The sequence below is a fragment of the Microcoleus sp. N9_A1 genome, from assembly GCF_036701795.1.
GTDB lineage: Bacteria > Cyanobacteriota > Cyanobacteriia > Cyanobacteriales > Microcoleaceae > Microcoleus.
Map to the genome: position 1 here is coordinate 1 of NZ_JAUBRI010000034.1, position 57,671 is coordinate 57,671.

Here is a 57,671-nt window from a genome sequence, read left to right on the forward strand (position 1 = left end):
TTTTAGGTCGGGGAGTTTTTCCATTCCTTTATCTAATGTCTATCTTGTCTTCTTGTCAAGGGGGTTGAGCAATTACCATTTTTCTAAATTAATTAGTATTACACGATTATTAGGAAAAGTAAAAGTAGAAACATCAACCGGATAGTTGAGTTCTACAATTTACCTTTCACAAAAGATGGAGTGTTAGATTTAGGGGAAGTTTCAAAGAACTAATCAAACTTGCTGCTTGACACCAGCTATCCTTCACACTCGCATCGCCGTCAATGTATTGACCTTACTTACTGCCGCCGCAGCTATGGCAGTAAGCTACTGGGGAGTTTCGAGTAGACAAGTTGCTTTCTTCTAGGACATCTCCACCCATAGCGACTTCGATCGCCATTGCTGCACGAGCTTGTTCGATCGTGAAGTGGTAGCCCATCTCCTCACCCAGTTGAACTGCCATTTGGCAGAGACTTTCAGGATCTCTGGCTGATTTGAGTTTTGCTTGCAACTCTGGACTCTTCAACAGTTGTTGGTAAAACTGTTCCAATGAATTGTTGGTTGTTTGTAAGTTCATGACAGCGTTCATGCTTTTATCCTCGTTGAGTGGATTGTTTTCTGAATGCTCTGATTGGTTGCCCTGGTGGTTCACCTAGCTTTTAATCAGTTGTGTCCATTGTTCAACTTTCAGTCGATTTAGACCACGCATTCACCTTACTTACCGCCGCCACAGTAATAGCAGGCGGCGTATGCTACTGGGGAGTTTCGAGTAGACAAGTTGCTTTCTTCTAGGACATCTCCACCCATAGCGACTTCGATCGCCATTGCTGCACGAGCTTGTTCGATCGTGAAGTGGTAGCCCATCTCCTCACCCAGTTGAACTGCCATTTGGCAGAGACTTTCAGGATCTCTGGCTGATTTGAGTTTTGCTTGCAACTCTGGACTCTTCAACAGTTGTTGGTAAAACTGTTCCAATGAATTGTTGGTTGTTTGTAAGTTCATGACAGCGTTCATGCTTTTATCCTCGTTGAGTGGATTGTTTTCTGAATGCTCTGATTGGTTGCCCTGGTGGTTCACCTAGCTTTTAATCAGTTGTGTCCATTGTTCAACTTTCAGTCGATTTAGACCACTCAAGTTATTTGAGTTAAGATCCAACTTAAGCGGTCTATTTCTATAGAACCCATTTGGACTGCGATCGGAATATTCTGCCAGTGAAGCTCCCTTGTTTAGTCAGTTGTCTCAACGCTCGATACGCGCTACGCGCAGGCTACGCGATCGCACCTAACGCTTTCAAAGTGACTTTTTGAGCGCCCGTTAAACCAGTTGCCCCTTGAATATTCATGCCTTCATAAAGTCGATCGACCATCAAAGTTCTAATACAGCGTCCTGTCGCTACATCCCATAGCTTAATCGTGCGATCGTCACTGCCACTGACTAAAAATTGACCATCAGAGCTAAAGAGTACCGAAGTTACCCAACTCGTATGCTCGTGCAACACTTGCAGGCACTCTCCTGAAAGCAGATTCCACAGACGAACGGTTTGATCGCCACCGCCAGTTGCCAAGATTTGACCATTAGGGCTGATGGCAATAGACCAAACTCCACCGATATGCCCCCGCAAAACCCGCAAACACTCTCCGGTTTGCACATCCCAAATTCGGATGGTTTGGTCAAAACTACCGCCGATCAACTGTTGAGCGTTGGGAATGAATGCCAGCGTAAAAATTCCGCTAGCGTGACCCTGCAAAACCCGCAGACACTCTCCAGTTTGCACGTCCCAAAGATGGATGGTGTGGTCAGAACTGCCACTAGCGAGATATTGACCGCTGGTATCAAATGCGATCGCCCGATCGCTATCCTGATGACCGCGCAGCACTCGCAAACATTGATGAGTCTGTACATCCCACAGTCGCACGGTGCGATCGTAACTGACGCTTGCCAGGATTTGCCCCCCTGGACTGAACAGAACTGCCCACACAGGCGCGTCATGACCCGACAACCGATCAAGGTGACCCGTATGCACATTCCATACCAAAATCGAGCCATCTTGTCCATTGGTTGCCACAGTTTGACCATCGGGGCTAAAGCTTAAACTTGAAGTCCAACTGGTTAAATGCGAAGTCGAATCGGTCGCTCTCTGCAAGGTTTTATAAGGGATCAGCGGCGTGTCGCTGTCATCGAACTGCAAATGCCACAGGTGAATCGCCTCATCCTGACCTCTGCTGGCAAGGGTTTGACTATCTGGACTCAGGCTCATGGAGCGAATACCGCTGGTACGTCCGCGCAGTGTTTTGAGGCTTTGTCCGTGCAAATTCCACAGCCGAACAGTTTGATCTTGACCGGCACTCACCAGTAGCTGACCCCCGATTGCCTCTGGCAAAAATCCCCTCGGTATGACCGCCCAGAACGTTGATGCACTGTCCATCTTCTGCACTCCAAAGGCGCAGGGTGCCATCGTCGCTTCCACTCGCCAAGATGTCACCATCCGGGCTAAACACGATGCTCCTAACCCAATTAGTGTGACCATTTAACAGCTTGAAATCAAGATTTGACCGATCGAATTTAGAGTGGACATTTCCACTCCAAAGTCGAATAGATCCATCGAGATAGCTACTTGCCAGCAGTTGACCATCCGGGCTGTACCGCACACAACGAACTCCTTCGCTATGCCCCTGTAACATCCCCAAGCAATCCCCATCGATCGCATTCCAAATCCGAATCGATGTGTCATGACTGCCACTGGCTAAGGTTTGATTGTCCCGACAGAAGTGAACCGAATGAACGTTTTGCGTGTGCCCCTTCAAGATATGGAGACATTCCCCTTGCAAATTCCACACACGCACGGTTCGATCGTCGCTGCCACTGGCCAACCGTTGACCGTCTGGACTAAAACTCACTGACCAAACACAGCCGGTGTGTCCGGTTAAAACCCGCAAGCACTCACCACTGTGCACATCCCACAACCGCACTGAAGTATCACTACCGCTGCTGGCTAAGGTGTTGCCATCTGGACTAAAGACAACCGACCACACCCAGCCGGTATGTCCTTCAAAGGTGGCTAGTAGTATGATGGGTGACGATATTCCAGAGATACACCATGCAGCTTGAATCGCCAACGGCAACGATTTGACCGTCCATGCTCATGTCGATCGACATTGCAATCCCCAATGTCTCTGAAAAAATAGATCTGGCTAAATCAGCATTTTGAAAATTGACCCCTGCCAAATTAACCTGCCTCAAGTCGGCTTCGGCAACTACTAATTCAGAAAATTCAGAACCGCATAAATCTACTTGAAGCTGCACCAGAAGATTGATCAAGTTGCCTGCGATATATCCTAGTTTTTGTCGCTCCTGTTCTAATATTTTCCTGGCTCTTTCTTCAATCTCTGATACACTGCCATAACGAGACAAAAGTCGTTCAATTACAGGTTGTACAATCAGCCGCAATTGCGTCTCTCGCACATAATCTTTAGCATGCACTCGAATCAAGGAATGACTTTGCAATAGGTCAATCTCAGAAGTCTCAAATTCTGTATAAACTTGCTGAATGAATCGTGACGTTACAGATTCCATGACAACAGGTTGCAAGAAGAATAACCCATCCGTTTTTTCAATCAAAGACCGCCGAAACAGCGAGTTTATTTGTTGAGGTACGCTTTGCCTAGAGGCAATATCGACGATACTTTCGCTAATTTCTGCGATGTATCCGCTCAATAAATCGGGGTAACAGCAAAAAAAGAAGGTTCACAATCTAGGAACAGCATAGTAGAATATGACGTATTATTAATCATAAAATCAAGGATGTCATAGTCTTTTTTAGCCACTAAAGTCACAATTAACCGTGGGTTTATACGACACTTACTAAAGGAATCAAGGACCAATAATTCAGAGCATTTATGTTTTTTTGAATTTCTTCAATAATCCCAGGACACACCCAAAGAATAAACCGAAGATTGTTGACGAATAATCATCCCCAAAGATGGAATATTTCCCAGGTGAGAAATACGGTCGTGCATATATTCAAAAAAGCTAATTCCTAATTTGCGGGTAGTCGCCACCAGAGACATGAAAACATCCATCGCCTTAGTTCCTTCACAAGTTTGGGTTGCATAACTAATATTTCGTCGCTGCACGATTGTTCTAGCAGCTAATTCGGCCGGGTTATTATGTAAAGGTAATTCCGGATGCTCCCAAACTAAAAGCAACTCTGATATTTTACTCAAAGTTAATTTTTTTCGTTCATCTAATTGTTCATAACCACTTAGACTGCCAAAAATTTCCAAAAAATTTGATTTGAGTCTGAGCTTCTCTAACCCAGATGGAGAGTTTTTGTAAGCTAATAATTCTCGGTAGTAATCCCAAAAATCATCAAGAAACTTGTCTAACTTTTTTTGATGACAAGTAACAAATGGACTTAACTTTTTATAATGTCTTGCTTCATGCACCCAACATAAAAATAAATCATCTGTGAGTAATTTAAACTGGGGTGCATCATCAGTCACCAGAGTTTTTATTACCGGAATCTGGGATTGCTGAGCATAAAAAGCAATCGCTGCTGCCTCTAAAATCCTGGTACGATGTTGAGAGCCTACAGAACCCAGATTTTGATTCAGCAAGAAGTTAAACTCATCACCCTTCAACGGAATTTCTCTTAGCAATCCTTTAATTTGATGGCTCCACTTCTGGGGTACATTGAACTTATCTAATAGCTGGTAAGTAAGTGGAGATAGAATAAACTCAAGTTCTAGGTTCTTTTGTAATACTCCAAGTACGCTTAATCGGTCTTTTCTTAAGGTTGTAGAATAAACTGTATATAATGGGTTGCAAATTATATTTGTAGTATGATTTACTCCTTTAACACGCGCACTTGTTTGGTCTAAGTGTTGCCAAGGGCTACTTGCTAATCCGGATACATACACTTCGTTAAATTCTGATTCAAACTTTGATGAATTTTTTATTCTTCTGATTTGATAAATAACCGGCTGACATTGAAATCCCAATATTGCTTAAAAAATCTAATAGCTTCCCTTGAGTCATATTTCCCCCGTAATACAGGCTCATAACTAACGCTTTTATTCCGGGGCCAAACTCTCCATCATATCCGGATGGTAACGATGCTAAGTATGTTTTCTTTTCTGAAGGTGAGTAATACTTCTCTTTCCGGAATAACACGTTATCTGTTTTCAGTAAAATGTCTTGAACTATTACGAATTCATAACCTTTAAATTCTGCATCTTTTGGTAGTTCTGCTTCAGGATACTCCAGAATTTGCTCTCCATCAACTTTGACGATAGCATTTTTACTGCTTTTAATATGTTTTTTTGGTGTTTTTCGCTCCTTCTCGGATGAGTAGTTTTCTTTTGACTTTTTCGGTCTATTGGCTTTAACCTCTGGTTTGCCTTGTTCTCCTTTCAGACGATTATTTTCGGATTTTAATCTTTGATTTTCTGACCGTAATTCTCTGGTTTCTGCTTGTAATTGCTCTACAAGATTCAGCAATATGGACACAGTACGACGCAATGATTCGTCGGCAATCTCAGATGGCTCAATGCTTTGCAGTAAGGTCTCTACTAATTGGTCAGCAGATGTTTTTTGCGTCATGCTTTATATTCTACCATACTGTGCCTAGATTGTGAATCTTCTTTTTTGCTGTTACCCCTATTTATTGAGCGGATACCAGAAGTAATCAGGTTAAATGCAGATGGCTGGTATGTTGAGAAAATAGCTACTCACTTTAACTGGGCTTCACAAACAGTGAGAGCAGTCTTACATAAATGGGAATAATCTGGTATAGAAAGCCTTTGGGAAAAACCAGGTCGAGGGGTAAAGCAAGCGTGGAAAGAAGAGGATATAGAGTTTTTGTCAGAATGCTTAAAAAAAGAACCAGGTACATATAACAGTTTTCAATTAGCTGATAAATTAGAAAAAGAGCGCTCCATTAAATTAAGTCCCGACCGACTAAGACGGGTACTAAAAAAAAGGGGATCATTTGGAAAAGAGCTAGTCCAAGTCATAAAGGAAAACAAGACCCCAAAGAGCGAGAAATAAAGCAATCAGACCTAGATATGCTGGAATTAGCAGCAGCCGCCGGAGAAATTGACTTAAAATATTTAGATGAATCAGGATTCTGTGCCTGGAGTAAACCTAGTTATACCTATTATAAAAAAGGTGAGCAAAACGGATACAACAAACTAAAAATCGAGGTCGTAGATTAAGTATTGTGGGGATTTTTGAACCTTTAAGTAGCTTTGTCTATGGTTTGGTAATTGGAGGTGTTGATCGAAAAGCTTATATTCAGATGATGGAGAAAGAAGCAGAAGAAGCGGCCCAAATGAAACGGATTAGAATTATTGTACAAGACAACGGTCCAATACACCGATGTCAGGAGGTTAAACAGTTGTGGTCAAAGTGGGAAGGTCAGGGTTTATATATTTTTTTCTTGCCTAAATATTGTTCCGAAATGAACCCAATTGAATTAGAGTGGCAACACATTAAAGAAGATGAATTAGCTGCGACATTTGTTTGAGGATGAATTAGAACTCGCCTACGCCGTAATTCATGGAGTAGAAGTTAGAGGAAAAAGAGGAGATTACCCAACACAACGTATTAAATTCAAGTCCCGTCACCCGACTTAATATTTTGTTACATACTGATGGATTTTTCCGCCGACCTACTTATCGTTTTAAGTAAACATTGAAACATCAAGCCTCATAGGTGGGAAATCTTGTAGTAGACTTAACAGCAAAATATACTTATAAAAATTGTGGTAAATGCGATCGCGTTAATTAAAAATCAGGAACCAACAAACCTTGGGTTGCCCCCATTGCTGCCATATTATACGCAAATATCTAAACGGGCTTTTGAATATTTTATGGAAAGCTTTGAGCAATGTCTCGATCTCTGGCGAGTTTTCCTCTTTTCATCAAAAAATGAGAGGGAAGCTCCTGGCTTGAGACATGGGGAGGAACTCGGTAGCGGTTTCAACCGCCTTCAATATTTATTTACACAACTCATTGAAAGATTTGTTATAATTAGATAATTGTCAGTAAAAAAACCATCTACGTGTTGAAGCATTCTAGTATCGGAGAAATCCCGGCACAGTGAGCCACCACTATCATTGAGTAGTAAGCCTGTATAACTGACAAGTAACGGCAGAATGTGAAGCGTACCTATCTGGCAAAAGTGATGGATTATGAAAGCAAACAATTTAAAAGTAAGCGCAATTGCAATACCTTTTGTACTGGTAGTTGTTTTGAGCGTCTAGAGGTGACTTGATAACACCTTTGAGAGTTTTCGGATTCATTCAAGAATCCCCGTGGCTTCAGCCCTGGGGAGTATCAAATTGTGCCATACACAGTCAATTCGAGTCCTCTAGATTTACCGGGTTAACTGTATCTGCTAGAATTGATAGGGTTCTGTCGCGCAGCTTTTATGATTGACGAGGAAAAACAGCAAGATCAAGATCCTAACTCAACTGGGGAAACCACCCCAGAGGGTTCGCCAATGGCAAGCGAAAATCCGGCGGCATCAGGAAACTCGAACGGATCGGCGGATTGGGAGCTCGAACTTGCTCGAGCTTATCAAAGTGCTCAGGGCGATCGCACGCCAGCAAACGCATCCGGGCCTACCGTCACCGACAGTTTCACCAATAGTCCGACTGCAGACGCGGCGGAGCCTTGGAAGAATGAACTGGCGCAGGTAACCGAGGAAAAAGAGGCTTTAAAAACTCAGTTGCAAGTCGCATCCGCTCAACTAGAAGAACTGAAAAATCAAAATCTCCGCCTAGCAGCAGATTTTGAAAACTTCCGCAGGCGTACCCAAAAGGAAAAAGAAGAGCTAGATTTACAGGCAAGGTGTCTCACGATCAAACCCCTGTTGCCGGTAATTGACAATTTCGAGCGCGCTCGATCGCACATCAAGCCGCAAACCGATGGCGAAATGAACATTCACAAAAGCTACCAAAGCGTTTACAAGCAAATGGTAGAGGGCCTCAAGCAAATCGGGGTTTCTCCGATGCGCCCCGAAGGTGAACAGTTTGACCCCAACCTCCACGAAGCTCTGCTGAGCGAGCCAACTGACGAACACGAGGAAGGAACAATTATCCAAGAACTAGAACGCGGCTACATTCTGGGCGATCGCGTCTTGCGGCACGCCAAAGTGAAAGTTGCAGCGGCTGGGCTATCTGTGGTAGCCTCAGATGAAAATCCCGATAGTTCCGAAGGTTAATCGGGATACAAGTTACTGCATTCCTCAAAGTCACTGACCCCCGAATAGAGCTCGGGGGTTCCCAGGTGGCAGACTCACCAACTTCTTATAAAGATGACTAAAAGCAGGTCAGCGCTTTCTACAAAAATTCTGAAAAATGTTTTTACCCGTCTTTGATATTACCTGATTGACATCAAGTTTATTTCCTACAAATCTGGTCGGGTGATGCTTGTTTGAACAAGCTGAGTCGTTTTTCCTCCCCCAACCTGTAGTTGGAGGTTTCCAAACATCCCACAAAGTTTTATGAGGCGCTATGGGAAAAATTATTGGAATTGACTTAGGCACAACTAACAGTTGCGTAGCTGTGTTAGAGGGCGGTAAACCCGTCGTGATCGCCAATTCCGAGGGCGGCCGCACAACTCCGAGTATAGTAGGATTCGGCAAGGCGGGCGATCGCTTAGTAGGTCAACTAGCCAAGCGGCAAGCTGTAACTAATGCTGTAAATACTGTCTACAGTATCAAACGATTTATCGGACGGCGGTGGGACGACACGGAAGAAGAACGAGCGCGGACTCCCTATACCTGCATAAAAGGCAAAGACGATACCGTTAACGTCCAAATTCGGAACAAGGTTCACACTCCCCAAGAAATCTCGGCAATGGTACTCCAAAAGCTCAAGCAAGATGCTGAAGCTTATTTGGGACAAACTGTTACCCAAGCCGTGATTACAGTGCCAGCCTACTTCACAGACGCCCAACGGCAAGCTACTAAAGACGCCGGTACGATCGCCGGCCTAGAAGTCCTGCGGATCGTCAACGAACCGACGGCTGCAGCCCTTTCCTACGGGCTAGACAAGCAAAATATCGAACAAAAAATCTTGGTCTTTGACCTGGGCGGCGGTACTTTCGACGTTTCGATCCTGCAACTGGGAGACGGAATTTTTGAAGTCAACGCTACCTCCGGTAACAACCATCTCGGAGGAGATGACTTTGACGACTGCATAGTCCAGTGGCTGGTAGAAGCTTTCCGGACTCAAGAAGGCAGTGACCTCTCACAAGACAAAATGGCCTTGCAGCGCCTCCGAGAAGCTGCCGAAAAAGCGAAAATCGAACTCTCCAACCGGGAATCCACCTCAATCAATTTGCCCTTCATCTCCTCTGACGACAAAGGGCCGAAGCATTTGGAAATGGAACTCTCCAAAGCTCAGTTTGAAAAACTGGTGGCTCATTTGGTGCAAGCGACGATCGATCCGGTGACTCAAGCCCTCAAAGACGCAAGTTTGACCCCCAAAGACATAGACAGAATTATTTTAGTGGGAGGCTCAACCCGGATTCCGGCAGTTCAAAAGGCAATTAGCAAGTATTTTGGGGGCGTTTCTCCCGATAAATCAGTCAATCCCGACGAAGCTGTAGCGGTAGGCGCGGCAATTCAAGCCGGGGTGTTGGGCGGTGAAGTCAAAGACTTGCTGCTGCTCGATGTGACTCCGCTCTCCCTGGGACTCGAAACCTTGGGCGGGGTATTCACCAAAGTAATCGAGCGCAATACAACTATTCCTACCAGTCGATCGCAAATGTACAGCACGGCGGCAGACGGGCAAACCTCGGTAGAAATTCACGTACTCCAAGGCGAGCGGGCATTGGTTAAAGACAATAAAAGTCTCGGCAAGTTCCTGCTCAAAGGCATTCCCCCAGCACCCCGCGGCGTACCTCAAATCGAAGTTACCTTTGAAATCGATGCCAACGGGATTCTCAAAGTGGCTGCTGAAGACAAGGGAACCGGAAAAGAACAAAGCATCCAAATTTCCAATACAGGGGGATTGAGCGAAACCGAAGTCGAGCGGATGCGACAAGAAGCCGAACTTTACGCCGACGAGGACATCAAGCGCGCTCTACTCGTCGAACTCAAAAATCAAGCTGACTCCCTCGTCTATAATTGTGGTGTAACTTTAAAAACCAACGCGCAACTGCTGAGCGACGACCTCAAGGCCGAAGCCGAAACAGCAGCAGCAGCTTTGCGGGAGGCGATGGCTAACCCCGATATCACAGTCGAGGAACTCACACCCGCGATCGAATCTTTCAAGCAACTGCTATACTCGCTGGGGACAGCAGTCTACGACCAAGCCCGCAGCGGGGTAGCCCCGTCAGGATCTGTTGTTGAAAGCGAGATGATGTCAGAAGTAGAATCATCAGAACCCGAAGAGGTTAAAGCGGACGACGACAGTATTTTGCTGAAAGAAGAGCTGCTGGTGGCGCCCCAAGCTCCGCCGGAACCAAAGCCGGAACCAAAGCCGGAACCAAAGCCGGAATCAAAGCCGGAATCAAAGCCGGAATCAAAGCCGGAGCGACAGTCAAAACGACAGTCAAATCCACAGTCAAATCCACAGTCAAATCCACAGTCAAATCCACAGTCAAATCCACAGTCAAATCCACAGTCAAAACAAAAACAGAAGGTTCCCGAACCAGAAGTTGATGATATGAATCCTTTCCTTTAAAACAGAAAAGCTAAAAATTAAAAGTTAAAAATTAACAATGAGAGTTTTTGATTTTTAATCTGTAATTTCAGGAAAGGTCGCCCGTTTTTTTTTCGTACACTTTTTGTTATTTACCTCCAGGCAAGCAGCTCTATGGCCGGTGATTACTATGAAATATTAGGCGTTTCTCGCAGCGCAGACAAAGAAGAAATTAAGCGTGCTTACCGCCGCCTTGCTCGCAAGTACCATCCAGATGTCAACAAAGAACCCGGTGCCGAGGAGCGGTTTAAAGAAATTAACCGCGCCTACGAGGTACTCTCTGAACCCGAAACCCGCGCCCGTTTCGACCGTTTCGGCGAAGCAGGCGTCAGTGGTGCAGGCGCTCCGGGCTTCCAAGACTTTGGTGACAGCTTTGCCGATATTTTTGAAAGCTTCTTTCAGGGCTTTCAGGGAGGCGTCGGTGGCCAACAACAGCAAGGTCGTAGGCGCAGCGGGCCGGTGCGCGGAGACGATTTACGCCTGGATTTGCGGCTGGATTTTCGGGAAGCAGTGTTTGGTGGGGAAAAAGAACTCCGCATCAAGCATCTAGAAACCTGCGAAACTTGCACCGGGACTGGGGCCAAACCGGGAACCCGACCCCAAACTTGCTCGACTTGTACCGGCAGTGGTCAAGTCCGACGCGCTACCCGCACTCCTTTCGGCAGCTTTACTCAAGTTTCAGTTTGCCCCACTTGCAACGGCACCGGGCAAGTGATTGAGGATAAGTGCGAAACTTGTGGCGGCCGTGGCCAGAAAGAAGTGATGAAAAAGCTGAAAATCACTATTCCGGCTGGGGTTGACAACGGTACTCGCTTGCGTGTTTCCAATGAAGGGGATGCCGGCAAACTGGGTGGGCCGCCGGGGGATCTTTACGTGTTCTTGGCGGTGAATGAAGACCCGCTATTTAAGCGCGACGGGACTAACGTTAGCTCGGAAGTGAAGATTAGTTATTTGCAAGCAATTTTAGGGTGCCGATTGGAAGTCGAAACTGTAGACGGGCCGACGGAATTGTTGATTCCTACGGGAACTCAGGCAAATACTGTTCTGACTTTGGAGAAAAAAGGGGTGCCTCGGTTGGGAAATCCAGTCAGTCGCGGCGATCATTTGATTACGGTGTCTATTGACATTCCGACTAAGGTGACGGCTGAGGAACGGGAGTTGCTGATGCAGCTTGCTAAGCTGAAGGGCGATCGTACTGGTAAAGGCGGCTTGGAAGGATTTCTGGGCAATTTGTTTCAGAAATAAGCAATTTTTGACACCAATTGGTGTCAAATTTTTCTGTTTGAGGATTCCTCGGCAATTTGTTTTAGTCTCTGTCAAAAAATTGTGTGCAATTGCTCACAAAAATCTCAGGTGGCACGCTTCCTAGGCATTGCGTTTCAGCAGCGATTAAAAAAGTGAGCGCAATTGCGCTCACTTTTTGAGAAAGAATAATATTCTGTGTCCAATTGGACACAAAATTTTAGATTCTCCAGTGTCCAGGCAATTTGTTTAAAAAACTAAGGCTTTCAGGATTGGAGATTGCAAAAAACATTATGAATTCAACATCGAAAATTGAAAATCCCAAATCCCCAGATGCCAAAATCGATCTGCGGGGTACTCCGTGTCCTCTGAATTTTGTCCGCACTAAACTGCGCTTGGAGCAAATGGCACCGGGTGCTGTTTTGGAAGTGTGGCTGGATGCTGGGGAGCCGATCGAACAAGTGCCCGATAGTCTCAAAATGGAAGGCTACCAGATTCTCGAAACGCAATTTGTCGCGGATGAGCCGGAGTCGGGCTTTTTTTCAATGAAAGTGCAGCGCCCAGAAGACAAGGAAGCAGGATGAGCCTGAATTCGCCCTCCATCGTCGGTACTGTAATTGCTGTTCAGGCTAACTTCTACCAAGTGAGATTAGATGCCGAAGTCTCCATTGACGGGAAAAATGCTCCCCTCGCTGATTCTCCGACTCTCCTGTGCACTCGTCGCACTCGACTCAAAAAAATTGGTCAACAGGTGATGGTGGGCGATCGCGTGGTGGTAGACGAACCGGACTGGACTGACCGCCGGGGTGCAATTTCTGAAGTCTTCGGGCGCCAAACAGAACTCAACCGCCCGCCTGTAGCTAATGCCGATCGCATACTCCTGGTTTTTGCCCTCGCTGAACCCGACTTAGACCCCGCCTCATTAACTCGGTTTTTAGTCAAGGCAGAATCTACAGGTTTAGAGGTGAGTTTGTGCCTGAACAAATGCGATTTGGTCACGAAAGAGGAGTTGGAACAGTGGCGCGATCGGCTTTCTGGATGGGGATATGAACCCATGTTTATTAGTGTCCGCAGCGGCTTAGGTATCTACAATAAAACCGCCAATGACAGTCAAAATGAAGTTTCTGAATCTAAATCTTCCAACCCCACTTTATCAGAGGAAATAGATAGCTCTAATCAGCCTCCTGCCTCCTCTATCCAAACTCACTTGCAAGGAAAAATAACGGTAATTTGTGGCCCTTCTGGGGTTGGCAAGTCCAGCTTGATCAATCAACTGATCCCGGCGCTGAACCTGCGAGTCAGCGCTGTTTCCGGCAAACTCGGCCGCGGGCGCCACACGACTCGCCACGTAGAACTATTTGAACTCCCCGGCGGCGGACTCTTGGCCGATACTCCGGGGTTCAATCAGCCGGCTCTCGAATGCGGCCCCTCCGAGTTAGCTGAATGTTTCCCAGAAGGGCGTCAGAGGCTGGCTTTGGGTAGCTGCCAGTTTAGCGACTGTTCGCACCGAGACGAGCCTAACTGTGTCGTGCGGGGCGATTGGGAGCGCTATGAGTATTACTTGCAGTTTCTCGAAGAGGCGATCGTCCGCCAGCAACAAGAGCAAAACTCTAGTAGTGCCGAGGCGAGTTTGAAACAGCAAACCAAGTCGGATGGTACGCAGCAATACGAACCGAAGCTGCAAACTAAAAAGTATCGGCGCTCTTCCCGTCGCCTTCAACACCAGTCGCTGCAGGAGATGTGTCAAGATTTAGACGAGTTGTGAGGAATTAGTCGATCGCGATCGGTCGATCGGCCCCGGAGCACAGTACATTAATAGCTAAAATTAAATGGCCTTAAATTTGTTAAAAAAAGTACAACAGAAGCAAAGCGAAGCCGGTTATGCAGGAGTAAAAATACTGTGAATATTCAAGAACTGTTTCAAAAAGGTGGCCCTGCCATGTGGCCCCTGTTGGTGTTATCGATTTTATCTTTGAGTACAATTATCGAGCGCTTGTGGTTTTGGGCGAGCCTCCTGAGCAAAGAAAAGCAAATAGTTAACCGCATTCTTGAAGCGGCCCGCAGCGATTGGGGGGCGGCTAACGAGATGGCCAGACAAGCTAACCGACAGCCGATCGGGCGATTTCTATCTGCACCCCTGCGCCTGTACAATCCTGAACCCGACTTATTTCGACTCGCACTCGAAGCCTCTGCCGATGAAGAGTTGGCTTCGATGCGTCGCGGCGACAAAATCTTAGAAGCTACGATCGCTCTAGCCCCTTTGCTGGGCTTGCTGGGAACAGTTTTGGGCTTGATTAACTCGCTCAGTTCCATCCGTCTGGGCGACATTGGCACGGCGGCCACGAGTGGCGTGACATCGGGCATTGGCGAATCGCTGATTACTACTGCTACTGGGATGGTAGTAGCAATTTTTACCTTGGTGTTTTATCGGATATTTCAAGCTTTTTTGTTCAACCAGGCAAAAATATTTCGCAAAGCTGGAAATGAACTGGAATTGCTTTACAGGCAATACTGGCCTGCTGCTAATGCTAAGGGTCGAGCACCCGGTGCAGAATACAGCAATTCTTCTTTTGGTGCAGATGGTTTGAACAGGCGTTCTCTCAATTCTCAAGAATCGGGAGAACGGAATCGGGAGCCGAAATTGAAAGGTTCCGATCCGGCTGAAGATTCACCTTCTAATAATTAAAACTCCTGAGAACTGATGAAGATTAATCTAGATACTCCTGCTGAAGAGGCTCGGATTGAACTGGTGCCTTTAATTGACGTGATATTTTGCATTCTGACGTTTTTTCTCCTGGCGGCTTTGCAACTGACTCGCCAGCAAGCCATTAATGTCGATTTGCCTAAAGCGAAGACGGGACAAACGCAAATGCGAGAGATGCTGATTGTCAGCATTGACGATTTCGGTCAAACTTATATCGATCAATTGCCTGTTAATTACCAACAGCTCGATCGAGTTTTAAAGAGTTTCCAAAGTAAAAATCCTACGGGGTTGATGGTGCTGTACGCTCCTCAAAATGCGAGATATGCCAAAGTGGTCGAGGTTTTAGACAAATTGCGAGAGGTAGGGGGCGATAGAGTTGCCCTGGCAACTCTTCCTAGTTCGGCTTCCTCCCCATTGCCCAATCCCTCGCTTCCCAATTCTGGCATTCCTGCAGCACCGGCGATCGGCAATTCCGCTCAACCTCTTCCTTCTCCTGTGCCTCCAGGGCAGCAACAGTTCAATCCAAATCAGTTTCAATCTCCTCTCCCGGCTCCAGGGCAGCCTAGCAACTCTGGGGCCAATTTGGGTATTCCTCCTGTTTCGCCTGCACCCGCTGCTCCCAATTTCAGACCCGGAATCGCCACTCCACCGCAGGATGGCGGGCCCTCGAATTAGTCAGAAGGAAGAAGGTTCGGCAACGGATTGTGTAACGGATGTAACGGATGTAACGGATGTCCGTCGGAAAAAGGGAGAAGGGAGAACAGAGAAATAGAAATTTTCCCAATCTCCTCATCTCCCGCTCTTCCGCTCTTCCGCTCTCCTCATCTCCCCCTCTCCTGATATCCTCATCTTTCAATCTCCCCCTCTCCTCATCTCCCCCTCTCCTCATCTTCCAATCTCCGCCTCTCCCCGTCTCCTCATCGCGGAGAGAATCTCCGCCGGATTTGGTATAAACGGCTTCAATTCTTTTGGTTCGTACTGAGCCTTTTTTCTCTTGACAAGTAGATACACTTGTATATGCCTGCGGAAGGAACTTTTGCAGGCATCTCGCTATCTCTATCCCTAAGTAAGCTATTTCTTAGGACAGAGGGTGATTTTGTCAAATGATTGTTACCTTTTGTAATATAGACTAAAACCAAATGGGCAATCGGGCATCCCGAAACCAACGGTCGATCGCTGAAACAACTTACAAATCTGGTTAATCCAGGTGTTCACTTTTAAGTCACCTTTACTTACAGAGGAGTCAAAGTCATGAGCCAACCAGCAGAATTGTCTTTGGAACAGCAATTTAGCCTGTGTTCCTTCAAAACACAGGTAAGTGACATGAGCCGCGAACAAGCTCAGGAGTTTTTGGTCAAGCTTTACGAGCAAATGATGCTACGAGAAACCATGTACCGCCATTTTCTGAAACACCACTGGGGTTTAGAACCTAACCCAGGTGTTGAGTAACCAAGAGTCGCAGTCGGCGACCTCCGTCTCTTACTCTCTTCCCTCAGGCGGAAAGGAGTTGGGGGTGATGGGGCGTCACTCGAAGGCAGAAGCTAGAAGACCTGTGTAGAGACTTGAGGAAAATTGGAAAGTTTCTTTGTGGAGTTCACTCGAATTGGGGAGTCGAACTCAGCAGTTTGTCGAGCGACACCACTGGAGAGTGCAAAGATAATTTATCGCGCCTCAACTCGAAAATTGGATAACTATTAATAATAAGTAAGTGTTAATTTTTTAACCAATTAAAATTTTTAACAAATTCAATATATTTGTGTTTATTTGCAGCGGATGAGGTTTGACAACAATGGCGCTAGTCGGACATCTGAGCGCGACCTCCGACTAGCAAAACCTTTAGTTTTCACATCAATCCCTAGAACTGGCAACTGTGGACTCTAGAAAGAGTTATTCCGGCTGACGTTCCAGAGTCGCCTCCATTGTACTTGTCAAGTAATGACCAGACATGATGCCGCTAGATTGGTAGTAGTGGTTGTCATCAACCCGGTGAAGGGTATCAAAACCCGTCCGCCGCTGGCGTTCGTCTCCCAATACCCAATAACGCTGGACGATCGACTGGGGAGCAATCCAACCTTCGCCCTCGACGCGGGCGAGTTCGCTGTGTTGGAGTACAAAAGTATACTGCCGTTCATCGCTGTTGAGGTGTCCTCGGTACTGCAAAATAATCTCTTCGCGATCGCCTCCAGGAAATACGAGCTTTGTCACCATACTGAACCAATCTGTTCGGTTCCAGCTCACTAAAGTTTTGCCTTTAACCGTAATTGGCACGCCATTGCGCTCAATCCAGCTTCCTTCGAGCGTCCATTGGCCAGATTCCATTAAAAACGTGTGAGCCACAGTGCTGTTCCTATGCTTTTGCTGCTGGCTACAATGCTGGTGCAACAACGCACAGCCGTTGTCCCTCCGACTCTATGCTATCACGCCCAACTGTGCCAACAAGAGTTAATTTCTCCTAAAAGTACCGGTGTCCGGGCACCAGTAACTTGAGGCAGATTGCCGGGAATGCCCCGAACCCGCCATGCGGCTAAAACCGCGAAAGCGATCGCCTCTTTAAAATCTACATTCAAGCCTGCCTCAGAAGTAGTCAACACTTGCACGGGATGCAATTGAGATTGCAATCGGCGTTTTAAGTAGAGATTGTGGCTGCCGCCCCCGCATAGTAAAACTCGATCGGGCATAGTCGGTAAAAAAGTTTGGTAACTGTGAACGATCGAGGCAACAGTCAGTTCTGTCAGAGTAGCCAGCACGTCAGCAGGACTGAGGTTGTAACCTTCGGCCTCGACCAAACACCTGTCAAAATAGTCTACACCAAATAGCTCTCGCCCCGTTGATTTCGGCGGTGCTTGGCGGAAGAACTCTGATGCGAGCCAATCCTCTACTAAAGCTTGACAGGGAGTTCCCGATGCCGCCCAAGCTCCACCTTCGTCCAGCGTCTTAGTGCCACCTGAGAAGTGCTGCACTGCCAAATCTAACAGGGAATTCGCCGGGCCTGTATCCCAGCCCGATATGCCATCCCCAAGACGGAAAATCTCAGACTCGTCATTGTTTCCCCCTTTTCCTCTTGCCGGAAGATAGGTAACATTGCCAATTCCCCCCAGATTTTGGATACAGAGGCTGATGTTGGGTTCCGCCAGCAGGCAGGCATCAACTATGGACACTAAGGGTGCTCCTTGACCCCCTGCAGCAATGTCTGCCGATCGAAAGTTACTCACAGTAGTAATGCCTGTCAATTGGGCAATTAGCGCGCCCCGCCCGATTTGCAAGCTGTAGCCCATTAACGCATCGGCGCTGTCTTTTTGGGCTTTCCCAGCAGGTCGGTGGTAGACGGTTTGACCGTGAGAGCCGATTAATTCGGCTATATCATACTCTGCTTGAATTGTCAATGCCGCCGTGGCAAATTCTTGGGCGATGGCATCATCTAATTCCGCTAGTTCAGCCATTGACAAAGCTGAGCCACTGCAAACCGAGAGAATTTGCGATCGCAAATTAGCAGGATAAGGGAAAGTCTTGCCGGCCACCAATTGCACTTTCAAGTCTGTTTGGGAACCGACCACATCCACCAAAGCAGCATCAATGCCATCCACCGACGTGCCGCTGATCAAACCGATAACACGGGTCATTCAATTTTAGATTTTAGATTTTAGATTTTAGATTTTCCGGGGGGTTGCCCGATTTATTTGAGGTCGATCGTCACGATCACCACAGTAATATTATCGCGTCCACCTTTATCCTTAGCTGCTTGAATTAAAGCATTTGCAGCGCCCTCGCAGGCGCGAATCGACTTCAGAGGCGAAGCAATCAAAGGATCGGAAAGTTCTTCAGTCAAGCCATCGCTGCAGAGCAGCAAGCGATCCCCAGGCTGCACGTCCACCGGCAAAATATCTATCTCCCGCAAATCATCGCGACCCAAACACTGGGACAAAACGTGACGCCAAGGATGAGTGCGTGCCTGGTCGGGAGTTAGAGCCTTTCTTTTCACAGCCTGAGCCACCCAAGTCTGGTCTTCAGTAATCTGTTCCAAGCGAGAGCCGTGCAGTCGGTACAAGCGAGAGTCCCCGATATTAGCGCACCAGGGTCGGCCCTCATCCCTAAACATTAGAACCACAGCCGTAGTTCCCATATCAGCACGCTCCGGGTGGTCGAGCTGATCCGTCAAAATTGCTTGATTGGCAATTAAAAAAGCCTTTTCCAACAACAGAGGAGAATCATCAGGCCCTTCCCAATGTTCGAGCAAATACGATTGAATCGCCTGAGTCGCAATCCGGCTGGCTTCTTGACCTCCGGCGTGTCCTCCCATTCCATCGGCCACTATGAAAAATCGCCCGTCAGAGTCAATGTAATATGAATCCTGATTTACTGAACGAACTAGCCCTGTGTCTGTCCTACCTGCAAAAGAGCGTTTCATCAGAAAAATGGGTCTGAAACCCCGTCCTAGAAGGACGGCTTTACATTGGATTGGGGTGGAGGGGTATGGTTGCCCCTCCGTGGAGATGTGGTCTTCTCCAAAACTCCCTTACGGGTAAAGTTAGCTTCGCCAATGTTTTGAGAGCTTGTTAAACTTGCAGCACTGTTTCAGTGACCTTAAAACTGTTTAACTGCAAATGACAGGGCAGGGGACTAGCTTCGCATCCCAGGGTGTCGTGACTCAAAAAACGTAGACCTCGAAAGTCTTAGGCTGGTCAGGACGGCTCGCAAGAATCTCTTACAAGCCTCATGCCTTTAGGCTGAGGTTCCTGACAGATTGGGTGATTGGACTCATCGAACTTAAAAGCTTGATTTAAGATGTGCAATGTTTTCTTCCACAACTTAAATCGCGAAGGGGACTTGAAATTTCTGCCACCTGCGATCGCGAGTTTTGGAAAAATTGCACTTCCTTGACCTCATATTGTAGATCGTATGATGGTAATCCCATCTTAAAATTTCGGTAAATCCAGTAAATTAAGCAGCACCTGCAAAAAAAAACTGGATTTATACCCAAAATTAGAGGTTTGGCTGGCGAGAAATCTAGGCCGCAACCGGGTTTTTAGCCTCAAAGCGCGTAAGTGTTGTAAATTTCAGCAATCTGTGGTGAGCCAGCCAAAACTTAACATTCCATGTCAAATTTTGGCTGGCGAGAAATCTCAAACCTAAAATTCCCCATCTCAAATTGCACAATTATGACATCCTGTCTAAACGATCGATCCGCTTGAACAAACGCAGCATAGCAAACCCTGCACCCGCCGCCAGCACTGCCACAGCGACAGCCGGCCAGACTTGATTGCTGACAAACAAAATTGTCGCCGACAAAGTAAAAGCACTCATCAGCAAAGCATAATTCGTGCCCATTTGAGCGCTGCTCATGCGGCGGAGCAAGCGCTCTGTTTCTGCCGAACGGACGCGAATCCGCAAATCTCCCTGTTCGAGTTTATCAATAGTCTCCTCAATCCGGCGGGGCAAACCCAAAGCACTCGAACTCACCTGAGCCGCCTGACGACCGATTTCGTTAAAAATGCTGCTACTTGTATCATGGCCATTTCCATTAGTCATAAGCTGCATGGCAAAAGGTTGTGCCACCTCCATAAAGTTGAATTCGGGATCTAAACCTCGGCCCACCCCTTCGATGGTGGAAAAAGCTCGCATTACAAAAGTAAAGGTAGCTGGGAAGCGAAAAGGTTGGTTGTAGGCAATATCGTAAAGGTCGTCGGTAATCGCGCTCACGGACTGATTTTCAAAAGGCTTGTCCATGAAGTTATCCAGCATATACTGAATGCTGCGGCGCACCGGACTCATATCACCCGTAGGCACCAAAGCTCCCAAATTGATCAGAGAATCCATAATCCGCTGTCCATCCTTGGAAGCAATGCCGTAGAGCGTCTCCATCAGTCCTTCGCGGACGTTCGACTGGATTTGCCCCATCATGCCAAAATCGTAGAAAATCAGACAACCGTCAGCACTAACAGCGATGTTGCCGGGGTGTGGGTCAGCGTGGAAAAAGCCGTCGTTGAGCAACTGCCGCAAATAAGCTTTTGCCCCCAACTGAGCGATTAATTTACGATCGATACCGGCCGCTTCCAAAGCTTCGTAGTGGCTGATTTTTATCCCTGGCAGGTATTCCAAAGTCAGCACTCGCGGAGCTGCATACCGCCAATAAACCCGCGGCACCATCACCCAGTCGCAGTTGCTAAAATTGCGGCGAAAAGTATCAGCATTGCGGCCTTCATGGAGATAGTCAATTTCCAGCCACAGAATGCGACAGCATTCCTCATAAATCCCCATCCAATCTCGGCCTTGGCCCCACTTAGGATGATTTTGAAAGTAACGAGCAATTCCCTTAAGAATTTGCAAATCTATTTCAAACAGCTTCCGCAGTCCAGGCCGCTGTACCTTGACCACCACTTCCGGGCCCGAATGCAGTTGAGCTTTGTGTACTTGACCCAGACTGGCAGCAGCCAGGGGCACTGGGTCAAAGCTGCGGTAGAGTTCTTGAATTGTCTTGCCCAAATCTTGCTCAACAATTACCACTAACTGCTCGTAGCTGAAAGCAGGGACTTTATCTTGCAGCTTAGAAAGTTCCTCCACAAACTCTGCTGGGAACAAGTCGGCGCGGGTGGAAAATAACTGCCCAACTTTAATGAAAGTTGGCCCCAAATCCAAGAGTGTTTCTCGAACCCAGATAGCTTGAAAGCGGCGTCTGGCAACTTTCTTTTCTTCAGTCACGCCTCCCCAGTAGCTCCAATTTTTGCTGTCGAGCCAGAGGGAAGCCAGCCAGAGCAAGACAAAGGCCCAAATGTCGAAGAAGCGCCGCTTCCGGGAATATTTTTCGCGATTCCAGCGATAAGCTTTACTTTTGTAGGATTTACCAGCAGCAGTTTTTGGCTCATCGGCTTCGCCAGTGTGCTTGGGGGAGCGCTGGCGATTAACAGAGTCATCAAGGAGAGCAGACACTTGGGTTCCCAAATTGCTTATTTTATGTTGTTGCTTTGATTGAAAGTAGGAGCGCAGGAGCGCAAAACCATGCGCTCACGTAGTCGTAAATAATAGTTGTGGTCGGAGGATCGAGCGCTAGGGCAAAGTGCTGCGGTAGCGCTGCAATTCCGATCGCACCAGAGCCACTTCGGCGCGCAGCTCGTCAATAGTCGCTTGCAAATCTGCCGGATGGATGTCTTGAATGGTGGTGGTGCTTGCAGTGCCAGTTCTGGTCTGCATCGCCTCATCCGAAGCTCGATTGGCCCGTTCCACAACTCGATCGGTGAACTGTCGCAGGCGTTCTCTTTGTTCTGCGTCAAATTTGCCGAGTTCAGAGAAAGCGTTGGTTGCTGCGCTTTCTAATTGCTCGTACAGTGCTTCGGCAAGTGCTCTGCCTACAAAAAAAGCATGAACTGGGGGTTTACTCATAAAAAATCTCTGTGCGCTTCCGCAACAAATTATAACTTGCTTTTCCCCGATGATGCTTGCTCCCAAAGGAAGGAAGTTTGGGGAAATTGACACTCCCACCCCGAGTGTCGGGGATGGGATTGTTGAGAGTTAGAACAATCTAACGCGCCACGGCTTAGCACAAAAGCCTCGCTTAAAGTGGCTCAAATTCGAGGTTGGGGTTGCTTTGTACCAAAATGTTTGCAGCTTGGCAGTATTAATACGCGACATCTCACCACCTCAGCGCCGCGCACATATTCTAACATAATTTCAATCAAAATTCAAATCAAAATAGAAAACAGTCCTGCATTTTTTTGCGGGCATTTGGATGGCAGAGGGAATAGGAAATATTCGATAAACTCAGACGGTGACTGTTGGGATTTTCAGATTCGACGGAAGTTTTTGGAAGATAGTGGTTGGCTAGGTAGGGCCTTATTATCTCAACTACTGAGCAGATATTTGCTGACTCATAAAACCAAGTATTTGTCCGCACTTTAAACCAACAAAAACCATACTAATTTGTCGCAGGTTCGGGAAAAGGCATCGTGGGATCTGCCACAGGGGGTGGTGAATCAGGTGCGATCGAACTATCTGAATTGTTGCCACTGCGGCTTGGTATGGCAGGCTCAGGCGATCGCTCGATCGGCGATGCTATTACTGGCGGCGCGGATTCCGACGACGGCCAGGTTTCAGCGCTAGCACTCCCAGGGGCCGGCGGGGCGGGTGTGGCGGGCGGTTCTGCTGGCAGGGGCGCAACTTCCGGTATCGGTGCGGCTTCAGGTTGGGGTTCGGGCTCGATTTCGGTTGGAGGCTCTGGAATGGGGGACTCAGAAGGCTCCTCTGCCTGTTCGGGCGTCGGCGATGGCTCAGGTTCCGCTTCGGGTTCGGGGGCGGGAGTTTCCTGGCTTGGAGGCTCAGAAGGTTCGGCGCTAGTTTCTGAGGGATCGTCGATCTGTTCGGGAACGTTGGTGCTGTCTAAGGGGGGTTTGGGGAGCTTGTTGAGTTCGATCGGGTAGAGAGGGCTGCTTTCGACAGACGGCTGCCCGAACATCGGCCCTGACAAATCGCGGGATTTGAGCAAATCTTCGAGAGATGGGAAGGATTCAATTTTGGGACGATTGCTGAGACTGGTGCTGTTGTAGTACCATGCTAGGTCAAAACCCATCCAGCCTGCAATTGCAGCCGTTACGACAAACGCCAGAAAAGTCAACTGCGGCGGGGGAGGTGCGGGCAATCTTAGACTTTGCTTGCCTTTTCTTTTTACTGATACTCGCTCTGTTTCTTGCAGCATGGTGAGCCAATTTTCGACTGTCTGAGGGCGGTTGTGGGGGTCGATTTCGAGTCCCTGAAGGATGGCTCGCTCGATTCCTGGGCTGAGGTTGGGCTGAAATTGCCGTAACTCAGTCAAGGGAATGCGATCGCGCAGGGGTGCTGCTACGGGCGCCACGCCGGAGAGTAAGTAGTAGAGGGTGGCTGCGATCGCGTAGATGTCAGTGGCCGGTGTACATTTACCGTCATGGAGGTATTGTTCGATCGGCGCGTACCCGGGCGAGAGCAAGTTAGTGTGGGTTTCTTTGGTGCCGGCGGTAAAGCTGCGGGCAATTCCGAAATCTATTAACATTACTACGTGAGAATCGGCTCGCCGGATAATATTTTCTGGATTGATATCTCCGTGCAGCAATCCGCTGTGGTGCACTGTACTTACGGCTGAGGCTATTTGCCGAATATAGTGCAGGGCCTGGGCTTCTGGCAGCGGCTGATCGGTTTCGACTATTTGGGCGAGAGTTTGGCCCGGAATGTAGTCCATTGCAATAAAAGACTGTCCGGCTTCTTCGAAAAAGTCGATTACCCTGACTATGTTGGAATGCTGACATCGCGACAGGCGTTGGGCTTCTGCAATAAACTGCTGCTGAAATTGGGCAGATTCTGGGTGTTGGCGCAGACTTTCGTTGAGGGTTTTGAGTACAACGGTTTGGTTTAAATGGGTGTGGATAGCTCGGTAAGTGATGCCGAACCATCCTATCCCTAAAGTCGCGTTAATTTTGTATTTGCCCTGTTGCAGGACTGTTGCTGGCGCTAAGTTCATCTTCAGTTGATGCCGTTTCCCAAACTATGCTACCGCCTTTGGGTTATTTCGCAGAATTAGGGGTGAGGTTCGATCGATGATCTGCGCCCTAGTTTGAGCTTTAGCTCTGCTATATCTTTAATCTTGGCATCCCCACGTCATTTTATCTGTAGTAGGTATTGTCAAACTTAACGCTCGCTCCGGCTTTCCAATAAAAATCCCGCTCTTGTGGAACGGGAAAGCCATCAGGGTGCATCTATAATATCTGACTCTAACTTATGGGGGGTACAACCCCTCATTGCTTTAGCAAGTCTTTAAAATTAGCCGATTTTTGTAAATATTTAGGTTTTAATGTTGACTTATGATCAACCTTATGATTCTCAAGATTGCCGGATGGCGATCTTGAGCTTGGGGAATTGACACTCTCAGGTCTGAAGAGACGCTGGATTCTTAAATAGAGGAGAATCTGACCTTCAAAGGCATTGTCGCAGATGCTTTTACCCGTGCGAGCGTGTTTCACCACCAGGCTTGTGTTCAAAATTACCAGAACACACCCGCGGTGTTTCGGGTTCATGTTTGCCTGAAGCTTGAACACAAACCCGGTGAATTCTGGGTAGGTGGCGAATACTTCACCTAAGCTGCTCTGGTAAGCTTCTGGCTTGACCGCGTAATCCATAAAGGATTGCAAGAAAAGTTCCACCCCAAAGTTATGCAAGGTTAGCACAGCGGCCATCATCAAAGGTAAACCAAGTATCGGCGACCTTAATCCCAACTGGTAGTAGCCTAGTTGGTTATAGACTAGGGGAGAGAGCAATTCTTGCAATCTGGCTGCGATCGCTTCAGTTGAGGCGAACCGGTACATTCCGATGGCGAATATGATCTGGATTTATAGTACGTCGTTTTCCCCTGTTGCTCCCAGAGTCACACCTTACAGACCAGATTACCTTTTTGGCTCAGATGAAGTTCAGGCGATCGGCATAAAATGACAAAGAGGCATCGTCTCGGGCTTAATCTTGAGACGGCAAATGGCTCAAACCTTGTAAATAAAAAGGCTGTAAGCATTCTCCAGACATTGGTAGCCCATAGCCCTCAATGCTTCAATCGCTGTTCGCGTTACACACCAAGGCCTGGAGGCAAGCTCAAGTTTCCCGAAGGGGGGAACTTGAGCTTAAGTTGTCACCAATTTGGTCTTCCTGGTAACGAGAAGCGATCAATTAGCAATTAGCAGCAATTAGTAATTACTTATTCTTTGGTTTGAAAATGTCTGTTAAACAATCACATTACGAGAATTTACTAGCAGAGTACAGCGAATCTTCGGCCGCGATCGCCCTGCTGAAAAAATATCGGGTTTACATGGAAATGATTCCGAGTATCCGCCGCGCCCATGAGAGTTTAATCACAATTCCTTTGCCAATTGCCCGCTTGCGGGACGGGGTTTCTTATGCCGGAAGCAGCGGCACTAGCATATCGCCCGGACAGGCAGTTTGTTTGCCCTGCGATTTGGCGATTTTGATGTGCGATCCTGAATGGAAAGTTAAAATTGGAGTGGAAATTTTGATTTTCATTCATCGTCCGGGCGAAGAGTTTTCTGAGTTGCTCGGCCGCTGGCGCCAGTCTCAGGTTTGGCTAGATAAAGGTTACGAATGGGTGATGCCACACCGCTACAGACATATTTACAGCGATGAAGCTGAGGCTGTTCATCCGCTATTTGTTTTGTTTGACGCAACGCCGGAACTGATTCAACGGGGTTTGATGGCGGCTGGTTTGCCGTTTGTGATGGAAAGTTTCGACTCTGGGATTGAGGAAGTAGAGGAGGAAGAGTTTCTGAGTAGCGGGGAACTAGGAAGTATCGGTGAAGATAATTTTGATTTGTAGGGTAGGTGCGATCGCACATAAGCTGTTGTGCCTTTGTAAACCAAGTATCTTACTGATGTCGGAAGGGAGACTCAGACAATCTAGAAAGTCTAATAGATGAGAGGATGAATGGAAATCACAAAAAAACCACAGATAAATATATAGAAATATTATTAAAAACTCTAGAGAGACCCTCAAAAATTAGGATATGATGAAAGGAAGATGGACAGCGCAGAGATTAGCAACATACTTAAAAAAATCCACAGTAATAAAATTAAGTGGAGTCCAACTTAGGAGGATATTAAAGCAAAAAAAGTATGTTTACCTCTGGGATAAGTATAGCCTGGAGTCCCAGAGAAATCCCGAAAAAAGAACAGCGTTTAAAATAAACATAGCCGAATATTTAAAAGTAGAAAAAGAAACCCCATAACGATTACAGGTCTGGTTTTGGGACGAGAGTGGATTGAGTTCAAGAGTCAACAGAAGAAAGAACGGGTTTCATTCAGTTGACAGTTGACAGTTGACAGCGACCTCTACCTAGAAGGAAGAGGATTGGAGTAATGAATAGTTTTCTTTTAATTTCTCGCCTTTAAGGGAGAGGCTTTAAACCAATTCTTTGTGGTAAAAAAGGCAGCATAAAAAAGGCCAGAGGAGACCGAAGAAAACGCAGACTTAATGTAATGGGAGGAGTGAGTAATTTAGATAAAAAAAGTTTGTAGAGTTTCTGAAAAAAAGCAATTTACATAATTTTTATAAATTTCTAAAAATCTTTTATGAAGAGCTAATTAATGAATGGGTATCAGCAGCTAATCAAACATCACAATTTGCTGAATAAGAAGCGAAAATAGTGATAGTTCTTGATAATGCTAGTTTTCACGATCAAGAAGAGTACCTGCAAAAAAATGAAACAGAAATGCCTAATCTCCATTTAGAATTTCTCCCAGAATACAGCCCCGACTATAGCTTAATTGAATTAGTATGACATTCGATAAAAGAATATATTGCCAATAGGCTATTTAAATCAATTGAAGAGCTAGAGTATTTATTGGATCGCCTCTTAAATGAAGGACAATTAATAATTAAATGGGCGCAAAATCAAAAACAAGGGTAATGCTTATATCACAGTTTAAATGTGCACAACAGCTTATTTACGTTCAATGAACTATGAAATCCTCCATTGTCTAGTTGAATTATATGCAAATCCTCTGGATAAGCGCTGGCAAATAGCTCTAAAAACTTCTCTAAACACACTGTGTCTAGATGCGTAAATTCATAAAATAATCCCTCTGGTGTTTGAGGTTTTACTAATCCATATAACCACCGATATACAAAGTCCCATTGCACTTTTCCGTGAGGCTTAATTCCTTTGCCAGTTAATTTCCTTATTTTAATTGTGTGTAGGCTCATTCGACTTTCGTTTTGACTCCAATAGCGAATTTTTTCCATTGATTTAAAAATGTCTCACTCTGACGAGCGGCTGGCTTTTACCAGGAATAGCAGCTTTTTTTCAATTCTTCTACTGCGCCTTTTTTCTGTTTTTTGCTCACGGGACGTGGTACTTTTAATTTTCCTCGATCGCCGATATCTAGCCCACTGATGTACTGTCTGATATGACACCTCTACTTCACAACAGATTGTCAAACATTGATGTACTTCTTTGTAGCTACTAAATCCTTCTGGTTGGAGCAATTCCTTTGATAATCTCTATACAGTTTCAGGATTCATTATTCTTGGTCTTCCCGAACGTGGTTTCTGAAATAATAATTCTTCTATTCCCCCCGCTCGATAGCTAGACAACCATCTTTGTATTGTGGTACGATGTTTTCATAACCGCACAGCAGCCGACAATACGGTTTCTACAGTTTGGGTCTTGAGCCAATACAGAACTTGCAGTTTTTGGTGGCGAGTCGCATCTTTACTCTTTCCGCAGAACCCCCTCGACTCTAGCGTGTCACGTCCGGTTCTGAAGTAGAGGTAGGTGTAGAAATGCCTCTCTCGACTCTAACAGCTAGCAGAAATTTTGCCGCTAACCGTCCCTGGGTGCAATTAATCGAATTAGAAGACGATCATTCTTTGGGAAATGTCCTAGGGGAAATTTGGGAAGCGATTCAAAAGTTTTGCCAATTCAAAAATTAAAATTTGACCAACTTGCAAGTGTCAACAATCAAATGACTGAACAAGATTCATCGACTCGCACCTTAGCCGTTGACATTGGCGGAAGCGGCATCAAAGTTATGGTTTTGAACGCTGAAGGTGAACCTCAGACGGAACGCAGCCGTTTAGAAACGCCTCAACCGCCGAAACCGGAACCGGTATTAGAGGCGATCGCCTCTTTAGCAAGCGCACAAGGAGAATTTGACCGAGTATCCGTCGGTTTTCCCGGCGTGGTTTGTCGCGGAATCACCAAAACCGCAGTAAATTTAGATCCGTCTTGGGTCGATTTTGACCTAGCAACTACCCTCAAAGACCGTTTGGGAAAACCTGTACGAGTGGCGAATGATGCCGACATTCAAGGATTGGGATCGATCGCTGGGACGGGCGTAGAATTAGTAATTACCCTCGGCACCGGTTTCGGTTCTTCCTTATTTGTCGATGGTATTTTGGTGCCAAATCTAGAGTTAGGACATCACCCGTTTCGCAAAGGGGAAACTTACGAACAGCAATTAGGGCGATCGGCATTAGATGCAGTCGGCACCAAAAGATGGAATCGCCGTCTGGAAAAAGCGCTGGTATGTCTGCAAAATATGTTTAACTGCGATCGGCTTTACATCGGTGGCGGCAATACAAAAAAAATTGCTTTTGATTTACCGCCGCAGGCTAAAATAGTACCGAATGTCAGCGGTTTGTTGGGCGGGATCGCTTTGTGGCGCGATTTAAATAATCATTAGTCATTAGTCAGTAGGGGCGGTGCCCCCGTGCCCGCCCTCCTGCCGTCATTAGTCATTAGTCATTAGTCATTAGTCATTAGTCATTAGTTATTTGTAAGAATGAAGAATTTACCAACTAGATATTAGAGATTAATGACTAATAACCCTAATAGTGTAAAACTAAATCGTAATTAGACCATCTACAATCTCAAAGCTGAAATCATACTATGCTGCCTTTTATCCGCCAAGACTTAGCCGAACTTACCGCCTACACTCCCCATCCGGGTGGCGCATCAACAGAATCAGCGCACTCGGAAATTGTAATCGATCGCCTAGACACCAACGAATGCCCCTACGACTTACCAGAAGAATTAAAACAAAAGCTAGCTTGGACTTACCAGCAGTTAATTGAAACAAATCGCTATCCCGACGGAGGCCACGCAGCACTCAAAGAGGCGATCGCCCAATACGTCAACGAATCCCTAAATGTCTCCCCCCTTAACCAGGGTGTTCTCCTAAATATCTCCCCCCTTAACAAAGGGGGGCAAGGGGGAGTTACACGGCCCAAAAATGCCATTACAGCCGACAATATCTCTGTCGGAAACGGTTCCGACGAACTAATTAGATCGCTCTTAATTGCAACCTGTCTGGGTGGCCAAGGCTCAATTTTAGTCGCCAATCCCACCTTTTCGATGTATGGCATTATCGCGCAAACCCTCGGTATTCCCGCTGTCAGTGTTGCGCGAAAAGAGGATAATTTTGCGATCGATCTAGAAGCAGCAAAAAGGGTGATCCTCTCCGTTGGCGCAGCCCCCGTAGGGGCGGGCTGCGCTAACGCCCAAAATCAAAATCCCCCCGTGCGCGCCGTCTTTGTCGTCCATCCCAATTCCCCCACAGCCAATGCTTTGACACCAGATGAGGTGGATTGGTTAGAAACATTACCGCCCGATATTTTAGTAGTAATTGACGAAGCTTATTTTGAATTCAGCCAAAATACCTTAGCAGACAGATTGCACCAACACCCGAACTGGGTAATTTTGCGAACATTTTCCAAAGCATTTCGACTAGCATCAATGAGAGTCGGATATGCGATCGCCCATCCCGAATTCACAGCCGCCTTAGAAAAAATCCGCCTACCCTACAACCTCCCCAGTTTATCGCAAACCGCAGCCGAATTCGCCCTAGCCCAGCGACAGCTACTGCTAGCAGTAGTTCCCGAAATTATAGCGGAAAGAGCCAAATTAATTGCAGCGCTAACTCAGCAGCCAAAATTGCAAGTTTGGCCCAGTGCAGCAAACTTTGTTTACCTGCGGGTGAAAGCCGGTGAGGGTAAATCGGCAGAACAGGAACAGCAACAAATCATGCAGCAGCTAAAAGCTAGAGGTACTTTGATTCGGCACACAGGCGGAGGTTTGCGAATTACGGTAGGGAGTCCCGATGAAAATCAGCGAACTTGCGATCGCATTGGAGAAATTTTTGACAACTCATAATATTCGGTATCCAGTTTTTGCTTAACACAAAAATAACTTTGGAGAAGATATATATGCTTAAAGGAAAGGTTTTACGGGTTGCTCGTCCAACTGATTGCCTCGATCAAGTTGTTCATTTCTACACAGAGGGTTTAGGGCTGCAAATCCTCGATAGTTTTGAAAACCATGAAGGTTTTGACGGAGTAATGGTTGGGATGCCAGGAGAAAGCCACCACCTTGAATTCATCCATCAACGGGGACATATTGTAGGTGGCGCTCCAACTCAAGACAATATTATCGTCTTTTACCTTCCTAACCAACAAGAATGGCAGCAGGCTGTTGAGCGAATGAAAGCAATTGGATTTGAGCCTGTAAACTCATACAATCCCTACTGGGACAAAAATGGAGTGACTTTTGAAGACCCAGATGGCTATCGAGTCGTTTTGCAGAATGCCGAGTGGAGCTTGTAGCAGCGCGATCGCCCGCCACATAAAATATCTATAGCGGTTCTCAAGCGTGGTGAGGATAAGCCCATAGCCCATAGCCCATAGCCCATAGCCCATAGCCTTATGCCGTTCGCGTACCTAATATGAGATATCGAAAGGCTATACACCAATTTATAACTAATCATTTTCTTGTCGGGCCGCGCGAATAGTTTTGGGAAATACGCCTACTAAAAGTGCCAAAGGTTCATCGGGAATTTGTGCCACTGTTTCCCCATCAAAATATTGTTCAAACTGAGTTAAAATCATTTGTGCCCGTTCCAAAGCTACAGGCTTTGCCGTTAACTGTTCCGTTAAACGCACCCAATGCCGCCGAATTTCAAAAGCTTTCTGTTTTTCTTCGGGAGATTGAGGACAAACCAAACAAAAATCCCCCACCGGAATCGCCCGCACAGAGTCAACATCAAAAGCACCGCCAACCGCAGCCCCCGGCCCGGCAAACTCTGCGTGAAAGCGTTTAATCAAAATTAGACCGTTCCGGCGACGGCTATCTACCATCAACAGCTTGCCGCTGTTGATTTCTGCGAGAATGTCAGAGGGGTTGGTGTACTCAGTCAAATCTGTGCCAAGGTTTCAATGTCGCAAATCCGGGTCTGCACAAAGGCAGATGCGGACAATAGCGTTAGAGTTAAAATCAGAGCTGGATGAAATCTCAAATCTGCGATCGTCCAGCGATCGAGATTATTCATTTAAACTTATAAATCAATACTGTCACAAGGTGGTAGCTTGAGCGCGATCGAATATCAAATGCAGGTAAAACAAGTAGTAGACACCCTGAAAGCGGATCTCCCGACGCTGTTTGAGAAAGACATCTCCTACGACATATACACAAAAGCCATCTATTTTCAAGATCCCGTCAACAAATTTAAAGGAAAAATCAACTACCGCATTATCTTTTGGACTTTGCGATTTCACGGGCAGCTATTTTTTAACGAGATTTACTTCGACCTCCACGACGTAAGTCAGACAGCCCCTGATACTATTGTGGCAAATTGGACTGTGCGCGGGACGCTGCGCGTACCCTGGAAAGCTCAAATTTTCTTTAACGGCTACTCTACCTACAAAATGGATGAGGACAGCTTGATTTACCAACATATCGACACTTGGGACAGAAAACCCGGAGAAATTTTAAAGCAGTTTTTGGGCAAGGGAACAGTTTTACTCAAATAGTAGCAGGGGACTGCACGTAAACCGTAGGATTTTCCATCGTAAACACAATACCGTGGACTGCAAGAGATTTAGCAATTTGAACGCTTGCTAACTCTAGTAGGCGTTTACGCACCTCAACCGCATTATCCTGAGAACCTAAAATTGCCAAACTTACCCTCAATCTTTTTCCCGATCCATTTGCGAGAGCAATATTTGTGCTGTTAGCATCAATTCCTGATAGGAAAGCAGTTTTTTCCATTATAGCTTGCTGCACTAGGGCGTATTCTCGTTCTCCTAAAACACTCGCAAAGTCCATATACAGTAACACCATAATTTTTTTGGCAAGAGTAACGTTTTCAATTTCTACGCTGACTAAGATAGAATTTGGCATCACAATAATTGTACCCGTGCCAAGGGAACGAATTTTTGTCGATCGCAAGCCAATACTTTCTACTTTCCCCAACTCTCCAGCGGGTAGACGGATATAGTCACCAGTAACAAAAGGACGATCTAAATACAATACTAAAGTAGCAATGAGTTGTTCGAGAATTTTTTGGGCAGCAAAAGCGACGGCCAAACCAACTAACCCCAAACTAGCAACCAAGCCAATCAAGTCAAAGTTTACGCTGCGGGCAAATGTCACCAGTGCTACAATAAAGATAAAGATATTCAACACGGTCTCAAATACCAGAATTGCATCATCGCTACTGGGATTAAATTTACCCCCAAACTTGAATCCATAGGTACGCAGGTAGCGGCTAGTAAGTTTTGTAGATAACCAATACAAACAGCCAACTACAAATAGATTAGCAATCGGTTTGAGCAGGCCGTAAACAACTGGTACTAATGTTTCGAGTAAGTTCAGAGACCAACTTATAGAAATACAGAGGACTGAAAATTGCACGAGGCGATCGCTGGGTTGAATAATTGCCAGATAAATATTTTCTGCTGATTGGATATCTAGCTTTTTGATGGCAAATCTCAATAAAGCTGGAGCGTAATGGCTAAATACAAAAGAGCCTCCTAATGCTCCCAAAAATATTAGCCACTGGGGCTGAGAAAATGGGGAAACAATCTGATAACGAATAGTGCGTAATACCGGAAACCATTCCGAACTCACTAGGGTGATCGCTATCCAGGCAGAACCAAAAATAATATTGGTAAAAATTCCCGTTTCCCACTTAGCTAGTTTGGCTACAATTGCCACTAAAAACCGCAACAGGATAATAATTCCTATGCCAATTAAAATCCACAGAGCTCTCTGCAAAACGTATTTTGAAGTTCGTTCTTTTTTAGCTTTAGCTACCGCTTTTTCTAAAACATTTTGCCATTGTTTAGCTTGTTGAGATAAAGAAAAATTTGGTAGAACATCGTTGGCTGTAACTGTCAACAGGTAATTGTTGTTCAAAGAAATTGAGGTAGCACTTGTATTGGAGTCATTACGCACATCAAAAGTTATGACTTTCTGGTTAGAGATTGCCTCAGCCAGTAAATCGTTGGCAAATTGGGTACGTTCCAATGCTGTAAACCTATCGACAGGTTGCAAATAAAACAGCGGAATTCCATCAACTACTACGGGAGAACGAGGGCCACCAACACTTTGAGCAAAACTCATCGGAGTGGCGAACAGCAACCAGCAGATCGTAAATAAAAATATCAGTTTAATTTGCTGCTTAAATAGCGATTGGAGCATCCACATAAATCGTTGGTTGGTTAATGGTAAAAGAAATATCATGCTTTTGCAGTTGTTTAGTAATTTGTTGGGTAGCCAAATCGAGCAATTGCCGCCTCAGTTCCATAGATAATTCATTAGCACCCAGAATAAAAAAAGAAATTTGGGCGCGATCGTCACTGAAGGAAACTTCTGTGCTGCGCCAGTCTAAACCAAAAATGTCCACCGTGCTGTCCATCACGGTTTGGCGGATTAGTGCTTGTTTGTCCGCAGGTACCTGTTCGGGAAACTCTAGCATCATGACAGACATAACTTTCTTTGCGCCGGTAAAGTTCTCGATGGTAGCTTGAGTCAAGGAATTATTAGGAATAACTGTGAGAGTGCCTTTACCGGAGATGCGAATTCTGGTCGATCTTAAGCCAATACTTTCTACTCTGCCAAAAGTACCTTGTTTGCCTTGCTGCCCATCTCCTAAACCAATATAGTCGCCAACTGTAAAAGGGCGATCGAGAGTTAAAACAATCCCTCCCAAAAGTTGTTCTAGAGTCTTTTGAGCGGCAAAGGCAAAAGCAATACCGCCAATCCCCAAGCTAGTAAGTATCCCGGCAACGTTGATGTTGTGGCTAATACAAAAAACTAAAATTAACGTGATAGCGATCGCAAATTCTCCGAGATAGCGAATCAAAAAAATAGACTCGCCTCTTACTTTAGGATTGGACTCAAAAGTAACGCCTATAATTGTGGTATTAAAAAAGTCTCGAAATAGACTCCACAGCAACCAACCGCAAAAAAAAGTGATGCCCGCACTCAGGCAAAATTCCATAAATTTCAGCCATTCAGTGCGAGGGAGCAGAAGCAACATCACTTCCATCGCCGACAGAGTGAATAACGTTAAAATTATGTTTTTAGAGGCAAGGAATACACGAATATAAGCCTGTGTCAATAAATTGGGAGCAAACCCATTTAAGGCTACACTCAAGGCAGGAACCGCCACCATTCCTGCTAATCCGCCAATCCCTCCTGCTATCAAAATTACAGTAATTTGCAGGAAGCGATCGCCATTATCTAAAGGCAGTTGTGCGAGCATAAATAGCGCATCGATTGTTTTTATCATGGCAAAGTTAAGTGCTAGATTTGAAATCAAAGATTGTATTAGTTATAGCGTTGTTGTTCTGCATAGCCGAGATTATTTCTGGATGGTTGAGTTATTTTCCGACTTGAGTAAAGTTTTGCGTAAGGTTGCCTCTAGTTCCGGTGACAAAGCCAAAGGGATGCTCCCGGAGCGGACGTGCAAATCTCGTTGAGGAAACGGAATTTCGATTTCATGCTCTCGAAACAGTTCTTCAATACGGAAAAATAAATCACTCTTGACGCGATACTGTGCGATGGGTTCAACAATCCAAACCCGCAGCTCAAAATCCAAGGAACTATCACCAAAACCCAAGAAAAAAACAATCGGTTCTGGAGTCTTCAAGACATCAGAATGTCCCCTACCAGCTTTTAGCAGTGCCTCCTTAACTTGATTGATATCACAGCCGTAGGCAACACCAACTGGAATTCTTATCCGCGACACAGAATTCTCATAATTCCAGTTAGTTACATCATCCTCTAAGAAACGAGAATTGGGCAAAATAATCGAAACTTGATCTAGGTTGCGAAGCACTGTACTGCGAGCGCCAATACGGATCACAGTGCCTTCAATTTTACCGACATTCACAAAGTCGCCTACCCGAATCGGACGTTCAAAGAGCAAAATCAGACCGCTACCAAAGTTTTTAGCGATATCCTGAAATCCAAAACCGATACCAACTCCTAATGCACTAAAGATAATTGTTAGAGAACTCAGGTCAATTCCCCATATTTGCATCAGAACGATGGTTCCTATAACAACCAGCAAATATTTGGCAATCACGGCAACGGCTTCTTGACTACCTCGACTGATGCGGGTGACTTCCAAAATTCGCAGTTTAAATATTTTAGAAATAACCCCGCTAAGGACAACCCATCCCAGGATTAGAGCAGCTAGAATTAGCAGATCGGTGACTGAGTAATTGTTGCGTCCTACAGACAGGGCTTTAGATGTGAAAGTGCTGACTAAACTGCTGGTGAGCGTGTAACTCCAAATCCGAGTTACCGGAAACAGATTGGTAATGTAAAGGGCAGTGACAATCCAAAGCGCAACCCTTGCGAAAAACAGAGTTAAGTTAAATAATAAGTTCAGAGCTTTGGGCGAATCATTAACCCCAACTTCTTCGTTTGATGGTTCGACAAATCGCTGGATTGCAGCTTGTCTGGCCGATCGCCACAGCCATCCCAATGCTTTGTTGAGGGCGATCGCCAGCCCTACAGTCACCGCCGCCAGCAGCAGCATATTTTTCATAAATCCGGCGCTTCTTTCATTTTGAGCTTGCTGCAAAGCTTGACTGAGTTGTTCTGCCCAAAGATTAGCTTGTTCGGCGGGCGTGCGATTTTCTTGCACATCGGATTGAGTGACTGTCAGCAAGTATTTGCCATTAACCAGAATGGTGGGGTACCGATCGCGAAATTCAGTTGTAACTTGAATGGTTTCTTGAGATTGCTCAATTTGTTTTAGTCGCAAATTGAGCAAATCGGCTCGTTCGGCGGCCGTCAACGAGTCAGCATCACTGACTCTAAAAACTGGACGACCATCTACCACAACAGATGTCGCCGTCCTCGCTGCTTGAACGGGTAAAGCCTGCAAAACTAAGCTCAGCGCTAAGGCTGTGATGATTCCCAGTATTTGGTAACGAACAAATGAAGATTTCCGGCGATTTAACATATTTTACCAATTTCAATGCACTCCTCATATTCCGCGATCGCTATGCCTCTAATAGACCTCCACCGCAAAGCAAGTTTTTGAACAAGCAGGATGCCCGTTCTACAAGAATCGTTAGAGAGGTCTCAGGGAATTGCAAACTGGATATTGATGACAAAGCCCAATAAGTGCAACCATCAGAAGGATTAACGGTGCGGCAGTGCTTGAGGAATACTTTGCCAGCGCACTTTGGTACTTGATACTCAGATTACTTTTGCATTATAACGGCTTAAACTGATTGAGTTACCCGTTCAGTTCCCTTAACACTGTTAGACAATGCTCGAAAGGACTGAAGTCCGAACGATCAAACTTGATGGAAAGGATTGAAGTCCGAACGATCGAACTTGATGGAAAGGATTGAAGTCCGAACGATCGAACTTGCTCGAAATGTTTAAGTATTAGTTTGAATCTATTCTGCGGCGGCATTTGGGAAGTCTCCAAAATCTAGAAAAAAACGTCGCACTCTATAATTAATCCCCTATATTCTCAACTCCCAAAAACAGAGACAGTTCTTGATTTAAGCGACCCGATCGCACAAACTCAGCATAGGTGTCAGCTTCGATCGCCAGCAACTCCGCTCTAACTTGCTCAGCAATAAACGTGCTGAGATCGGGATATTCATCTTGAAGCCGATCAACCTCTGCCTCAATCCTCGTTAACTCCCCCTTAAGCAGGGATTCTTGATACTCATAAAACTCCCGATCGACCCCCGGCTGGTCTTCCATCTCAGCCAACCGTTGCAACACCCTACCCAAAGCCGCCCGACGGGCGATCGCCTCCAAATACTCCCCGCGCATCGGCCCATCCCCCAGCAGATCCAGTTTTTTCAGAACAGGCTGAATAGTCAGTCCCTGCACCAATAAAGTAAACAACACCGTCCCAAAAACCGTCGCAATCACCACCTCCCGGCCCGGTAAACCTTCAGGTACGCTCAAAGCCAAAGCCACCGACACCGCACCCCGCAGCCCTCCCCACCACAGCACCGTTTGCTCCTGCAGCGGAATGGCGGATGCGGCAAAACGGTTGCTGAGACTTCCCAGTCCGTAAATGGCGATCGCCCGCGTTACAATCACCGCCACAATCGTCACCGCGATCGCATCCAAATTTTCGCCCAAACTCCCAAACCGAATCTGATCGCCAATCAGTAAAAACACAATCGAATTTACAAAAAAAGCTAAAAATTCCCAAAACTCACTCACAATAATCCGAGTGCGAGGATTCATCCCGATGCGAGAACCAAAATTGCCCAAAATTAGCCCAGTCGTGACCACCCCAATCACCCCCGAACCCCCCAAATCCTCCGCAATCAAATAAGTACCGTAGGCCGAAACCAACGTCAGAGACTGCTCCACCAGAGGCAAATCGAACCGCTGCGTCAGATAAGAAATCGCAAACCCGATCAGCCCGCCAACCCCCAGCCCAATCCCCACCACCGTTATCAACTCCAGCACAATCGGCCCCGGCGATAACTTAGCAGTTCCCTGAGCAAAAGCAGCCAGAAATCCAAACGCCACAACTGCCATTCCGTCATTAAACAAACTTTCGCCTTCCATCAAAGTGCTGAGACGCTTCTCAACCCCCAACTCCCGAAACAAAGCCGTCACCGAAACCGGATCGGTAGCTGAAAGGGTAGCCCCAATCATCAGCGCAGTTCCCAAAGAAAGACCGGCAAATTGATTCAAACCAATTGCCACACCCGCAATGGAAATCAGCACACCGAAAACAGCATAAAGACAAATAGGAATTAAATCCTGTTTTAAACTCGACCACTTCAAATTCCAAGCAGCTTCAAACAGCAGCGGCGGCAGAAAAATCAACAGAATCAATTCAGGCGAAAGATTCACCAACCGCACATCGACCAAAGCCAGTCCTGCTCCCACAATTACTAGCAGCAGCGTATAGGGAATTCGGCGCAACCAACTAACAATTTGTGGCAGAGTTGCCACACTCAAAGAAACTGAAAGAACCAGTAAAAATTGCTTCAGATTGTCTTCAATCGCCACTTCTTGTAGACTCGTTTCTATCATTTTAAAATTTTCCTATTTGTAATTATCGGATTGCACAGACAGATTGGTTCGTAGTGCGGAATGCGAGTCTGCACTACGAACCGTCTTTTTGACACCAGTGTTAAAAACAGTCAGCGTGTCACTCCTCCTTCAACTGCATCCTGCTGAACAGAAGGTGAGGAATTTTGGGGCGGTTTTTTCAGAACTGTTTTTAACTGGACAATTGGTTGAGTTGCAGCTGCAGTTTTAGTAATATAGCGATCGGGCTTAATTTGCCATTTTGTTTGCAAATAATTGCGAACCGCCACCGATCGCCCGATCGCCGGCGCCCCAGCTTCCGAGGGCGCTTGACCGGAACTCATTTCAATCTGCAATTTAGGATTTTGCTGTACCGTCTTACCCAGTCGATCGAGCAATTGAACTTGATTTGCCGCAATTTGAGCTTGATTTAACGCAAAAGTAACCGTTCCAGCAACCGGCGCAATCCGATTGAAATTGACCTGGGCTGTAGGGTAATTTAATTGACTGCGGATATCATCCACCAGCAGCGCTTGTCCGTCGCGATCGAGATCCCGCGCACTAAAGTAAGCAATCTGAATCCTTAACGGCGTCAGCGGGCTAGTAATCGCCTGATAACTCATCAATTGAGCCGGTAGGGGCAAAATCAGGGAGTCGAGGGCAGACTCCACAGCCGTCAAAAAACTCGATTGCAATTCCGCAACCGTGGGGGGAGGCTCCGGCTTGATTGTTGTTTCAGAAACCTTTGTTGGTAACAGCTCGTTAGAAGCTATGGGAATTTGAATCAAATTCAGAGCAATTGACTCCAACGGCCTCCCAAGTTTCGCTGACAGCAATTGCTTGTATTGCTCTCGTTCCGCTTCTGTGTAAACCTTGCTAGTAACTACCTGAAGTTGAGCGACTAATTTACGCTTTTGTTGTCGAAACGAAAGTTGACTGATGTACGATCGCACCTTACCATCAGGAAAGTTACCAAAGTTTTTTTGCCAGATTTCTGTAGTGCTATTACGCAGTTGATTTTCTTGCTGCTTGCGAGAAATTTCTTCGCTAAGTTGATTGTAAGATTGATACAGAGGAATCGAAGTCAATGAAATAGTCATCAAAATCAGCAGCAGGCGACTTGGCAAACTACCGATGCGCTTCAATCGTTCCGACGCCGGAATTCGAGCGACCAACGACTGCATCCAAATGCTTTCTCCATTGCTTTCCCGCCACAAACGCACCCGCTCGCGCACGGGAAAGCTATCAATGTGCAGAACCAAAAACACCAGCATCGCCATAAACGTAATAGCGACTAAGTTGGTAAAAAACAGCAGCCCTCCCCCCCGCGCCACCGCCAACCCGCTTCCAGGACTCACACTCACCGCCGTTGCAATACCATAACCCACAACACAAAGCGGCGGCATCAGCGCCACTGCGATCGAAACCCCCGGAATAGACGTAACAACCCCCTTAGCCTCCTTGCAAATAGCCACCGCCCCCACAGCCCCAGAAAACAGCGCAATCACTAAATCCAGCAAATTTGGCTGAGTTCTCGCCAGAATTTCGTCGGTCATTTCCTGAAATGGCAAAATCAATACCAACACCACCGCAAAGGAAATAGCCAGCGTGCAGCTCAAAATTAAATTAACGAGGGCCCGCAGCGCCAAAATCGCATCCCCAGCAGCCAAAGCCAGCCCGTTTGCCAAAATACTCCCCATTAAAGGTGAAATCAGCATCGCGCCAATGATGACGGCCGGACTATTCAACACCAATCCCAGGGTAGCTATCCCAGCAGAAAATAAAACTTGAATCCAATAACTGGCATCTGTCAGAGTCACCGACTGAGCAAGGTCCAAATAGACTTGTTCTTTGCGAAGGGTGCTCACCCCTAAATTCTGAGCAAACCAGCGTCTCAACCGAAGGAACTGCGCTAATATCTTTAGGCGCTGCATTACATATCCTGAGAAACAATAAATATTTTTTACCAACCTAGTGTAGTGCATTGATGCCTATCTTTGTGGTGGCAGCATCAATAAGAGGCAGTTTGTGTAGCTTGGGTTGAGAGGAACTGAGATATTCCACCATTGTCAATAAACTTATAAAAACCGCGAATAAAACCAAAAATCTAAGTTTTTATCCTAGATTTTTAATCCTATTCCCAGTTTTTGTTTGTTGTGCAAGATGTCAGGAGGAACGAACCCTACGTTTCACTTTGCCCAACAATCTCATCAATCAGAAATCTTGCACCAATGTCAGAAACCGGGTTTTTTACTTCAATATTTCGTTTTCACTCACAGATTAGGTCAAAAACCCGGTTTCTTTGGTCTCAAATGTGTAAAGCACTAATTAGCTGAACCGATAATTAAACCCGATCGCGCCGGCAGACTCAATTCTAACTGCCGAGTTTCCCCTTCACCTTTCCAAACAAATTCGCCTTTACCGAACAGCAATTTCTCGTGAGGAGATTTCAAACTGGGAGTCTCAAAACTTACCTTTACCTCTTGAGTTGCCACATTCACAGCCACAATTATTTCCTCATCCTCCAAAATTCGAGCAAAAACGTAAACCGTGCCTTCAGCAAACAGAATTTGGTAAGTCCCAGTGCGGAGGGCGGCGTATTTGTGGCGCAAAGCTATCAACTGCTTGTGATAGTCTAAAACATCAAGTTCCCAGTGAGCATTTAAGGGAAAACTGCGGCGAGAATCAGGATCTAGAGCACCGGGTAAACCAACTTCATCACCGTAATAAATGCTGGGAGCTCCGGGATAAGTTAACAGCAGCAAAGTCGCAATTTCTACACTAGCTCGATCGTCTCCAGAAATTGACAGCAACCTCGCAGTATCGTGACTGGCCAACAAATTTAGTTGAGTTAGCTGTATTTCCCAGGGATATAATTCCAAAACTTCCTGAATCTTCTCCCCGTACTGCTTGGCAAACAGCGCCGGATAGGGGTAATAAGAGCGACCTTCTAATTGGTTCATATCTACCCGATCGCCCGCGGCAAAAGCAATAGTCGGGGCCGCAAACAGATAATTCATCACTCCGTCAAATTGACTGCCGTCGAGCCATTCTCTGGCATCTTCCCAAACTTCGCCGACAATGTAAGCTTCAGGATTAACCGCTTTCACTCTGTCTCGAAATTCCTGCCAAAATCCCTCTGTTTTAATTTCAAAAGGAACGTCCAGCCGCCAGCCGTCAACGCCGAATTTAATCCAATATTCGGCGATTTCCATAATGTACTCTCGCACTTCTGGATTGTTGTGATTGAATACAGGCAGCGCTCGATTGCCGTCCCAACCGAGATAATTAGCTGGAAAATTGCCGTCGTAGGCGGATAGCGGCCAGCCTTCAATTTGAAACCAATCGAGCCAAGGAGAATGGGGGCCGTTTTCCAGAATGTCGTGAAAGAAGAAAAAGCCGCGGCTGGCGTGGTTGAATACGCCGTCGAGGACGATTTTGATGTTGCGATCGTGGGCGGCGTCTAGAAGCTCTTTAAATGCTGGATTCCCGCCCAACATTGGATCGACTTGATAGTAGTCGTGGGTGTGGTAGCGGTGATTGCTGGCCGACTGAAATATGGGGGTGAAGTAAATTGCGTTAATGCCTAAGTCTTGCAAGTAGTCTAGCTGTTCCATCACGCCCCACAAGTCGCCGCCTTTGTAGCCTTGCAGGGTGGGAATTTCGTGCCATTCTTCCCACATGAAGTTTTGCAGCAGGCGTTTGCGAGGCTGTTTGCTTTTGGCGAAGCGATCGGGGAATATTTGGTAGAATACCGCGTGTTTAACCCAGTCCGGCGTTTGAATTTGCATACACTTTTTCTAGCTTTTACGGCTTACGCTACAGTAGCAGAGGTTTCTAGGGGATCTAACTTTTGGTAGAGAATAGACATTTTATCCCATTTTATCGATCGACAAATTGTAAAATTTTACACAAATTGGCAGTCAATCTAAGATTGAAAACTGACTCTACCTCGAAATTTATCGTCCCGACGAGTGGCGCTTCCTGAGTGCTGTGGAGTCGAACAAACTCAGATAACAGCAACGCCCGAAAAAAGAACCGGCTTAAATTCAAGCATAACCAGAGCGCACCTTGGGCCCATACAGAGGGTCAGCGGGCGTGGCGGTGCATCGCGACCTGCCTTGAAAAAGAACAACAGCGCCATGAACCTCGATCGAGAAATTGTGAAAACGGGGAATTTAGCCAAAAAACTTGTTATTAACAGCCAAAACCCCGAACCTTATTCTTTCCTTAAACTGCCTTTATTTATTGAAGGGTATTTTAACTCACAACTCAAAACTTTTTTAAATATCCATTATGGATGGATGGGTATTTTAACTCACAACTCAAAACTCCTAACTCCAGCCCCGGAAACAGTCCAACTCCCCTAAACCGGATTTTTTAACTCTTATTGAGGGTTTGAAGAAGTATTTGGATTAAACAACCCGGTTTCTGTGTAAGCGACTCAACTCATAACTCAAAACTCAAAACTTTCTTGCTCCCCCCCTTGTCAAGAAGCCCTCACCATCGGACACTGTACTTGGAGAGTTAATCGACCCTAGGGAGAAAGTTCCTTGAAAAAAGTCTTAGCCATCATCCTCGGTGGCGGTGTAGGCACCCGCCTTTACCCCCTAACCAAACTGCGAGCCAAACCCGCAGTTCCCCTCGCAGGCAAATATCGCCTCATCGATATTCCTGTCAGCAACTGCATCAACTCGGAAATAGTCAAAATTTACGTCCTCACGCAATTCAACTCGGCATCCCTCAACCGTCACATCTCTCGGACATACCAGTTTTCCGGCTTCACCGAGGGATTTGTCGAGGTGCTCGCCGCCCAGCAAACTCAGGAAAACCCCAACTGGTTTCAAGGGACAGCCGACGCAGTTCGCCAATATCTCTCGCTGCTAGAACAGTGGGACGTTGACGAATACTTGATTCTTTCGGGCGACCACCTGTACCGCATGGACTACCAGAAGTTTGTGCACAGACACCGCGAAACCAACGCCGATATCACCCTCTCGGTTTTGCCAATGGACGAGAAGCGGGCCTCGGATTTTGGTTTGATGAAAATCGACGACACCGGCCGCATTGTTTCTTTCAGCGAAAAGCCAAAAGGCGATGCGCTCAAACAAATGCAGGTGGATACTACTAAACTGGGACTGACAGCGCAGCAGGCTCAGGAAAGTCCTTACATTGCTTCGATGGGGATTTACGTCTTCAAAAGAGAAGTTCTGATTAAACTCCTGAAAGAATCTCCAAACCAAACTGATTTTGGTAAAGAGATAATTCCCAATTCTTCAAAAGAACACAACGTTCAAGCTTATTTGTTTGACGATTACTGGGAAGATATCGGAACCATTGAGGCTTTTTACGACGCTAACATGGCTCTGACAAAACAGCCTCAGCCGCCTTTCAGTTTCTACGATGAAAATGCGCCGATTTACACTCGCCCGCGTTTCTTGCCGCCGACTAAGCTTTTAGATACTCACGTGACTGAATCGATTATTGCTGAAGGCTGCATTCTCAAACAGTGCCGGATCGACCATTCTGTGCTGGGAGTTCGATCGCGCATTGAAGCTGGATGTACGATTCAAGACACTCTGGTCATGGGTGCTGACTTCTACGAGCCCGACGCCGAACGGCATTCGAGTTTGGACAGCGGTGGCGTCGCCCTCGGTATCGGTGCAGATACTACAATTCGCCGCGCAATTGTGGATAAAAATGCCCGCATCGGCCGCAATGTTCAAATAATTAATAAAGACCGAGTGGAAGAAGCCAACCGCGAAAACCAAGGTTTTTACATCCGCAGCGGCATTATCGTAGTTCTGAAAAATGCCACGATTCCTGATGGAACTATCATTTAGTTATTAGTCATTAGTCATTAGTCGTCAGTCATTAGTTTTTTAAGTTAAAATCTGTTACCTCTCAGCAAGTGACTGATGATAAATAAATAAATTAGTGACAGATAACCAATGGCCGATGACTGATGACTGATGACTGATGACGAAATTCATTCTTTTTTTGTTGATTATTAATTCCCACCGCTGATGCGAGGTTGTCGAAATACTTGGCTTTATTAAAAGGCTCGCGCATTATTAATAAGCGACAGTCTCTGTTACTGTCTGCCGTGATACAGATATGTCCGATCGCCTGCGTCTGGCGAATAGCTTCTGATTCTTGTATTTGCGCTGGTAGCACGACTGACAAATGCGCTGCCCGTTTCTGAGTACAACAGAACTCTCGGAACTATCTTTCCAATCGTCGCAGCAGCCGCAAGGCCAACTTAGCAAATAATTCATAATGTTAGCACCCTCGTAGCGTTAAAATCTTATCGCTCTACTATCCTATCTTAATGTTTTATAAAAGTGTGTGATGTAGCTAACAGACAGGGGAGAAATTATGTTATATTACTTGGATTTAAATCTATTCAGAGGTAGTAAAAATAAAATTTTATAGCACGGGTGTGGGGTCAATAAAAAATATCTAGAAATTTTGTGGAAGAACGGCGCAATTTAGGGTATTATATAGTCACAATTTAGACACCAGATTGGATCTAACTTGCTGATGAAAACCTGCTAAGATTTGGATTGGGTGATAAATCTCATATCGAGAAGTTCGTAGGCGTAAGCCGGGGCGTAGCCATCGCACCGCGCCCCGGAACAAAAGACCAAAAAAAGATCGATCGTCCGCGCCAGCCAACCCTCCTAGCCTCGCGCCCGCAACAGCAGCAGCTTTCCCCGCCTCACCTCAATCGGGCTGCGACCTCCCGAAAGCCCTTTGCCTCATAACTCCCCAAAAGTTTTCGCCGCAGGAGTTTCACCGTCTCAAAGCTCACTATAGCAACGGCCTATAGGGTAAGGACGTTCCTTAATTGATGAAAGCATTGTTTTTGCTGTCGAATGCCAAAAGCATTTCTAGAGGCGGCTGATCCAGCTCCCTTCAGCACGAGAGAGCCGAATGCTATAAAATCTTAAACAGCAGCGGAGTGCGGAAATTGCGATCGAACGCCAAGCAACAACCGAACTCGATCGAGTCCAAACCTTTGATAACCTATAATTTGAATGAGATGCCGCAGGCACTTCGGCTCCTGGCATTGTACTAATGCGCCATCCTGCGGCTAATTTGGGATTTATTCTTTCTAACAACTAACAACTAACAAATAACAACTAATAAAGAGGGGATTGCTTAATGGCTGCAACAGATTTTAAAGACTATTACGCTATTTTGGGACTCAACAAAACTGCCAGTTCTGACGAAATTAAAAAAACTTTCCGCAAACTAGCCCGCAAATATCACCCGGACATGAACCCCGGCAACAAAGAAGCCGAAGCTCGTTTTAAAGAAGTCAACGAAGCTTACGAAGTGCTCTCAGACCCTGAAAAACGCAAAAAATACGACCAATACGGTCAATACTGGAAGCAAGCTGCCACAACTCCAGGCGGATGGCCAGGCGGGGGCAGTACGAATGTAGACTTTGGCGGGGTTGACTTCAGCGAGTACGGCAGTTTTGACGAATTTATCAATGCCTTGCTAGGCCGCGCAGGTAGTAGTCCGGGTAATGCCCGTAACGCCAAGTGGAATTACAGCAACTACCGCACCAGCGGCGGGCCCACAGGTTTTGGCGGATTTGAAGATTTCGCGGGGTACGAAAACCGCACCGCAGGAAGCTCTCTAGACACCGAGGTCGCCATTTCCCTGACTCTGGGGGAAGCATTTCGGGGAACTTCTAAGCGAGTCGCCACGGGCGAAGTTTCGATTCCAGCAGGAGTAAAAACCGGCAGTAAAATTCGGGTAAAAGGCAAAGGTCAAGTTGACCCGTACACCAAGCAGCAGGGAGATTTGTACTTAAAGTTAGAAGTTTTACCCCACGCTTTTTTCCAGTTTGAGGGAGAGAATTTGGTCTGCGAAGTGCCGATAACTCCCGACGAAGCGGTGTTGGGAGCTTCAATTGAACTGCCGGCGCCTGAAGGTATGATCACTGTGAAATTTCCAGCCGGGATTCGTTCGGGTCAGTCTTTGCGGTTGCGGGGCAAAGGATGGCCGAAACCCAAGAAAAACGAGCGGACTGATTTGTTGGTAAAAATTGCGATTGTCCCGCCGAAAGAAATTAGCACTGTAGAACGCGAATGCTATGAAAAAATCCAGGCTAGTCGCACTTTTAATCCCCGGAGCAATTTAAACCAAGCGCTACTTTGAAAAAACTTGCATTGCCTGTCTCAAACAAAATTAGGAAGAGGAGCGAATCATCCCTTGGGTTTAGGCGGGTTTACAAATATCCTGGCTCTGAACTCATCGATATTGGTGAACCCGCGCCCGAGCAGATTTAGGTTGATCAACCTATTCATAGTTGAGCATTCCACTTTCTCAAGACTCTTCGCTAGTTTTTAGCTGACTGGGTTGGCGACCTTGCTTGATGTTGATGCTAATGTTTTTAGCTCCTTTCTTTTCCAAGTCTGTAATGTAGGCGTTAGTGTTATTAGAAGCTTCATCCTTGCTGTCGTAGGGGCCAAAGTAATAGGTGTGCTTGGGCGAATCTGTGTCAACTTCCACCCACCACTCGCGACCTCTACCGCTGGCCATCGGTGCAGTCAGTATCGAAACCGCCGCCAGGAACATACCGAACATATAAACTTCAAACATAATTCACCTCTGCAACAAGTTAAGTAGTGTTTACTGTTCTCAACTTATCCGGGCAAATAACTCGATCGGCTCATCCTCAGTGCTGATTTGACGCAGGTAATTTTTGAGAGTTTGTGCTGTCTAAAATCAGCATTTCGGTGGAGAAGAGTTTTAGGCTGGGTGGCTGTAAGTCACTGCTAGACATACAAAGTCCGCAAGGCAACGACTAGAAAAAGAGCCTTTTTATCTTATTGTTGAGATTTGAGTTAACTCAAAATCATTACGTCGCTACACTTTCTGAGACTTCCTCTTCGCAAATGGTCAGATGCGAAGGCTGACACCGTTTAATGCGGATGCTAAGCCTTTTGGCTCCCTCGCTTTCCAAGTCTTCTATGTAGCCTGGAGTATTGCTGGAAGCTTCTTTGTCGGTGTCAAAGGGGCCAAAATAGTAGGTACAGTGGGGCAAATCGGTGACAATTTCTACCCACCATTTCTCAGCTCGGCGGTGGCTGGGCCCCGCAAGCACGGACAAGACTGCGACGTAGATACAAAATAAATAAAATCCGAGCATCTTGATTCTTGAGGGGTGATTTAATTTATTATTTAAATCTATCAAAATAATTTGCCAGCCCGAATCAACCTCAGTGCTGATTTTGGGTCGATCGACTTTAGATGCGAGATTTTAGATCTTAGATTTTTTCTCCCATCTAAAATCTAAAGCAAAACCCGCCGGTGCGGGTTGTTTGCTAACTGAAAAATGCTCTTTTTCTAAACTAGATGGCTGGGCAAACCTCAGCAGGCTGAGGCTTAACGCTTGCCTTTGGGGAACTGTTCTATGCCAGCCCAACCGTAAAACACTAGCTCGTCGTTTTGAACTCGGCAGCGGTCTACTCGCAGTTGAGTGCCTTCTAAGGCAAATTTGTCTAAGTCTAGCAAGTTATTTACGTGGGCAATTATAGCTTGACCCAAGTCTACTGCTTGCTGGTCGCCTCCGTATGTAACGCTGACAAATTGGATTTTGCGTCGGTCTTCTACTTGCAATTGAGCTGTAATATCTATGTTGACTGGTTCGCTGGCATCGCCTACGGCAATTTCGGACTGAAGCCGAATTGATTTGTCTGTTCCGAAGCTGACTTCTGTGTTTTGAAAGTGCAGAGATTGCTCTTGATATTTCAGCTTCTGGAGTTTTTCAACTACAAAAGGTGTGTTGAATGAGGTGGTTAAATCCGATCGACTTAAGACTACTCGCATATTTGCCTGGGTAGGCTGCCGCAATTTCACGCTTCCTGCAAAAATCGCCCCAAAATCAATGGAGAGTGCTTGCAGGTAGAGTTCCATCACTTCTATGCGAAGGCCGTTGTACATCAACATACCTTTGCCAATGAAGTCGAAACCGTCGATGCTTCCCTGTAATAGTTTGGCTACTGGTTCGACTCGGATGTTGGCTTCGGCCTTTTCCGAACTTTTGAATAAGGCCGCGATCGCAGCTCCTGCTACTTTGCTGACAAGGCGATCGCCACTTTGACCTTGAAAGGATGTACCGCTGAACAAAGCTGCTACCATTTATGCGTTTGCTGATCTACAGTCGCCATTATAACCTCCCATTAAGAAATGTTAAAATAGCTTGTGCTTATTCACTTTATAAGCAGAAGCTATTTTTGGTCTGCCTAGAAAGGAAGATTTTTGAAATTTAAGGACTCAGGGGGGTGCCTTGGAGACAGGCGCGATCGAGCAACGCTCCATCCCAAACGGTTTGTTCGATCGCAGCACAGAGCAAATTAGCCCCCGTCAGGTTAGCGCCGCGCAGTACGGCTCCATTCAAGATGGCTTCTTCCAAGTCAGCGCCGGACAAATCAGCACCGGACAAATTAGCATGGCTCAAATCGGCGGATTGCAAAATTGCCCTAGCCAAAGCTGCGCCCCGCAAATCGGCACCGCGCAAATCGACACCGCTCAAATCCAAATTGCCGATAGAAGCGCCTGTCAAAAAAGCACCCCCAAAACTTGCCTCGCGCACTAAAGCATTAGCAAAGGAAGCTCCGCGCAAATCGGCATTCCGAAAATCTGCGCCCCGCAAATCTGCACCGCTCAAGTCAGCGCCGCGGAGGTTTGCTCGCAGTACCGCCCGCTGCAAGTTAGCGCCGGCGAGATTAGCTCCTGCTAAGTTGGCTTGAGACAAGTCAGCACCGGCGAGTTCGGCTCCCGCTAAGTCTGTGCCGGCTAAATCTCTGCCGGCCAACATGAGAATTTTGCCTTTGCGTATGGCTTCGAGGTCGTTAGTCATTAGTCAGTTGTCAGTTGTGGGTTGTCAGTTGTTGGTTAACAGTCAACAGTCAACAGTCAACAGTCAACAGTCAACAGTCAACAATCCAGTGATTTTATAATGCCGGAGCGGCGGCGGTCGTTCGATCGCCCGATTCTTCCAACCAGACATTCGGCAATTGGCTGGGGCGGCTCGGTAACTCCATCAAACCCATTTCTGCGAGTCTGACGACGTTACTGAGAGTTTCTACCAAAGCCGGATCGAAGCGAGTACCCGACTGTTCGCGGCACTGTTCCAAAGCTGCGCTCAAACTCAAGGCCGGACGATCGCCCCGCGGTTGAGTCAATTCTTGAAAATAAGCGACCAACCCCAAAATCCGCGCAGCAATCGGTATCTCTTCGCCTCGCAAACCCTCTGGTCTGCCGCTGCCGTCCCAATATTCGAGTTTGTGCTTGACAATTTCCGCTACAGGTGCTATTTCCGGCATGGCTTGCAGCAGTTGGGAACCGATGAAACTGCGATCGCGCCAAAATGATAGAGTTGCTTGGTCGAAGGTGTCGGGAGTGCGATCGAATACTTCATTTGGGGCCGAAACCAAGCCGACTCGAAACAGCAATCCGGCCAGCCGCAGCCGGCGCAACTGCAAAGCGGGCAAATCCAGCAGTTGACCTAAAGTTTCTGACAGCGCCGCTACCTGCAAAGAAGCTGCGGGATTTGATAGATCGCGTTCGTCCACGCGCTGGGCCATCCGCAGAAAAGCTTGCAGTTTGTTTGCGTTCAAATTGCGGCTGACGCGCAAAGCTTGACCTTCCAATTCCCACAAATCGCGGGTTTGGCGGTTAATTGCTACCATTTGCTGCTGAGAAGTTTGCAGGTAAGTGACGATCCGCGATACTACGCCGCTAATGTCTGCTAAGGGCGGGCCTTTGGTTGCCAAAATGGAGTGGTAAATTTCCTGCAAACTGTCGGCTAGGGAAGAATTATAATGTCGTGTTTGTTCTATAAAAATTTCTGCCGCAGCCGACACTAAAGACTGGTCAAACGACCACAAACCGTAGAATTTTCGCTCTGTATCAACTTCTGGCTTGCCCTCTGGCAAATATTCTTCGGTGGAAAGTTCGCGACAAAGCACCATTGCTTTATATGTCGGGGCGAGGATGATTAAATTCCATTCTTGGATGATGGGATCGATCTCATCGAGTTCTATTAAAGATACATTTTCTAATTGACCTGTTTTGTGGGTAGCGAAACCGCTATCGGCTACTGCACCGATGACGACGCGCCGCGAGGCATTAGCAATATCCAGGTAGCGATCGGCTTCTTGCAAATACCATTTTCCCTGCTGAAATGTCACCAATACCAGTGGTTTGAGTGCGAGATCGTCCTCCCCCCCGCTGGTTTGCAAGATGTGGTCTTCTAGGGCGTGACACAGGGCTACTAGGGTGTTTTTGAAGTAAACCCCGTAGCTAGAAGGCAGTTTTCCGTCGGGAAGTGTAGCTTGTAGTCTGGCGAGAGTTGATTCTGGATTCATTGCAAAAGGCGGTGCCGGCTCTTATTTATTGTAGCGGGCGATCGAGCTTTTTTGGCATTTTTTCTCGTTTCTAGGCTCTAAGCTGGCGCGCATCTAATTTTAACAATCTTGTTTTTCTAAACTTTTGTGGGTGGGATTTGAGTAGCGCCCGAAAAGTTAAACTTAAACTGGCAACTTCAGAAAACCGGTTTCTTGCGTGATTGTTCGTTACCAAACGCAAAACTCGTAGAAACCGGGTTTCTAGCTACATATCGGTCAGCAATGAAACTGTCGCTACGTATTGTTTAAAAAAACTTTGTTTTACTTACCTTTGGAATCAGAAACATCAGCAATCAAATCGTCTTTGTCAACTTTCGGTACAAAATCAGGCCGTTCTTTGGATTCCCAACCGGGCGGACGCTTGGAGTTGTACCACGCAATGGAGCCGATACTAACCGCAGCTACAAATCCCACACCAAGAACTGAGATGGGAATAATTAGGTTGTGTTCTACCATTATGTTGAAATCCTTATTTACTCTACTTCCATAGTATTTTATGTGCTATTGGCGATCGCGCAATATATCTGAAGGCTGAAAAAGTGAGTGCATTGCAGCCATAATACTTAGATATGGGAATTTGGGGGCTGATTTTATGTCGCTGTTGACAATGGCATTGCTGTTAGCCGCCAGTTTTGCCCTCGGTGCTTTGCCGCTTACTACCTGGGCGGTGCGACTGTTGGGCGGCGGTGATTTGAGGCGGTTGGGTACGGGGAATGTTGGCGTGTCGGCTGCTTTCATTCACGGCGGGAAATTGGCGGGGATTGCTGCGGTGTTGGCGGAAATTGCTAGGGGTATTTTACCGGTTTTGGCGGGCAGATTTTGCTTCCCGGATGCACCGCAAATTGCGATCGCCCTGTTGATTTCTCTAGTCGCGGGCAGATATGCGATCGCCGGAGGTGGAGGTGTCACTAATGCCGTTTGGGGTCTTTTGGTATTTTCGCCGGCGGTGGCTTTCTCGTCGGGCATTTGGGGGCTGCTGGTGTGGGGTTTGGCACGGCGATGGTGGCAAAAGGGCGATCGGGCGAGACTGTTTGCTTCCCGCTGCGGCTGTCTGTGCACTCCTCTCTGGGTTTGGGTGTGGCGGCAATCAATGCCGGAATTTTTAGCAGCAGCAGGATTGGGAGTTTTATTAGCAGCAATTAATCTCAGTCAGGGTGATGATATGGCTTTATCTAAATCGGAACAATTGTTTTCTCTCGATGACTCCTTGGATTCTGCAATCTGCGGCGATAAAGCTGCTAAGTTGTCTCAACTGAAACGCGCTGGTTTTAATGTTCCTTCGGGCTGGATTTTGCCATCTTTGAAGGAAGAACGCAGTTCGGCAGCGGATTTTGTAGCGGATGTAGCGGATGTAAGAAAGAGGGAAGAGGGCAGTTCGGCAGCGGATTTTGTAGCGGATGTAACGGATGTTAAGAATAGGAAAATAGGCCGAGGAAATAATCGGAAGTGCGATGGCCCTTCAATCAGTAATTCTGTCATCCAAAACCTCAAAGCAAAAATCCCCAACCGCATAATTGTGCGCTCTTCTGCTGCGGGAGAAGATGGCGATTTGAGTTCCGCCGCCGGACAATATCAAACCATCGGGCCTGTTTTGACAGAAGCAGAATTGCTCGACGGCATTAATTTCTGCCGCCAGTCTTATTGGACTTCCGAAGCTGTGGCTTACCGCCGCCAGCGACAACTCCCCGATACTCAAATGGCTGTCTTAATTCAGCCTTACATTGAAGGCGAGATTGCCGGAGTTATGTTCAGCCGCAATCCTTTAGATGGCGGTTCCCAAATTATTATTGAAGCTTTGCCGGTAGGTGCTGAATCTGTTGTTGGCGGGCAAGTTACTCCGGTTCATTTGGAAGTTGATTTTAGCCAACCTGAAACTTTAGAACAAAATTTAAGCGAACTGGAAATTAGTTCATTTATTAACAAAAAAAATATAGCAGAATTAGTCAAACAAGCGCAAGCTATCGAAGCTTTTTTTCACGGCATCCCGCAGGATATTGAGTGGAGTTGGGATGGGGAAAAAGTTTGGATTTTGCAAAGCCGCCCGATTACCAATTTGCAGCCGTTTTGGACGCGGACTATTGCGGCAGAAGTGATTCCCGGTGCAATTCGCCCGCTAACTTGGTCGATTAATCGGCCGCTGACTTGCGGGGTTTGGGGAGAGATTTTTCGGGTGGTTTTGGGCGATCGCGCTGCTAATCTAAATTTTAATGAAACAGCAACTTTGCTTGGTTCCCATGCCTATTTTAACGCGACTTTGTTGGGCGAAATTTTTCGGATGATGGGATTGCCGGAGCAGGGTTTGGAATTTTTGCTGAGAGGGCAGAAGATGGGTAAACCGCCTTTGGGGAAGATTTTGCCTTCTTTGCCCGGTTTGTGGCGTTTGGTGCAGCGGGAGAGGGCGCTAAATGCAGATTTTGAGGGCGATCGCACTTCTATTTTCCTGCCCGCACTGCAAAGTCTTTTGAAGGAAGAAGGAAGAAGGAAGAAGGAAGAAGGAAGAGGGAAGAAGGAAGAGGGAGAGGAATTGGGAAATCCCAATTATCAGTATTTGTCGGAGTTGTTGGAGAGATCCGAAAAAATTCAGGAGTGGTTGAAGCCGATTACTTACTACAATATATTAGGGCCGATCGGGCTGGCAATTCGCAAATCAATTTTTCGCGTTGACGATGAATGGCTAGACAATGATACTGCTCCTGAAATCGCTTCGGTGCGAGCTTTACAGCAGTTGGCTGAAAAATTTCGAACAACTGCTATTTTGCAATTGGGCGAAACTGTTTCAACCGCACAGTTAGCACAATTTTTTGCTGAAAATTCGGTTTTACAAGCAAACTTTGAACAGTGGCTTAATACTTACGGATATTTGAGCGAGGTGGGAACGGATATTGCTGTTCCTACTTGGCGGGAACAGCCGGAATTTTACCGAAAGTTGCTGTTAACTCTGGCTCAAAAACCTGCTGTTGCTAATTTGGCAGCAACGGGTAAATTAAGCTTGACTTTTGCTCAAAAATGGCGCTTAAATAAATGTCAGGAGCGAGCTATAGTTAAAAGCCAAATTAGCGAAGTTTACGCTCGTTTGTTGGCTCACCTACGCTGGACTTTTTTGGAGATTGAAGCTTGCGGATTGGATATGCAAGTATTTAAGGAACCGGGGGATATTTTTTATCTGGAATTTGGGGAGATTCAGCAGTGGATTCGCAGCGCTGCAAATGTTTGTTTTCAAGATACGATTAGCCAAAGGCGCGATCGCCTGTTAGCCGATCGCGATCGCCCGATTCCCCCTGTAGTCTACGGCAATTTGCTGCCAAATTCTTCCAAAAGGTCGATCGACCTCGCAACATCAACAACCGCTATCATGCAGGGAATCCCCGCCAGTATCGGCTGCGTCGAAGGCTTTGTGAAGATTTGCCGGAGTGTTACCACAGAATTAGGCGAAAATGCGATCGCAGTAGTTCCTTACACCGATGCAGGTTGGGCACCGATGCTATTAGGAGCAACAGCCATTATCGCCGAAGTTGGCGGTCAACTATCTCACGGAGCAATCATCGCTCGCGAGTACAAAATTCCCGCAGTTATGAATATTGCTGAAGCTACAACTCGCTTGCGAGACGGTCAAAAAGTGCGAGTAGACGGGTATCTCGGCACTGTAGAACTTCTCGAATAAACGGAAAGAAAAATGTAAAAACTTGTTTGTAGGTAGGGACACGGCAGTGCCGTGTCCCTACGGCTTCATAAATAAGGACACGGCAGTGCCGTGTCCCTACGGCTTCATAAATGTGGAATCTGCTGTATCTCCGAGTCCTACTTTCTTAGACTAATAAATTCTGGACAACATAGTTCCCCACATTTCTACCCGCACTCAAACCATTTACGTTAGCACTCATGAAATGAATGCCTCCGTAAATGCGGCTCATGCCCGATTCGTCGGCCGCTTCACTAAAGTTTTCATAGGTTCGCAAACTGTTGACAGATTTGTCTCCCCGATCGGCAAAGCCGTAATCCGAACCAAATACAGAACTCATAACAGGATCTGCTGCACCGCTAAAGGTGCTGTGGCCCGACGTGTACTCAGGGAAGGGCGGAGTAGTTAGCAGCGGAGTCCACAAGGGGTCGGCTGTCGTGTCGGGGTTGTTGTCCGTGTCAGCTTGGCGGATAGCTGTCATCGGCCGCCACAAATTGTACTGGTACTTAGCATCCCAACAGCTAATAGCTGCATCGGCGAGGGCAAAATTTAGCAGGGCGAACAAGCGGGCGCTATCTTCTAAGGATTGGCCGGTGAGAGTCGCTGTTTCTTCGGCGATTTGGTTCCAGTGGCCCGGAGGCGTAAACGTCCCAGCGCCGTTGGCCCAGAATTTGGCGATGACTGTTTGGTCTGGGGTGCGCGTGAGGCTGTCAATTTTGCCGATTTCTTTGACGTAGTTAACTTCCTCTGCGTACTTGGCGCTGTCAAGGGCGGGCGGGCCCGCCGAGCGGAACTGAGAACCGCTAGTCATCGCAAAGGGAGTAACTTCGGCCCACTGTGGCGCCAGCGCGGCGGCAAGCGCGGGGGGAGTCGGCACCCAACTACCGGGGTCGGTTTTGGGGGTGTACTGCACTACTTTCGTGATGCCGTCTGTACTCCGCGAACTGATAATTTGGTCAGCAACTTGCTGTCCGAGGGCAATCCCGTCTTGTTTGGCTTTGCCATCGGTAATTTTAGCTAGAGACGATGCGTATGCTTCGTCAAATGTGACTGCTTGTGCTGGGTAGAGGTTGACTAAGACGCGGTGGGCGGCCGCGGCGGTGGCTGCTTCTGCTGATGTACCTGCGGGTGGGTCTATTTCCACGAGGTAAGGGGTGTATTTTTTGCTGATGGAGTTAACAGCATCGTAAATGGCTGCGTGAACCATTGCCATGTTGCGGGATGCGAGGGGAGGCGCGGTGTTGGATGTCCGCACTGCATTCAGCATGACTCCGTTCCACTCGATGACAGGGTTTGCCGATAGCTGATTTGTGAATTGGTCGCGGTTGATTGTGTTGCTGTTGACTCCCGGCAATGCTGCTAAATACTCGCCTGTGAGTTTGTCTTGAATTACGGTGCTGTTGCTGTTGGCGCCTGTGCCTTGCTGGATGTTTAAGTCGTTAAATGTCAGGCCGTCTACCAATCGAATTTTGTCATTGCCGCTGCCGAAGTCGGTGATATAATCTGCCGTGGCTACAGTTGGGCCACCGCTGCCTTTAGCAATGGCAAATACATCATCGCCTGTGCCGCCGCTCACGGTATCGCTACCGGCGCCCGCATAGATGAGATCGTTGCCGGAGTCGCCACCAATTAGGTCGCTGCCCTTGCCTCCCCAGAGGATGTCATTGTCTGCACCGCCAAGAATCGTATCGTTGCCTTGGTCGCCACAGATTTTGTCTTTGCCGACATCGCCTTCGAGATAGTCGTCTCCGCTGTTGGCATAAATTATGTCGTTGCCATCCCAGGCGTTAAATCTGTCTGGTTGGGTGGTTCCTTCGAGATAGTCAAATTCAGGACTAGGGGTCAGGGATGCCATGTTTATTTATTGGATATTTTGATTACAGTGCAAAGGTTCGTACCGTCTGTAGATGTTTAGGTGTGTTTACCCCTGATTTAATATTATTAAACTTTCTGGTGGGGATGTAAACACCCAATAGTCCGGACAGTTTTCAATCACTAACGGCAGAATCCGGGTTTCAGCCTTCTCAGTGAGGTCAAATGCTAACGGTAGAATGAGGGTTTCAGCCTCGGCCTCAAAAACTGTCCGGAGTATTGAAACACCACAACCAAGCTTTATTTAATCTTTAATATTTCACGGTCTTTTTATGAAGTTTTGCGCTTTGAATCTGCGTAAAAATACATACATTAAAACTGCATTAGATACTGCAAGGTTATTAATTGTTTATAAAAATAATTTTTAATATTTAGAGCAAGATAATTTTTACCAGCATAAAAGGCGCGGATTGTGTAACTGAGTAAGTATATATTGATTAAGCTAAGCACTTCTTAAAGCTGCGATCGGGTCGAGTTTGGAGGCTTGACGCGCCGGGACAACGCCGAAGAACAGACCTACTGTGCCGGACACGCTGACAGCAAGGGCGATCGCCACGGGAGAGATGCCAGCTTGCAAGGGCGTAAAATTACCTACTAGCAAGATACCGCCGACACCTACGCAAGTACCTACTATCCCTCCGGCAGCCGATAAAATTATAGCTTCGACGATAAATTGAAACAATATATCTTGTTGGGAAGCCCCGATCGCCTTTCTGAGCCCAATTTCTTGCGTCCTTTCGCTGACGGACACCAGCATAATATTCATAATCCCAATTCCCCCCACCAACAGCGAAATACTAGCAACAGCAGTTAACATCAGTGTCAGGGCCCCGGAAATCGAGTCCATTGTCGCCATTAAATCTTTCTGATTTCTGACCGTAAAGTCATCTTCTGTGCTAATCTTGTGCCGCAGTCTCAGCAAGTTTTCTACCTGAAATTGAGCCGCATCCATTTTCGACTCATCTTGAATAGAAATAAACAGCGAAGTGACAGCTAAACCGTAGGGAGATTTCCGCCCGACAATGCGGTTTGCCATTGTGGCGATCGGCACAACAGCCGAGTTATCATAATTCGTACCAAAAGATGTGCCTTTGGGCGCGAATACTCCAATTACTTTCATGCTGACATTTTTGACTCGCACTTGTTCGCCCAGGGGGTTAGCATTGTCAAAGAGTTTCTCGGCCAATTCTGAACCGAGAACCACAACTTGATTGTTTTG

General features: G+C 46.7%; 53 protein-coding genes (1 of these 53 running past the window's edge). 22 read left to right on the forward strand and 31 right to left on the reverse strand.

The annotated features are described in order from the left end of the window. Nucleotides 1–274: 274 nt before the first annotated feature. The 7 genes from QUA58_RS16855 to QUA58_RS16885 all read right to left on the reverse strand — a co-directional run bounded on the left by QUA58_RS16855 (nucleotide 275) and on the right by QUA58_RS16885 (nucleotide 5,580). Nucleotides 275–568: a Nif11-like leader peptide family natural product precursor gene (locus QUA58_RS16855; RefSeq protein ID WP_333257445.1), complete on the reverse strand. Its 294-nt coding sequence runs from the start codon at nucleotides 566–568 to the stop codon at nucleotides 275–277. Nucleotides 569–693: 125 nt separating this feature from the next. Continuing rightward, nucleotides 694–993, reverse strand: a complete 300-nt coding sequence (locus QUA58_RS16860) for a Nif11-like leader peptide family natural product precursor (RefSeq protein WP_333394963.1) — start codon at nucleotides 991–993, stop codon at nucleotides 694–696. A 253-nt stretch (nucleotides 994–1,246) separates the two neighbouring features. Beyond that, a complete protein-coding gene (locus QUA58_RS16865; RefSeq protein WP_333394965.1) occupies nucleotides 1,247–2,329 on the reverse strand; it encodes a WD40 repeat domain-containing protein in 1,083 nt (360 codons plus the stop codon). Further along, entirely contained in the window at nucleotides 2,217–3,095 is an 879-nt protein-coding gene (locus QUA58_RS16870; RefSeq protein ID WP_333394966.1) for a WD40 repeat domain-containing protein, read from the reverse strand. The genes QUA58_RS16865 and QUA58_RS16870 overlap by 113 nt, the downstream gene beginning before the upstream one ends. Continuing rightward, a complete protein-coding gene (locus tag QUA58_RS16875; protein WP_333394967.1) occupies nucleotides 3,028–3,693 on the reverse strand; it encodes a pentapeptide repeat-containing protein in 666 nt (221 codons plus the stop codon). Before QUA58_RS16875 ends, QUA58_RS16870 begins: the two co-directional genes overlap by 68 nt. Before the next feature lie 200 nt (nucleotides 3,694–3,893). After that, on the reverse strand, nucleotides 3,894–4,898 hold the full coding sequence (locus QUA58_RS16880) for a hypothetical protein (RefSeq protein ID WP_333394968.1): 1,005 nt from the start codon (nucleotides 4,896–4,898) through the stop codon (nucleotides 3,894–3,896). Between the two features lie 16 nt (nucleotides 4,899–4,914). After that, nucleotides 4,915–5,580, reverse strand: coding sequence for a hypothetical protein (locus QUA58_RS16885; protein WP_333252199.1), 666 nt, complete (start codon nucleotides 5,578–5,580; stop codon nucleotides 4,915–4,917). Nucleotides 5,581–6,044: 464 nt separating this feature from the next. On the opposite strand from QUA58_RS16885, the gene QUA58_RS16895 reads away from it, so the two are divergent. The 10 genes from QUA58_RS16895 to QUA58_RS16940 all read left to right on the forward strand — a co-directional run bounded on the left by QUA58_RS16895 (nucleotide 6,045) and on the right by QUA58_RS16940 (nucleotide 16,088). Further along, nucleotides 6,045–6,194 carry a hypothetical protein gene (locus QUA58_RS16895; protein ID WP_333252200.1) on the forward strand — a complete coding sequence of 50 codons (150 nt, stop codon included), beginning with the start codon at nucleotides 6,045–6,047 and terminating at the stop codon, nucleotides 6,192–6,194. Nucleotides 6,195–6,199: 5 nt separating this feature from the next. After that, nucleotides 6,200–6,505, forward strand: coding sequence for a transposase (locus tag QUA58_RS16900; protein ID WP_333252201.1), 306 nt, complete (start codon nucleotides 6,200–6,202; stop codon nucleotides 6,503–6,505). 905 nt (nucleotides 6,506–7,410) lie between these two features. Beyond that, complete coding sequence (grpE, locus tag QUA58_RS16905; RefSeq protein ID WP_333252202.1) at nucleotides 7,411–8,205, forward strand: nucleotide exchange factor GrpE; 795 nt, start codon at nucleotides 7,411–7,413, stop codon at nucleotides 8,203–8,205. A 292-nt stretch (nucleotides 8,206–8,497) separates the two neighbouring features. Next, nucleotides 8,498–10,675: a molecular chaperone DnaK gene (dnaK, locus tag QUA58_RS16910; protein ID WP_333252203.1), complete on the forward strand. Its 2,178-nt coding sequence runs from the start codon at nucleotides 8,498–8,500 to the stop codon at nucleotides 10,673–10,675. 132 nt (nucleotides 10,676–10,807) lie between these two features. Continuing rightward, nucleotides 10,808–11,938, forward strand: coding sequence for a molecular chaperone DnaJ (gene dnaJ, locus QUA58_RS16915; protein ID WP_333252204.1), 1,131 nt, complete (start codon nucleotides 10,808–10,810; stop codon nucleotides 11,936–11,938). 290 nt (nucleotides 11,939–12,228) lie between these two features. Further along, on the forward strand, nucleotides 12,229–12,519 hold the full coding sequence (locus QUA58_RS16920) for a sulfurtransferase TusA family protein (RefSeq protein ID WP_333042225.1): 291 nt from the start codon (nucleotides 12,229–12,231) through the stop codon (nucleotides 12,517–12,519). Then, a complete protein-coding gene (rsgA, locus tag QUA58_RS16925; RefSeq protein WP_333394970.1) occupies nucleotides 12,516–13,700 on the forward strand; it encodes a ribosome small subunit-dependent GTPase A in 1,185 nt (394 codons plus the stop codon). The genes QUA58_RS16920 and rsgA overlap by 4 nt, the downstream gene beginning before the upstream one ends. A gap of 135 nt (nucleotides 13,701–13,835) precedes the next feature. Further along, entirely contained in the window at nucleotides 13,836–14,621 is a 786-nt protein-coding gene (locus tag QUA58_RS16930) for a MotA/TolQ/ExbB proton channel family protein (RefSeq protein ID WP_333252206.1), read from the forward strand. A gap of 15 nt (nucleotides 14,622–14,636) precedes the next feature. Next, nucleotides 14,637–15,314, forward strand: a complete 678-nt coding sequence (locus QUA58_RS16935; protein WP_333394972.1) for a biopolymer transporter ExbD — start codon at nucleotides 14,637–14,639, stop codon at nucleotides 15,312–15,314. A gap of 576 nt (nucleotides 15,315–15,890) precedes the next feature. After that, nucleotides 15,891–16,088, forward strand: coding sequence for an NblA/ycf18 family protein (locus QUA58_RS16940; protein WP_006635253.1), 198 nt, complete (start codon nucleotides 15,891–15,893; stop codon nucleotides 16,086–16,088). A gap of 438 nt (nucleotides 16,089–16,526) precedes the next feature. Here QUA58_RS16940 and QUA58_RS16945 read toward each other — a convergent pair whose 3' ends face one another. The 7 genes from QUA58_RS16945 to QUA58_RS16975 all read right to left on the reverse strand — a co-directional run bounded on the left by QUA58_RS16945 (nucleotide 16,527) and on the right by QUA58_RS16975 (nucleotide 24,919). Beyond that, the gene (locus QUA58_RS16945; RefSeq protein WP_445243731.1) at nucleotides 16,527–16,958 is read right to left on the reverse strand and encodes a hypothetical protein; all 432 of its coding nucleotides are present in this window, start codon (nucleotides 16,956–16,958) and stop codon (nucleotides 16,527–16,529) included. A gap of 98 nt (nucleotides 16,959–17,056) precedes the next feature. Then, entirely contained in the window at nucleotides 17,057–18,259 is a 1,203-nt protein-coding gene (locus QUA58_RS16950) for an anhydro-N-acetylmuramic acid kinase (RefSeq protein ID WP_333394973.1), read from the reverse strand. Nucleotides 18,260–18,312: 53 nt separating this feature from the next. After that, entirely contained in the window at nucleotides 18,313–19,044 is a 732-nt protein-coding gene (locus tag QUA58_RS16955) for a protein phosphatase 2C domain-containing protein (RefSeq protein WP_333394974.1), read from the reverse strand. 749 nt (nucleotides 19,045–19,793) lie between these two features. Next, nucleotides 19,794–21,563 carry an AarF/ABC1/UbiB kinase family protein gene (locus QUA58_RS16960; RefSeq protein ID WP_333252211.1) on the reverse strand — a complete coding sequence of 590 codons (1,770 nt, stop codon included), beginning with the start codon at nucleotides 21,561–21,563 and terminating at the stop codon, nucleotides 19,794–19,796. Between the two features lie 117 nt (nucleotides 21,564–21,680). After that, entirely contained in the window at nucleotides 21,681–22,013 is a 333-nt protein-coding gene (locus tag QUA58_RS16965) for a DUF6825 family protein (RefSeq protein ID WP_333252212.1), read from the reverse strand. Between the two features lie 532 nt (nucleotides 22,014–22,545). Further along, on the reverse strand, nucleotides 22,546–24,117 hold the full coding sequence (locus QUA58_RS16970) for a serine/threonine-protein kinase (protein ID WP_333252213.1): 1,572 nt from the start codon (nucleotides 24,115–24,117) through the stop codon (nucleotides 22,546–22,548). A 274-nt stretch (nucleotides 24,118–24,391) separates the two neighbouring features. Beyond that, complete coding sequence (locus tag QUA58_RS16975) at nucleotides 24,392–24,919, reverse strand: hypothetical protein (RefSeq protein WP_333252271.1); 528 nt, start codon at nucleotides 24,917–24,919, stop codon at nucleotides 24,392–24,394. 437 nt (nucleotides 24,920–25,356) lie between these two features. Between QUA58_RS16975 and QUA58_RS16980 the strand changes: the two genes are divergently transcribed. From QUA58_RS16980 to QUA58_RS16990, 3 genes are all read left to right on the forward strand, one after another. Continuing rightward, nucleotides 25,357–25,971, forward strand: a complete 615-nt coding sequence (locus tag QUA58_RS16980; protein ID WP_333252214.1) for a hypothetical protein — start codon at nucleotides 25,357–25,359, stop codon at nucleotides 25,969–25,971. 187 nt (nucleotides 25,972–26,158) lie between these two features. Further along, entirely contained in the window at nucleotides 26,159–26,380 is a 222-nt protein-coding gene (locus tag QUA58_RS16985; RefSeq protein ID WP_333252215.1) for a winged helix-turn-helix domain-containing protein, read from the forward strand. Between the two features lie 417 nt (nucleotides 26,381–26,797). Next, nucleotides 26,798–26,932, forward strand: coding sequence for a transposase (locus tag QUA58_RS16990; protein WP_333252216.1), 135 nt, complete (start codon nucleotides 26,798–26,800; stop codon nucleotides 26,930–26,932). Between the two features lie 722 nt (nucleotides 26,933–27,654). Here the strand turns inward: QUA58_RS16990 and QUA58_RS31570 are convergent. Continuing rightward, nucleotides 27,655–27,759 carry a hypothetical protein gene (locus tag QUA58_RS31570; RefSeq protein WP_445243675.1) on the reverse strand — a complete coding sequence of 35 codons (105 nt, stop codon included), beginning with the start codon at nucleotides 27,757–27,759 and terminating at the stop codon, nucleotides 27,655–27,657. 177 nt (nucleotides 27,760–27,936) lie between these two features. Here QUA58_RS31570 and QUA58_RS16995 point away from each other — a divergent pair, with 177 nt between their 5' ends. The 4 genes from QUA58_RS16995 (at nucleotide 27,937) to QUA58_RS17010 (ending at nucleotide 30,756) form a co-directional block, all read left to right on the forward strand. Then, complete coding sequence (locus tag QUA58_RS16995; protein WP_333252217.1) at nucleotides 27,937–28,086, forward strand: hypothetical protein; 150 nt, start codon at nucleotides 27,937–27,939, stop codon at nucleotides 28,084–28,086. 32 nt (nucleotides 28,087–28,118) lie between these two features. Next, on the forward strand, nucleotides 28,119–28,838 hold the full coding sequence (locus tag QUA58_RS17000; protein ID WP_333252218.1) for an ROK family protein: 720 nt from the start codon (nucleotides 28,119–28,121) through the stop codon (nucleotides 28,836–28,838). A 206-nt stretch (nucleotides 28,839–29,044) separates the two neighbouring features. Continuing rightward, complete coding sequence (locus QUA58_RS17005; protein WP_333394975.1) at nucleotides 29,045–30,307, forward strand: histidinol-phosphate transaminase; 1,263 nt, start codon at nucleotides 29,045–29,047, stop codon at nucleotides 30,305–30,307. Between the two features lie 53 nt (nucleotides 30,308–30,360). After that, the gene (locus QUA58_RS17010) at nucleotides 30,361–30,756 is read left to right on the forward strand and encodes a VOC family protein (RefSeq protein WP_265237708.1); all 396 of its coding nucleotides are present in this window, start codon (nucleotides 30,361–30,363) and stop codon (nucleotides 30,754–30,756) included. 153 nt (nucleotides 30,757–30,909) lie between these two features. Here the strand turns inward: QUA58_RS17010 and QUA58_RS17015 are convergent, their stop codons facing one another. Continuing rightward, on the reverse strand, nucleotides 30,910–31,347 hold the full coding sequence (locus QUA58_RS17015) for a hypothetical protein (RefSeq protein WP_333252220.1): 438 nt from the start codon (nucleotides 31,345–31,347) through the stop codon (nucleotides 30,910–30,912). Nucleotides 31,348–31,536: 189 nt separating this feature from the next. Between QUA58_RS17015 and QUA58_RS17020 the strand changes: the two genes are divergently transcribed. Next, the gene (locus tag QUA58_RS17020; RefSeq protein ID WP_333252269.1) at nucleotides 31,537–31,959 is read left to right on the forward strand and encodes a DUF2358 domain-containing protein; all 423 of its coding nucleotides are present in this window, start codon (nucleotides 31,537–31,539) and stop codon (nucleotides 31,957–31,959) included. Here QUA58_RS17020 and QUA58_RS17025 read toward each other — a convergent pair. The 6 genes from QUA58_RS17025 to QUA58_RS17050 all read right to left on the reverse strand — a co-directional run bounded on the left by QUA58_RS17025 (nucleotide 31,952) and on the right by QUA58_RS17050 (nucleotide 42,261). Next, the gene (locus QUA58_RS17025; protein WP_333394976.1) at nucleotides 31,952–33,631 is read right to left on the reverse strand and encodes a mechanosensitive ion channel domain-containing protein; all 1,680 of its coding nucleotides are present in this window, start codon (nucleotides 33,629–33,631) and stop codon (nucleotides 31,952–31,954) included. The genes QUA58_RS17020 and QUA58_RS17025 overlap by 8 nt on opposite strands. Continuing rightward, nucleotides 33,612–34,724 (reverse strand): mechanosensitive ion channel domain-containing protein, encoded by a 1,113-nt coding sequence (locus QUA58_RS17030; RefSeq protein WP_333394977.1) that lies wholly within the window; start codon nucleotides 34,722–34,724, stop codon nucleotides 33,612–33,614. Before QUA58_RS17030 ends, QUA58_RS17025 begins: the two co-directional genes overlap by 20 nt. Nucleotides 34,725–34,796: 72 nt before the next feature. Next, nucleotides 34,797–36,410, reverse strand: a complete 1,614-nt coding sequence (locus QUA58_RS17035) for a mechanosensitive ion channel domain-containing protein (RefSeq protein ID WP_333394978.1) — start codon at nucleotides 36,408–36,410, stop codon at nucleotides 34,797–34,799. 506 nt (nucleotides 36,411–36,916) lie between these two features. Then, nucleotides 36,917–38,473, reverse strand: coding sequence for a sodium:proton antiporter (locus QUA58_RS17040; protein WP_333394979.1), 1,557 nt, complete (start codon nucleotides 38,471–38,473; stop codon nucleotides 36,917–36,919). A 110-nt stretch (nucleotides 38,474–38,583) separates the two neighbouring features. Continuing rightward, complete coding sequence (locus tag QUA58_RS17045; RefSeq protein ID WP_333252226.1) at nucleotides 38,584–40,404, reverse strand: DUF389 domain-containing protein; 1,821 nt, start codon at nucleotides 40,402–40,404, stop codon at nucleotides 38,584–38,586. A gap of 390 nt (nucleotides 40,405–40,794) precedes the next feature. After that, a complete protein-coding gene (locus tag QUA58_RS17050; RefSeq protein ID WP_333252227.1) occupies nucleotides 40,795–42,261 on the reverse strand; it encodes an alpha-amylase family glycosyl hydrolase in 1,467 nt (488 codons plus the stop codon). A gap of 330 nt (nucleotides 42,262–42,591) precedes the next feature. Here QUA58_RS17050 and QUA58_RS17055 point away from each other — a divergent pair, with 330 nt between their 5' ends. Continuing rightward, nucleotides 42,592–42,840 (forward strand): hypothetical protein, encoded by a 249-nt coding sequence (locus tag QUA58_RS17055; protein WP_333394981.1) that lies wholly within the window; start codon nucleotides 42,592–42,594, stop codon nucleotides 42,838–42,840. Between the two features lie 183 nt (nucleotides 42,841–43,023). Beyond that, nucleotides 43,024–44,313, forward strand: coding sequence for a glucose-1-phosphate adenylyltransferase (locus QUA58_RS17060; protein ID WP_333252229.1), 1,290 nt, complete (start codon nucleotides 43,024–43,026; stop codon nucleotides 44,311–44,313). Nucleotides 44,314–44,544: 231 nt separating this feature from the next. On the opposite strand, the gene QUA58_RS17065 is transcribed toward QUA58_RS17060, so the two are convergent. Beyond that, entirely contained in the window at nucleotides 44,545–44,748 is a 204-nt protein-coding gene (locus QUA58_RS17065; RefSeq protein ID WP_333252230.1) for a hypothetical protein, read from the reverse strand. A gap of 889 nt (nucleotides 44,749–45,637) precedes the next feature. On the opposite strand from QUA58_RS17065, the gene QUA58_RS17070 reads away from it, so the two are divergent. Beyond that, on the forward strand, nucleotides 45,638–46,645 hold the full coding sequence (locus QUA58_RS17070) for a J domain-containing protein (protein ID WP_333252232.1): 1,008 nt from the start codon (nucleotides 45,638–45,640) through the stop codon (nucleotides 46,643–46,645). A gap of 168 nt (nucleotides 46,646–46,813) precedes the next feature. On the opposite strand, the gene QUA58_RS17075 is transcribed toward QUA58_RS17070, so the two are convergent. From QUA58_RS17075 to psb35, 6 genes are all read right to left on the reverse strand, one after another. Beyond that, nucleotides 46,814–47,089: a DUF1816 domain-containing protein gene (locus QUA58_RS17075; RefSeq protein WP_333252233.1), complete on the reverse strand. Its 276-nt coding sequence runs from the start codon at nucleotides 47,087–47,089 to the stop codon at nucleotides 46,814–46,816. Between the two features lie 259 nt (nucleotides 47,090–47,348). After that, on the reverse strand, nucleotides 47,349–47,639 hold the full coding sequence (locus tag QUA58_RS17080) for a DUF1816 domain-containing protein (RefSeq protein ID WP_333252234.1): 291 nt from the start codon (nucleotides 47,637–47,639) through the stop codon (nucleotides 47,349–47,351). A 236-nt stretch (nucleotides 47,640–47,875) separates the two neighbouring features. Further along, nucleotides 47,876–48,631: a DUF2993 domain-containing protein gene (locus QUA58_RS17085; RefSeq protein ID WP_333252235.1), complete on the reverse strand. Its 756-nt coding sequence runs from the start codon at nucleotides 48,629–48,631 to the stop codon at nucleotides 47,876–47,878. A 127-nt stretch (nucleotides 48,632–48,758) separates the two neighbouring features. Then, complete coding sequence (locus QUA58_RS17090) at nucleotides 48,759–49,352, reverse strand: pentapeptide repeat-containing protein (protein WP_333252236.1); 594 nt, start codon at nucleotides 49,350–49,352, stop codon at nucleotides 48,759–48,761. A gap of 94 nt (nucleotides 49,353–49,446) precedes the next feature. Continuing rightward, on the reverse strand, nucleotides 49,447–50,862 hold the full coding sequence (locus QUA58_RS17095) for an HD domain-containing phosphohydrolase (RefSeq protein ID WP_333252237.1): 1,416 nt from the start codon (nucleotides 50,860–50,862) through the stop codon (nucleotides 49,447–49,449). A gap of 300 nt (nucleotides 50,863–51,162) precedes the next feature. Continuing rightward, nucleotides 51,163–51,357 (reverse strand): photosystem II assembly protein Psb35, encoded by a 195-nt coding sequence (gene psb35, locus QUA58_RS17100; protein WP_332973682.1) that lies wholly within the window; start codon nucleotides 51,355–51,357, stop codon nucleotides 51,163–51,165. Nucleotides 51,358–51,493: 136 nt separating this feature from the next. On the opposite strand from psb35, the gene QUA58_RS17105 reads away from it, so the two are divergent. After that, a complete protein-coding gene (locus QUA58_RS17105) occupies nucleotides 51,494–54,562 on the forward strand; it encodes a glycerol-3-phosphate acyltransferase (protein WP_333394982.1) in 3,069 nt (1,022 codons plus the stop codon). 145 nt (nucleotides 54,563–54,707) lie between these two features. Here the strand turns inward: QUA58_RS17105 and QUA58_RS17110 are convergent, their stop codons facing one another. Further along, on the reverse strand, nucleotides 54,708–56,435 hold the full coding sequence (locus QUA58_RS17110; protein WP_333394983.1) for a M10 family metallopeptidase C-terminal domain-containing protein: 1,728 nt from the start codon (nucleotides 56,433–56,435) through the stop codon (nucleotides 54,708–54,710). 459 nt (nucleotides 56,436–56,894) lie between these two features. Next, a protein-coding gene (locus QUA58_RS17115; protein WP_333394984.1) for an ABC transporter permease crosses the window boundary here: on the reverse strand, nucleotides 56,895–57,671 show its 3' portion. Its footprint extends 444 nt past the window's final position; the window shows 777 of its 1,221 coding nt (coding positions 445–1,221); its start codon lies beyond the right edge, outside the window — the gene reads right to left on this strand; the stop codon is at nucleotides 56,895–56,897.

Bases quoted from the DNA above. Each gene is read 5' to 3' on its own strand.
- QUA58_RS17065 (WP_333252230.1), bottom strand. From the start codon at position 44,748: ATGAATTATTTGCTAAGTTGGCCTTGCGGCTGCTGCGACGATTGGAAA.
- QUA58_RS16995 (WP_333252217.1), top strand. From the start codon at position 27,937: ATGCCTCTCTCGACTCTAACAGCTAGCAGAAATTTTGCCGCTAACCGT.
- QUA58_RS16985 (WP_333252215.1), top strand. From the start codon at position 26,159: ATGATGAAAGGAAGATGGACAGCGCAGAGATTAGCAACATACTTAAAA.
- QUA58_RS17090 (WP_333252236.1), bottom strand. From the start codon at position 49,352: ATGACTAACGACCTCGAAGCCATACGCAAAGGCAAAATTCTCATGTTG.
- rsgA (WP_333394970.1), top strand. From the start codon at position 12,516: ATGAGCCTGAATTCGCCCTCCATCGTCGGTACTGTAATTGCTGTTCAG.
- QUA58_RS17025 (WP_333394976.1), bottom strand. From the start codon at position 33,631: ATGCTCCAATCGCTATTTAAGCAGCAAATTAAACTGATATTTTTATTT.
- psb35 (WP_332973682.1), bottom strand. From the start codon at position 51,357: ATGGTAGAACACAACCTAATTATTCCCATCTCAGTTCTTGGTGTGGGA.
- QUA58_RS17030 (WP_333394977.1), bottom strand. From the start codon at position 34,724: ATGATAAAAACAATCGATGCGCTATTTATGCTCGCACAACTGCCTTTA.
- QUA58_RS17095 (WP_333252237.1), bottom strand. From the start codon at position 50,862: ATGAATCCAGAATCAACTCTCGCCAGACTACAAGCTACACTTCCCGAC.
- QUA58_RS17105 (WP_333394982.1), top strand. From the start codon at position 51,494: ATGTCGCTGTTGACAATGGCATTGCTGTTAGCCGCCAGTTTTGCCCTC.
- QUA58_RS17085 (WP_333252235.1), bottom strand. From the start codon at position 48,631: ATGGTAGCAGCTTTGTTCAGCGGTACATCCTTTCAAGGTCAAAGTGGC.
- QUA58_RS17075 (WP_333252233.1), bottom strand. From the start codon at position 47,089: ATGTTTGAAGTTTATATGTTCGGTATGTTCCTGGCGGCGGTTTCGATA.
- QUA58_RS16920 (WP_333042225.1), top strand. From the start codon at position 12,229: ATGAATTCAACATCGAAAATTGAAAATCCCAAATCCCCAGATGCCAAA.
- QUA58_RS16935 (WP_333394972.1), top strand. From the start codon at position 14,637: ATGAAGATTAATCTAGATACTCCTGCTGAAGAGGCTCGGATTGAACTG.
- dnaK (WP_333252203.1), top strand. From the start codon at position 8,498: ATGGGAAAAATTATTGGAATTGACTTAGGCACAACTAACAGTTGCGTA.
- QUA58_RS16945 (WP_445243731.1), bottom strand. From the start codon at position 16,958: ATGGAATCTGGCCAATGGACGCTCGAAGGAAGCTGGATTGAGCGCAAT.
- QUA58_RS17045 (WP_333252226.1), bottom strand. From the start codon at position 40,404: ATGCAGCGCCTAAAGATATTAGCGCAGTTCCTTCGGTTGAGACGCTGG.
- QUA58_RS16955 (WP_333394974.1), bottom strand. From the start codon at position 19,044: ATGAAACGCTCTTTTGCAGGTAGGACAGACACAGGGCTAGTTCGTTCA.
- QUA58_RS16895 (WP_333252200.1), top strand. From the start codon at position 6,045: ATGCTGGAATTAGCAGCAGCCGCCGGAGAAATTGACTTAAAATATTTA.
- QUA58_RS17040 (WP_333394979.1), bottom strand. From the start codon at position 38,473: ATGATAGAAACGAGTCTACAAGAAGTGGCGATTGAAGACAATCTGAAG.
- QUA58_RS17005 (WP_333394975.1), top strand. From the start codon at position 29,045: ATGCTGCCTTTTATCCGCCAAGACTTAGCCGAACTTACCGCCTACACT.
- QUA58_RS17000 (WP_333252218.1), top strand. From the start codon at position 28,119: ATGACTGAACAAGATTCATCGACTCGCACCTTAGCCGTTGACATTGGC.
- QUA58_RS17020 (WP_333252269.1), top strand. From the start codon at position 31,537: ATGCAGGTAAAACAAGTAGTAGACACCCTGAAAGCGGATCTCCCGACG.
- QUA58_RS17080 (WP_333252234.1), bottom strand. From the start codon at position 47,639: ATGCTCGGATTTTATTTATTTTGTATCTACGTCGCAGTCTTGTCCGTG.
- QUA58_RS17035 (WP_333394978.1), bottom strand. From the start codon at position 36,410: ATGTTAAATCGCCGGAAATCTTCATTTGTTCGTTACCAAATACTGGGA.
- QUA58_RS16980 (WP_333252214.1), top strand. From the start codon at position 25,357: ATGTCTGTTAAACAATCACATTACGAGAATTTACTAGCAGAGTACAGC.
- QUA58_RS16965 (WP_333252212.1), bottom strand. From the start codon at position 22,013: ATGAGTAAACCCCCAGTTCATGCTTTTTTTGTAGGCAGAGCACTTGCC.
- grpE (WP_333252202.1), top strand. From the start codon at position 7,411: ATGATTGACGAGGAAAAACAGCAAGATCAAGATCCTAACTCAACTGGG.
- dnaJ (WP_333252204.1), top strand. From the start codon at position 10,808: ATGGCCGGTGATTACTATGAAATATTAGGCGTTTCTCGCAGCGCAGAC.
- QUA58_RS16855 (WP_333257445.1), bottom strand. From the start codon at position 568: ATGAACGCTGTCATGAACTTACAAACAACCAACAATTCATTGGAACAG.
- QUA58_RS17070 (WP_333252232.1), top strand. From the start codon at position 45,638: ATGGCTGCAACAGATTTTAAAGACTATTACGCTATTTTGGGACTCAAC.
- QUA58_RS16860 (WP_333394963.1), bottom strand. From the start codon at position 993: ATGAACGCTGTCATGAACTTACAAACAACCAACAATTCATTGGAACAG.
- QUA58_RS17010 (WP_265237708.1), top strand. From the start codon at position 30,361: ATGCTTAAAGGAAAGGTTTTACGGGTTGCTCGTCCAACTGATTGCCTC.
- QUA58_RS16970 (WP_333252213.1), bottom strand. From the start codon at position 24,117: ATGAACTTAGCGCCAGCAACAGTCCTGCAACAGGGCAAATACAAAATT.
- QUA58_RS17050 (WP_333252227.1), bottom strand. From the start codon at position 42,261: ATGCAAATTCAAACGCCGGACTGGGTTAAACACGCGGTATTCTACCAA.
- QUA58_RS16885 (WP_333252199.1), bottom strand. From the start codon at position 5,580: ATGACGCAAAAAACATCTGCTGACCAATTAGTAGAGACCTTACTGCAA.
- QUA58_RS17110 (WP_333394983.1), bottom strand. From the start codon at position 56,435: ATGGCATCCCTGACCCCTAGTCCTGAATTTGACTATCTCGAAGGAACC.
- QUA58_RS16950 (WP_333394973.1), bottom strand. From the start codon at position 18,259: ATGACCCGTGTTATCGGTTTGATCAGCGGCACGTCGGTGGATGGCATT.
- QUA58_RS16940 (WP_006635253.1), top strand. From the start codon at position 15,891: ATGAGCCAACCAGCAGAATTGTCTTTGGAACAGCAATTTAGCCTGTGT.